The sequence below is a fragment of the Streptomyces sp. NPDC085944 genome (assembly GCF_040686295.1).
Lineage (GTDB): Bacteria > Actinomycetota > Actinomycetes > Streptomycetales > Streptomycetaceae > Streptomyces > Streptomyces salinarius.
On sequence record NZ_JBFBJX010000015.1, the window covers coordinates 112,117 to 169,787 of the forward strand.

The following is a 57,671-nucleotide window of genomic DNA, read 5'->3' on the forward strand; positions in this document are numbered from 1 at the left end:
TCGTCGCGGCGGTGCGCAGGACCGGGCCGGCCGCCGTGGGACTGTGGGCGCAGTCGCGCACCACCGCCAGCCGGCCGCTGGCCCAGCACGTGGCCGCGATGGAGTGGGGAGTGCGCGGCGCCCGTCGCAGGCCGGTCGTGCTGGCCCTGGGCCCCGGCTGGGCGGGACGGACGGTCGCCGGTGTGGCGCGTCCGTCGGGGCTCGCCGAAGCGGTCGCCGCTCTGGAGCCCTTGGTGTCGGCGCAGTCCTCATGAGGTGTTGTCGTCCGACGGCTCTTGGTCGTGGCGCCGGGGTGTCGGCCGGGCGACGTGGTCCGCTGGACAGGTGGCCACGCCCGGCCGACGGGTGCCGGCGCCGCGTTCCGGCACCGGTCTGTGCCGGGCGGTTGCGGGTACTGACCGGGACGGAGGCCGGACGGACGGTTTCTCCGGGGGCCACATGTACGGCGTCGACCGAGGAGACGTATGAGCGACGAACATCGCCGGGCACCGGACGCAGTCGTCGTCGGTGCAGGTCTGGCCGGCCTGGCGTGCGCCCTGGATCTGTGCCGGGCCGGACGGCGGGTGGCCCTGCTGGAGGCGTCCGACGGTGTGGGCGGCCGGATGCGCACGGACCGGCGGGACGGATTCCTCCTGGACCGGGGTTTCCAGGTGTTCAACACCTCGTATCCGCAGGTGAAGCGGCGCCTCGACCTGAGGAGCCTGCGCCTGCGGCCGTTCACCGCCGGTGTGATCGCGCATACGTCGACCGGGCCGGTCCGCCTCACCGATCCGACCAGGGACCCCGGTGCGGCAGGGGCGTTCCTGCCGGGCCGGATCCTGTCGGCCCGTGATCTGGCCGCGCTGGCGGCACTCACCGCACGGGACGCCGTTCTGCCCGTGTCCACGACCAGATCGCGCCCGGATCGCCCCACGTCGGCTGCCCTGTCCAGAGCGGGGCTGTCGGACGCCGTGATCTCCGACATCCTGCGGCCGTTTCTGTCCGGCGTCTTCCTGGAGGACCGGCTGGAGACCTCCGCCCGGTTCTTCCACCTGGTCTGGCGCAGCATGGTCCGCGGATCGCTGTGCCTGCCGGCGGAGGGCGTCGGCGCCGTGCCCGCCCGGCTCGCCGACGGCCTGCCGGACGGCGTCCTGCGCCTCGGTACGCCCGTCGCCGAGATCACGGACACCGGGGTCCTGCTCGGGGACGGGACCGAGGTGCCGGCCCGGGTCGTCGTGGTGGCGACGGACCCGGCGACCGCGGCCCGCCTGTTGCCGGACCTGACCGTCCCGGACACCCGCACCGTGACCACCTACTACCACGCCACCGACAGGCCGCCGATGGCCGAACCGACCCTGATGGTGGACAGCACCGGAGCGGTTCTCAACACCTGCGTCCTCAGCGAGGTCGCGCCCACCTACGCTCCGCCCGGCACCGCACTGGTCTCCACATCCGTACTGGGCACGGACCCGCCCGGCAGGGGGCGGGCGGTGCTCCGGCGGCTGGCCGAGCTGTACGACACCGGCACGAGCGACTGGCATCAGGTCGACGCCCGCACGGTCGAGGGCGCGTTGCCCGCGATGCTCCCGCCCTGGCCGCTCAGCCGCACCACTCGCCTCGGCCCGGGCAGGTACGTGTGCGGGGACCACCGGGCGACCGGATCGGTGCAGGGCGCCCTGGCCTCGGGGGCGCGCGCCGCGCGTGAGGTCTCCGCCGACCTGGGGCCGGAGAAGTGAGGAGCGAGCGAGCCGTGAAGTGCGCATCCGCACACGGCCCCGCCGCAGAAGCAGTGACGATCGGTTCGATTCGTTGTCGGTGTCCGTGTCCGGGGAGTGAGCGTGGAGCTGAGTCAGGCCCGAGTTCCGGTGGCCGGTGCCACCGGCGTGCCGGGTGGTGCCGTCACCGCCGAAGCAGCCGCCCGAGGCACGAGGGTTGCCCTCGCCGCACGTCACCCGCGCCGATGCGCCGGCGCCGTCGCGGACGCGCTGGAGGCGGACGCCGAGCCGCTGCGTCCGGGCCCGGACGGAACGCCCGTCGCCGGACGGCGGGCCCGGTGACATCGCGCTCCACCGAGGTCTTGGACGTGATCGTCGTCGGTGGCGGCGCGGCCGGTCTCGGTCTCGCGCACCGGCTGACGGAGACCGGGGCCGCCACCGTGACCGTGATCGAGCCGCCGGACGGCCCGCTGCGTCCCGCGGAGCGGACCTGGTGCTACTGGGGCGAGGGCGCTGACGGCCTCGACGAGGTCGTCAGCGCCTCGTGGTCCCGGCTGCGCCTGCACGGCGCCGACGGCCGGCCGGTCACCGTCGACCCGGCCCCGTTCAGCTACCGCATGGTGCGCTCCACCGACTTCGAACGACTGGTCCACGGTCGGCTGGCCCGTTCGGACGGGGGGCATCTCCTGCGTGCGACGGTGGGATCGGTGAAGGGTGTGTCCGGGGGCGCGGAGGTCCGCTGCACCCTGCCGGGGGGCTGGTCCCTGACGTTGCGTGCCCGGCGCGTGTTCGACTCGCGGCCGTTGCGCGCCCTGCCGCCCGCCCGGACGCAGCTGCTCCAGCACTTCCGCGGCTGGTTCGTGCGCACGGGCAGTGCACGCTTCGATCCCGCCGTCGCCGATCTGATGGACTTCCGCGTGCCCCAGCCGGCGCACGGGCTCGCCTTCGGTTACGTTCTGCCGCTCACGCCGGACCGGGCGCTCGTGGAGTACACCGAGTTCTCCCGCGACGCGCTGACCACCGAGGCGTACGAGTCGGCGCTCGGTCACTACTGCCGCGAAATCCTCGGGCTCGGCGCGCTCACCGTGGAGCGGGCCGAGCAGGGGGTCATCCCCATGACCGACGCCCGCTTTCCGCGGCGCTCCGGCTCTGCCGTGTTCCGCATCGGTACCGCGGGCGGCGCCACCCGTCCGGCCACGGGCTACACCTTCGCCGCGATGCAACGGCAGAGCAGGGCCGTCGCCGCCGCGCTGCGCGACGGGCACGGCACCGTCCTGCCCGCTCCCCACGGACGCCGGGCGCTGGCCATGGACGCGATACTGCTGCGCGCCCTGGACACCGGACGGATCGACGGGCCCGACTTCTTCACCGGGCTGTTCCGCCGCGTCCCCGCCGAGCGCCTGCTGCGCTTCCTCGACGGCGCCACCTCCTTCCGCGAGGAGTGGGGCATCGGACTGCGCACCCCGGTCCGGCCGATGCTCCGCACGGCGGCCGAGCTGCCCTTCCTGCTCCGCCGCTCCCGGCGCACCGCAAGAAACGGAGACGACCACCGATGAGCCTTCTGCGTGACCACGACCTGGCCCGCGCCTTCGACCACGCCTCCCACACCTACGACCGCCTCACCTCCCTCAACCCCGGCTACCGCACCGGCCTGCTGCGCTCGGCCCGCCGCCTGCGCCTGCCCGACGACGGAGCGGGACTGCACCTCCTCGACCTCGGATGCGGCACCGGCGCCTCCACCCGGGCCCTGCTCACGGCTGCGCCCCGTGCCCGGATCACAGCCGTGGACGCCTCCGCGGGCATGCTCCGCCGCGCACTGGCGAAGCCGTGGCCCGCACGCGTGCGCTTCCTGCACCTGACCGCCGAGGAGGTCGCGACGGCCGGCGAAGGCCCCTTCGACGCGGTCTTCGCCGCCTACCTGTTCCGCAATGTCACCGACCCGGACGCGGTCCTCGGCAGCGTCCGGACCCTGCTGCGACCGGGCGGGCGGCTCGCCGTCCACGAGTACAGTCTCAGCGGCGCGCGCAGGCACCGGGCCCTGTGGTCGGCGGTGTGCCGGGGCATCGTCGTCCCGGCGGGCACGCTGACCGGCGATCGCGGCCTCTACCGACACCTGCGGCACAGCGTCGCCGTCTTCGACACCGCGCCTTCTTTCGCCGACCGGCTGACGAGAGCGGGCTTCACCGGAGTGCGCGTCGCCCCGGTCGCCGGATGGCAGACGGGCATCGTGCACACCTTCGTCGCCCGGGGCGGCTCGACCCCGGCGAGTACTGCCCCGGCAACATGGACCCCGGCCTCCTCGTCCCCGGAAAGGGAGCACGCTCAGTGACCACCCGCCGCACCGATCCCGCCCGAAGGGGCCGCGACCGCAAGGCAGAGGTTCTGCTGCCCGCACCCGGCAGGAGCCGGTTCCAGCGCGGGGAAGGGCCGACCGTCGCGGTGATCGGCGGCGGCATCGCCGGTCTCTCCGCGGCCACCCTGCTCGCCGAACGCGGCGCCCGCGTGACCCTGTACGAGAAGGAGGCATCGCTCGGCGGACGGCTCTGCGGATGGCACACCCGGCTGGCGGACGGCTCCCCGGTCACCATGACCCGCGGTTTCCACGCCTTCTTCCGCCAGTACTACAACCTCCGCGGCCTGCTCCGCCGCACCGACCCCGCCCTCGCGCGGCTCACCCCGCTGCCCGACTACCCCCTGCGGCACAGCGGCGGCCTGACCGACAGCTTCGCCCGTGTCCCGAGGACCCCACCCCTCAGCGCGCTCGGATTCGTCGCCCTCAGCCCCACCTTCGGCTGGCGGGACCTGGCCGCCCTGGACCCCCGGGCCGCCCTCCCGCTGCTCGACGTGCGCGTGCCCGAGGTCTACGAACGCTTCGACGAGGTCAGCGCCACCGGCTTCCTGGAAGGCGTCCGCTTCCCGGAAGCCGCGCACCATCTGGCGTTCGAGGTGTTCTCGCGCAGCTTCTTCGCCGACCCGCGCGAACTGTCCGCCGCCGAACTGCTGCTGATGTTCCACATCTACTTCCTCGGTTCGGCCGAGGGCCTGCTCTTCGACGTGCCGAGCGAACCCTTCCCCCAGGCGCTCTGGGACCCGCTCGCCGACTACCTCCAGCGCCTCGGGGCGGACCTCCGCCCCGGTACGCCCGTGCACGGCGTGCTGCCCGCCGGCGACGCCGGAGCGGACGTGCTGACCGACACCGGCACGGGACGCCACCAGGCGGTGGTGCTCGCCCTCGACCCCGGAGGACTGCGCCGGGTCGTCGGCGCGTCACCCGGCCTGGGCACCTCCGGCTGGCGCGAGGACATCGCCGCCCTGCGCACCGCACCGCCGTTCCTCGTCTCCCGGCTCTGGCTCGACCGGCCGGTCCGCGCCGACCGCCCGGGGTTCCTCGGCACCAGCGGCTACGGCGGGCTGGACAACATCAGCGTTCTGGAACGCTACGAGGGCGAAGCCGCCCGCTGGGCCGAGCGGACCGGCGGTTCGGTGGTGGAGCTGCACGCTTACGCCGTGGACACGGGTGCCGAACAGAAGGAGACGCAGGACATGCTCGTCGACCGGCTGCACGAGGTGTACCCGGAGACCCACGGGGCGCGCGTCGTCGACGCCCGGCACGAGTGGCGCTCCGACTGCCCGCTCTTCCCGGTCGGTTCCCACCACCGGCGCCCCACCGTACGCACCCCCCACCCCTGGCTGACCCTGGCCGGCGACGCCATCCGCTGCGACCTGCCCGTCGCCCTCATGGAACGGGCCGCCACCACCGGTTTCCTGGCGGCGAACGCGCTGCTCACCGACCGGGGCGTACGCGGCCAGGTGCTGTGGACCGTCCCCCGCGCGGGACGTTCCCCCCTCCTCCGGGCGCTCGGCGCCGTCGCCGGACGCCGCTCGTCCCCCTGACCGGCGCCCGGCCGGCGTGCGGTCAGCCGGGGAACCGCCCGGTGCTGCGCAGCGCCCACCGGCGTTCGGCGTAGGCCAGGTCGTCGCGCCACAGGCGCCCGGCCGTACGGCGCATCAACGGGCGCAGCACGGGGGCGGCGGCCCGCGCGAGGGCGAAGCCGGGCCGATCCGAAGCGGCGATCGTCGCCTCGACCACGGCGGTGCGCGGATGTGCGTGGCCCGCTCCTGTCAGCGGGGTCGCGTGCGTCTCCACCACGGACGTGGCCCCCTCCCCGTCGGTGATGCGCATGACGACCGTGCGCGGCTCCGGCGCGGTGAACTCGGCCCGCACCGGGACCACCAGGCGCCCGGCCACCCGGAAGGAGACGTCGACGACGAAGGCGTCGTCCTCCTCGCCCTGCGGTTCCCGCGCCACCGCCAGGTCGACGAACGAGTACGGGTGAAACCACGAGCCGTGCCACGGGTCGAGCCGGTTGGCCACCACGTCCTGAGGTTCGCACCGCCCCACCGCCGTGAACACCGTGTCCACCCCGATGCCCGTCGCGGGCCGCACGGGCACCGCAGGCCGGTCGGTCGGCTCCTCGCCGCCCACCTGGTCCAGCCGTACCCAGACCAGTACCCCGTCGTCGTGAACCGGATAAGGGTCCCAGCCGGCGTACGGAGAACCGTCCAGGGCGAGGCCGTGCCAGTGGCAGACCAGCGTGCCGCAGGCGACCCGGCTGTCGCGCAGGGGAGCGCCCAGGTGCGGGCAGACCCCCGGCCCCGCGCGCAGGTCGCCGGTGTCCGAGCGCCACAGCACGACCTCCACGCCGCCGACCGTTCTGCCGTACGGGCGGCCGTCCGCGCGCACGTTCCGGGAGGCGCCGACCACGAACCAGTTTCCGGACGGACGGGAGGACGCCCGCTTGAGCGCGTCGGCGATCAGTGCCGGTCGCGCCTGGCGCCAGGTCGGTGCCTGCGCCGCCCAGTCCGGGCCGGAGCGCCGGAGCCGCAAGGGCGGTGTCCAGCGCCTCCCGCCTGTTCGCTCACTCACCGCGCCGGCTCCTTCCGTTCGACTGCCGGACCATCCGGCGTGGCGATCCGACGTGGGACGCGGGCCCGCCACCGGGCACCGGCCACACGCAGCACACCGGCCGCCGCGGTGGCCGCACGACGCCGGCGGGACACGACCGCACGACGATGCAGCACGGTGTACTCCTGCTCCGCGATCGCGTCGAGAATGCCGCCGTAGAGGGTGAAAGCGGCGCGGATGCAGGGGCGCACCCGTGGATCGAGCATGGCGATGCCCGGCTCCGCCGTCCGGTACACCTCCCGCGTCATGGCCTCCGCGGCGACGAGGGCCGCTCGGATCCGCGGATCGGTGCGTCCGGTGCGTCGGCTCCACTCCAGCAGCGGCCTGTCCACACCGTGCGCGGCCAGCAGATCGCCGGGCAGGTAGACACGGCCCCGGTCGAGGTCCTCGCCCACGTCGCGCAGGAAGTTGGTGAGCTGGAACGCCACACCGAGCGCCGCCGCGTGCGGTGCCGCCTCCTCCCGGGCCGTGACCGTACCGAGGACCGGCAGCATCTGCAGGCCGATCACCGCGGCCGAACCGTGCACATACCCCTGCAGGTCGGCGTAGGTCGGGTAGTCCGTGACGGTCAGGTCGGCACGCATCGAGGACATGAAATCGGCGAAGAGCACGGGCTCGATGGCGTACCGGGCGGCGGTGTCCGCCACGGCCCGGACCACCGGTTCGTCTCCGCCGCCGGAGCGCAGCCCGCGCGCGAGGTCGCTCTCCAGACGGCGGAGCAACCGGTCGCGCTCCTCGGGTGCCAGGGTGCGGTCGAGGTCGTCGACGATGTCGTCCGCCCAGCGGGCGAAGCCGTACAGGGCGTGCACGGCGGAACGGCGTTCGAGCGGCAGCAGGCGAGTGGCCAGGAAGTAGGTCTTGCCGTGGCGGGCGTTGAGCCGGCGGCACCGGGTGTAGGCGGCGCGCAGCGCGGGATCGGTGATCCCGGCCGCGTCCAGCTCACGCCGCGTCATCGGCACCTGCCGGGGCCGGGACGGAGGGTTCGCCGGCCGCGGCCGAAGGCGTACGCCCTCCCAGAGGGCGAGGGACGCTGCCGCCGGTTACGCGGGCGGCAGCGAGCTTGCCGCTGATGAGTACGGTCGGCACGCCGACGCCCGGAGTGGTTCCGCACCCCGCCAACACCACGTTCTCCACCTCCCGTACGAGGTTGCGTGGGCGGAACGGTCCGGTCTGGGCGAAGGTGTGGGCCACCGAGAAGGGGCTGCCGGCCGCATGGCCCTGCGCCGACCAGTCGAGCGGGGTCACCAGGAGTTCCTCCTCGATGCTGTCCGTGAAGCCGTTCAGGCCCCGGCGTTCCAGTTCGTCGGCCAGGCGGTCGCGGTAGCGGGGGCCGAGATCCCGCCAGGTGGCGGCCGAGGGGCCGACCGTCGTGTTCGGGCAGGGGGCGAGGACGTAGTGGAGGTGGCGTCCCGGCGGTGCCAGGTCGGGATCGTGCGTCGTGGGGCGGGTGATCAGCAGGGAGGGGTCGCTCATCAGCTCGCCCCTGCGGGTCAGCTCGTCGAAGGTGCGCTCCCAGGCGGCCCCGAAGGAAATGGTGTGGTGGGCGAGGTGCGGCCAGGTGCGGTCGGTGCCCGCGTGCAGGATCACGGCGGACGGTGAGTGGCGCAGCCGGGCCGGCCTCCGGGGCGTCCGCTCCAGCAGTCGGTAGGCGGCGGGCAACTCGCACGTGAGCACCACCGCGTCGCACGGGATGCGCTCCCCGGAGGTCAGATGGACGGCCCGCACGCGCCCCGACGAGCGTTCCAGCGTGCTCACCTCGGCCCTCCAGCGCAGGTCGGCACCGGCGTCCGCCGCCGCGTCGGCCATGGCGCGGGGGAGTGCGTGCATGCCGCCCTTGGGGAACCAGACGCCGGCCACGGTGTCCATGTACGCGATCACCGCGTAGGCCGCGAGCGCGCGGGCCGGGGCGACCCCGGCGTACAGCGCCTGGAAGGAGAAGACGCGGCGCAGGCGGTCGTCGGACAGGAAGCGGCCGATGCGGCCGTCCAGCCGTCCGAAACCGCCAAGCGCCGCCAGCCGGGCCAGATCCGGGTGCAGCAGCTGGGCGGGCGAGTCGAAGTTCGTGTCGATGAAACGGCGCATCTGCGCCCGGTACAGACGCTCCAGCCACTGCCGCATGTCGCGATAGCCGGCCGCCTGCGCCGGTCCGGCGAAGCGGCGCACCTCCGCCTCCATCTCCTCGCCGTCGGTGTGCACGTCGAGCGAGGAACCGTCCGCGAAGCACGCCCGGTAGGCGGGGTGCAGAGCCGTCAGCTCGACGCGGCGGTGGAGGCTGTCCCCGACGGCGGCGAACGCCTCGTCCGCCAGGTGCGGCATGGTCAGCACCGTGGGGCCGGTGTCCAGCTCGTAGCCGCCCCGTCGGATCCGGCCGGCCCGGCCGCCGGGGCCGGCGTCCCGTTCGACCAGGGTGACCCGGCGGCCCGCACCCAGCAGGTGCAGGGCACAGGCCAGCCCGGACAGCCCGGCGCCCACCACGACGACGTGGTCGGTCGGCCCCGGCACCCTCTTCACGCGACCTCCTCGGCACGACGCGGGCGCACGCCGGTGGCGTGTTGGACCAGTGTCGAAAACTCGTCCTGTACGGCCGGGGGCGCGCCGGTGCGCCCGAAGTGGCCGAGGCTCATGTCCGTCAGTTCCCCGATCCTCGCCTCCACGAGATCCCTGGCGCCGGTGCGTTTCAATGCCGCCCGCACGCGTTGTACGGCGTGCTCGGACCGCGGGACGGCGTCCGGGGCCAGTGTCGCGGCGGCCTGGTGATCGTCGGCGGCGTCGGAGAGCTGCAGGGCTACGGCGAGCAGGTAGGTGAGCTTGCCGGAGCGCAGGTCGTCGTCGGCCGGTTTGCCGGTCAGTGCCGGGTCGCCGAAGGCGCCCAGGAGGTCGTCGCGGAGCTGGAAGGCCAGCCCGGCGCACCGGCCCGCCGCCCGCAGTGCGGCCACCACCTGCGCGTCGGCGCCGGCCAGCGACGCGCCCAGCGCGAGCGGCCGGGCGACGGTGTACAGGGCACTCTTCAACGTGGCGATGGTGAGCGCCTCGTCGACCCCGGACGAACGCGTGGCCTGGGCGCGCAGGTCCAGGTACTGTCCGGCGACCATCTCGGTGCGCATGGCCCGCCATTCCCCGTGCAGGAGAGAGCCGTGCGGCGTGCCGAGCGCCGTCTCCGTCAGCAGGTCGTCCGCCCAGGCCAGCGCCAGGTCACCGGCGAGCACGGCGGCCGACGTGCCGAACGCCTCCGCGGAGCCGTGCATGCCCGAGGCCCAGTGCGCACGGGCGAGTTCGACGTGCAGGGCGGGGGCACCCCTGCGCTGCACGGATCCGTCCATCACGTCGTCGTGCACGAGGGCGCACGCCTGGAGCAGTTCGAGGGCGGCACCCGTGCGCAGGACGGCGCTGGCGTCGCCCGAGCCGCCCGCGGCGCGCCAGCCGCAGTGGGTGAACGCCGTACGCAGCCTTTTGCCGCCTCGTCCGACCAGGGCGATCAGGCGGTCGGCCAGCTCCCGGGCGAAGACGGGGTCGACAGCATGGGAAAACCGCAGCCGTTCGTCGAGTGCCTGTTCGAGGACGGTGCCGACGGCGTTCACGGCGTCGGACGCGGTCAGCGGGGCGTCGACGATTCCTGCCGGTGGGGCCACCATCGGCGGCAGTCCGGGCATGCACAACCCCTTCGCACTCTTGGTTATCCGCACAACACCGGTTCCGTCGGGTGCGCTGTCACGGATGCAGTGATTCCTGTCCGGTTCCGCACCGCTTGACAGCCGGTGTCACCTCAGTGGCCCAACGGCACGGGTACTCATGGCGGTGCGTCACCCCGTGCGCGTACCTGCTCGCGCACCTCCGCGAGGTCGGCGAGCCGGTCCAACTGCCGCACCGGCCGGGCGACGCGGTGGTTGCCGGCGAGGCGGTCCCGGTGCCGGTCCAGGAAGGCCCAGTAGCCGGCGGTGTACGGGCACGCGCGCTCACCGGTGCGGTCGCCCGGCCGGTAGGCGCAGGGACCGCACAGGTCGCTCATGCGGTTCACGTAGGCGCCGCCCGACGTGTAGGGCTTGGTCGTCATCCGGCCGCCGTCGGCGTACTGGGACATGCCGACGACGTTGGGGAGCATCACCCAGTCGTAGCCGTCCACGAAGCAGCGGTGGAACCAGTCCGTGACGGCGGCGGGGTCCCAGCCCCGCTGGAGTGCGTGACTGCCCAGGATCATCAGCCGGGGGATGTGGTGCGTCCATCCGGTGTCGCGCACCTGGGCGAGGACGGTGTGCAGGCAGTTCGCCCGGACGGCGTCCGCGTCCAGGTCGTTCCACCAGTCGGGCAGCGGGGCGGTGTGCCGGAGCGTGTTGGAGCGCCGGTAGTCCTCGCCGAAGGACCAGTACAGCTGCCAGACGTACTCGCGCCAGCCGGCGACCTGACGCACGAAGCCCTCCACGCTGTTCAGCGGAGCCCGGCCCTCGCGCCACGCCCGCTCGGCCGTCTCGACGCATTCGGCGGGGTCGAGCAGGCCGAGGTTCAGGGAGGAGGAGAGCAGGCTGTGGCTCATGACGGGGTCGGCGGCGAGCATGGCGTCCTCGTACGGGCCGAAGGTGGCGAGCCGGTGCTCGACGAAGCGCCGCAGGGCCCGCCGCGCCTCCGCCCGGGTCGCGGGGAACAGGCGGGGCCCGTCCCGCCCGACGAAGGAAACGTCCCCGTCGCGCTCCCACCGGTCGAGATCGTGACGGACTTCGTCGTCGATGGCGTCCTCGCGGGGCCGGTAGGGGCGGTCGACCCGCAGCGACGACGTGTCGCGAGGCGGCGGTTCCCGGTTGTCGTGGTCCAGGTTCCACTGGCCTCCCGCGGGTTGCCCGCCGTCCATGAGCAGGTCGTGTCCGCGCCGGACCCAGTGGTAGAAGTCCTCCTGCCGCAGGCGCTTCCCACCGTGGTCGTCCGCCCACCTGGTGAAGTCGGCCATCGGCACCAGGAAGCCCCGGGCGGGGCCCACCGCCACCCGGGGAAGGGCGCGCACCAGGCGGAGCGCGGCGTGCGAAGTGGGGTGGTGGACGCCGACCCGGCGCCCGCGTGCCGCCCGGTCGAGGCCGTCGCGGTAGGTGTCGGCCCGCACGTAGGTGACGCGGTCGCCGAGTTCGGCCGCGCGGTGGCGCATCGCGGAGAGCACGAGATGGGCCTTGGCGCGGTGGAAGCGGCGCCGCCGGAAGACGGAACGTGCCTCGATTATGAGCAGGGGAGTGTCGTGCCCGGGTCCTTCGTCGCCCGGGGTGAGGAAGTGAGGGCCGAGCTGGTCGCCGAAAAGCCAGTGCACAACGGGCGTCCCCTCAGTCGCGGCCGCGGGCGTGCTTGAAGCGCGCGAGCCCGTCGGCGAGGTCGATGACCGGTTGCGGATAGTCGAGCGCGTCGCGTTCCTCCGCCTGGAGGCGCCAGGGCTCGTGCACCTTCTTGCCGTCCACGCCGGCGAGTTCGGGAACCCAGCGGCGTACGTAGGTACCGTCCGGGTCGAACCGCTTGGCCTGGACGGAGGGGTTGAGGACCCGGTGGGGGCGGGTGTCGGTGCCGGTGCCCGCGACCCACTGCCAGTTGAGCTGGTTGTTGACGACGTCGCCGTCCACGAGGAGGTCCAGGAAGTGCCGGGCGCCGATCCGCCAGTCCACGTACAGCGTCTTGGTCAGGAAGCTCGCCACCAGCAGCCGCGCGCGGTTGTGCATCCAGCCCTCGTGGCGCAGCTGGCGCATCGCCGCGTCGACGACCGGATATCCCGTGCGCCCCTCCCGCCATGCGGCGATGTCCTCGGCCGCCTCGTCCTCGCCCCGCCACCGGTCGTGGCGGGTGCGGTAGTCCTTCCCCGACGCCGAGGGCCGCGCCGCCATCACCTGGTGGTGGAAGTCCCGCCAGCACACCTGGCGCACGAACGCCTCCGCGCCCGGCCCTCCGCGCTCGCGGGACCTGTGCACGAGCTCCGCCGGGGACAGCACGCCGAAGTGGAGGTACGGCGACAGCCTGGACGTGGCATCGCCGGCGAGGTCGTCGTGCCGGTCCTCGTAACGGGACAGACCGGACCGCGACCACTGCGAGAACCGGTCACGCCCGGCCGTTTCCCCTCCGGCCGGAAGACCGGGCGAGGTGCCGGAGACATCGGAACGCTCGGGCAGCGGTTCGCCGCGCACCCCGTCGGGGACGCGGACGGTGCGCGGCGCCCGGAGAGGCGTGCGCAGCGACTCCTGGGACCAGCGGCGGAAGTAGGGGGTGAACACGGCGAAGTGGTCGGAGCCGGAGGGGGTCACCGCTCCCGGCGCGAGGGCGGTGATCACCGCCTCGTGCACGCGCAGCGCCACGTCGCTCTCGTCGAGCTCCTTGCGCAGCCGCTCCTCACGGTGCTGGGCGTACGCCGTGACGCCGGCGGCCATGTGCACCTCGCCCGCCCCGCACTCGGCGGCGACCGCGCGGACCTCCCGGGCGACCGGCCCCGCACGGACCACGAGCCGGCCACCGCGGCGGCGCAATGAGGCGTCGAGGTCGTTCAGGCAGTCCGCGAGGAAGGCCCGCCGGTTGGGTGCGTCGAAGTGCGCCGTGCGGATGCCGGGATCGAGCACGAACAACGGCACGACCTCGTCCGCCGCCTTCAGCGCGGCGTGCATCGGTGGATGGTCGTGCAGACGCAGGTCCGAGGTGAACAGGACGACCGCGACGGTCATGGTCTCACTCCTGGCGCAGTGGTACGGGGACGGTGCCCGGTGCTCCGTGCTCCCTGCTTCGGCGGGGGCGGCGACGTCGGATGCGTCGGGAGCGCTGATCACCTGAGTGGGCGGCCAGGCCCTTGGCAGCGGCCTGGGTGATGTTGCGGGCCATGCCCCCGAAAACGACGGCGTGGAAGGGGGAGACGGACCACCGGGAGGCGTGGCCAGGAGCCCCCTGGGGTGGAACAGTGCGCGCTGCCGGTAGCGGTTACGGCCCTCGGCGTCCGTCTCGACGCACATCTGCGGCCGTGCCCGTCCCGGCAGCCTCAGCAGTCGTACCGGTTCGATCTCCTCGACCCGACGAACCGGTCCAGCCGGCCGCGGGCCGTCTTGTCCATGTGTCCTGCCCGAGCGTTGATTCGTTAAGGGGCCGTGTGACGCCACGATGGCCGTAGTCGGCGGTCGGTGCATCTTCTGATCGGCGCATGGATGGAGGCGGGGGCGCATGGAGGGAGGCGGTGCATTGGCCTCACTGGGTGTCGTCCCTTGACACGTCCTCTGACCGTTTGGCGGCGCGTGGCTCGCCGGGCGGCCGCAGTGGGGATGGAATGAGGGGAAACCCCACGTCTGAAGGTGAGTCGGTCATGCTGGTCAAGAAGCTCCACGAGTCCGGAATCCGAGCCGAGCACGCCTACGCGGCCGGCTTCGTTTCCATCGGGTTGTCAGTGGTCACTTGGGGCACTTCCCTGCGCGTGGAGAAGAAGGGAGAAGAGCGCGCCGACCGTTGGGGCATCTTCGTCGGGGAATGGGCTCCGACCTTCTTCGCGATCGGCCTGGCCTTGTCGACGTACGAGAAGTAATCCTCCCCGGCCCGGCACCCTGTTCAGGAGGCGCTGCTGCGCCTGCGCGAGATGCTGTGGCGAACGCTGCGGAACACGTCGGCCCGCGGGCGGTGCGCCGTCCGGGGCCGTGACGCTCCGGGCGGCCGAGGCGCCGGTGCCGCGCTCACGTGCGACGTGCACGCGCTTCGGAACGGAAGCACGCGTCGGACGTCCCCGGGAGCCGCGAGCGGTTGTCTGCCACGAGCGGGTAGACGCCGTGCGCGAGTCGGCGTACCGGCTCCACCATGAGCGGGGCCCCGAGCAGGCTCCATCCGCCGCCCGCGCTCCAGGAGAGGCTTCGACACAGCGTCTGCGCCGCCTCAGCCCGTCCCAGCCGGTGTCACCCACAGTGCCTCGCGCTGAGCACGCTGTCGCGTCACGCCGATGCCTCGCAGGTCGAGTCGCTGCCGGGCGACGCTTTCACAACGGGGACTCACGTTCCGTTCGATCCATCGCACTGCCGTGGTGCAAAAGCCGCAGTCGCCGTCGAAGAGGAGAGTGGGCACCGTCCGCACGCCTTCGTGGCGTCCCGGTGTGCTCCTGTCGGGCATCCGGCCCCGCTTCCCGTGATGGACCGGGCAGCGCCGCGTCCGCGCGTGCCGTAGACGCCACGTGCTGCTGAGCAGGGGTGCGGCATCGTCAGGGCCTGGCGTTCGTTGTGGCGGGCGCTCGCTCCCAGCCGGCGCGGGCGCAAACTGTCTGCCAGCGGTCCGGTCGTCCCTCGCCCCTTCCGGGACGGCGGTGCCCGGTGCGCTGACCACGGTCGGGCGGCCCACGGTCGCGCCGCCGGGTCGCAGAACTGCCCTGGGGCTGCTCGGGGCGAGTACCGGAGCGGCTGCGGCCCTGATCGCGGCCGGCGAGCGCCCCGACAGGGTGTCCGCGGTGGTGTCCCGGGCGGCAGACCGGGCCTGGCAGGCGATGCACTCCCGCTGGTCGCCGCACCGGTCCTGCTCGTCGTCGGTAGCGCCAACAGCGCTGTACTCGGCCCCAAGCCGTGAGGCCACTCAACGGCTCGGTGTCTGACCGAATCCATGTCGTACCGGGCGCCATTCATCGCTTCCCCGAGCCCGGGGCCTTGGAGACGGTCACCGAAGCCGCTGTCGACTGGTTCCGTGACCACCTGAGCGAGGGGACGGGCAATGAGTGCTCGGGCTGAACGCACGACGGACCCGGACGACGGGGCGACTGTGACGGCCGTGTCCGCACCGTCCTCGGTCACCGCGCCGGCCACAGGAGGTGCGGGAGGCGTTCGGCCGCTGGGCCCCGTGGACGCGGGCGGACACGGGGGTCGCGACGGGCAGGTGACTGCCGGCACGGTTGTGCCGCCGCCGTTTCCACCGGGCAGGAAAGCGACAACGCCAACCCCGGGGGGCGGCTGGCAGGCACCGTCTTCTTCGGCGGACCGCAGGCCGCGGGCGGGCTGGACGGGCTGCAGGCCGAGTACGCCCGGGTCCCCTTCGCCCATGTCGGACTGGTGCCGCTGCCGGACACCGTGGACGACGCGCAGGCGATCCTGCTCTCGGACATCTACCCCACCTCCTGGTTCGGAGCCAGGCTGGCCGAGGTCGGCGACGGCGACACCGTCGCGATCGTCGGGGCCGGCCCCGTCGGGCAGGCCGCCGTCGCCTGCGCCCGTCTTCAGGGGGCCGGGCGGATCATCGTCGTCGACGGTGTCGGTGACCGCCTGGACATGGCCCGCAGCCAGCATGCGGAAACCGTCGACTTCCACGCTGAGGACCCGGTCGAGGCGGTGCGTGAACTGACCGGCGGCATCGGCGTGGACCGGGTGATCGAGGCCGTGGGTGTGGACGCACAGAAGCCGTCCCACGGGCCCGCCGCGGACGCCGCGGCCCAGCAGGCCGAGGAGTTCGGCCACGAGCGGTCGGAGGTCGCGCCGGAGCAGAACCCGGACGGCGCGACGTGGGTGCCGGGTGACGCCCCGACGCTGGCGGCGCGCTGGGCGGTGCAGATGGTGGCGAAGGCCGGCACGGTCGGCACCATCGGCGTCTATCCGCCGCAGGTGCAGCACTGCCCCTTCGGGGAGGCGTTCATGAAGAACCTGACCCTGAGGATGGGCAACTGCAACCACCGGCGCTACGTACCGCCTCTGGTCTCGCTGGTCGCCTCGAAAAGCCTCGACCCCACGCCCCTCGTCACCCGCTGGGGCGGCACTCCGAACGCCGTCGAGGCGTACCGCCGCTTCGACCGGCGGGAGGCGGGTTGGACCAAGGTGGTCCTCGGCGTCTCGGACGACGGAGCGGTCGCTCCCGGCCTCGGCGAAGCGGCGGGCACCGGCGCGGCCACCACCGCCGGCTCGCCGGGTCCCACGGCGGCCGAGGCGACCAAGGAAGCGTAGTCATGAAGCGGACCCGTCGTCCGGGGAGTGAGCCGGGCGAGGAGAGGCTCCGCGCGTGCCGTCGCCCGCGGGCCGGCGTGCTCGGGGGACGTGCGGGCGGGGGAGGAAGGAGGCGCGACGGAGCCGTCTGCCAGGCGTCGAACTCCGGAGGCGTCCTGGGGCGGTCGAGGTCGGCCTCGGACAGGTCGACCACGCTCCTCCGTGAAACAGGTGCCGGCGAAGAAGACGTGGTCACCGGTGAACTCGGCGCTCTCGAGGGAGACTTCTCCGCCGCTGAAGGACGTGCGCGCAACGTGGCGCGGGGCCATGGCGTGGATTCCGGCGAGCCGCACCATGGGCAGCGCTGGCCGAGCTGCGCACTGGCGGTGACGAAACGCTCGTTGAACAGCCGGACGTCCTCTCTGCGTTCGGCGGCTTCGGCGAGTGGCTGCCAGCGCGTGCGGACCGGTGAGCGCCGGACAGCCGGGGTGGCCACATCAGGCATGCACTCATCAGGGACAGAGTGACACCGAGTGCGGAACCACAGCAATGCGCCGGGACAGCGCCTGCATTTGGTCCTCCTGTGGCCGAGACACCCCTGATGACCCGTGGGGCGAGGCTGGCACGCCCACACCACGCCGCGGCGGGGCGAGTGCCCGGCCGCCACCCTCCTCGACCGGCCCCGCAGCCGCCCGGGGTGTTTCCGGTCAGCGCCGTGGCGCGCGCCTGGGCTCGTCGGCGGGCATCGGGACGGGGTAGGGCTCGGTGAAGTCCGCCGAGCGGCTGACGTCTTCCCACGCGGCGGCTTGCGCCAGCTGGCCGCGGGAGTACTCCATCGCCATCTCGACGGCGTTGACGCCGAGCAGGAGGTGGGAGGGCGGGCGATCGCGCCGGACCGCCCCGACGATGACGGAGGCGGCGCGCCGTGGGTCGCCGGCGGCCCCGGCGTCGCTCTGGCGCATGCGCCGGTTCATGAGGCCGACGGTGTCCTCGTACTCGGCGGGTACCGGCTGCACCGTCATGGAGGATCCGGCCCAGTCGGTGGCGAACCCGCTCGGCTCGACCACCATGACCTGTACGCCGAACGGTGCCGCCTCCACGGCGAGCACTCGGCTGAACCCGTCCACCGCGAACTTGGCCGCCTGGTACGAGGCGATGCCGGGCGATCCGCCCACCCGTCCGCCGACCGAGGAGATCTGGACGATCGTGCCGCCGCCGTGGTCGCGCAGGGTCGGCAGAGCGGCCTTGCTGACGTTGTGGACGCCCCAGAAGTTGGTTTCGAACTGTGCGCGGAAGTCGGCGTCGTCTGTCGTCTCGATCGGTGACACGTTCGCGTACCCGGCGTTGTTGACCACGACGTCGAGGCGTCCGAAGTGGCTGATCGCCGCGTCGACGGCTGCCCGGGCGCCGGCGGCGTCCGTAACGTCGAGTGCGACCGGGTGAACGCGGTCGCCGCCGTACTGCTGGACGAGGTCGTCGAGGTGTTCCGGTCGGCGGGCCGTGGCGACGACCAGGTCGCCCGCGTCGAGGGCGGCGGTGACCAGGGCGCGGCCGAGGCCGCGCGAGGAGCCGGTGACGAACCAGACCTGCTGCTTGTGCTCGGGTTGTTCCATATCCATAGTGCAACACCGTTGCATTAATTACGCAACGCGGTTGCTCTATGCTGGGGTGATGACCGGGTCCGGATTCCAGCGCGCCCGCAGTGCGCAGGCCAAGCAGCAGCGTGAACGGGCGATCCTCGAATCGGCCCGCGAGCTGGGCGCCGAGCGCGGCATCCGCGAGGTCACGCTGACCGACATCGCCGCAGCCGTGGGCATGCACAAGTCGGCGTTGCTGCGCTACTTCGAGACGCGCGAACAGATCTTCCTCAAGATCACCGCCGAGGGGTGGAAGGACTGGTCCGCGGAGTTGTGTTCCCGGTTGGCGGCGCTGCCGAGCGCGGCACCGGAGGCCGTCGGCCAGGCCTTCGCGGCCACCTTGGCGGCCCGGCCCCTGTTCTGCGACCTGTTGGCCCAGGCGCCCCTCAACCTCGAACGGAACGTGTCCATCGAGTCGGTGCGCTCCTTCAAGGTCGTGACCCTCGACGAGGTCGACCGCATCGGCACCGAGCTGGGAAGGCTGCTCGGCCTCGAGGAGACCCAGGCCGTGGACGTCATCGCGACGGCCACCAGTCTGGCGGGAGCCCTGTGGCAGATGGCGACGCCCGGTCCGCACATCCAGGCCCTCTACCGCAGTGATCCCCGGCTCGCGCACGCGGTCGTGGAGGTCGAGCCGCGACTGGACCGCGTCCTCGGCGCCCTGCTCCGGGGACTGGCCGACCGGTGAGTGGGAGGCGCGGTGGGAGGATCCGCGAGGTTTCGTGCGCCGTGCCACGGTTCTCGTGGCGATTGCCGCCGTCCCCGCCGGTCAGGCCATGGTCCTGTCGCACCGCACGACCCGCTGCCCCTGCCGGCCCAGATCGAGGACCGCCACTCCGGCGCGTTCGCCGGGAGTATCTGGAGCGCGGCCCCGAAGCCTGGCGCCTGCTCCTCCGTCCACCGCCGAGCCCGGCCCCGGGTACCCCTCCCCACCGCGCTCCCCGCTCACCACCGGCGGGCGCCGGTGGCGGCTCGGCCGCCGGTGCCCGCCGGCGCCGTGGCGGGTGGCCGCAGGCGTCCGCGCTTCACGGACGCGGCGCGCCCGTCCCACGCGGTGGCCGGCCCGCCGACGCCCGGTCTCCGGTCACTCGTGGGCCAGCCACAGGTCGGGGCCGAAGACCTCGTAGCGGATGTTGCGGGCGGCGACGCCCGCGTCCAGCAGCCGGGGGCGAACGGCGCGCATGAAGGGCAGTGAGCCGCACAGGTACACGTGGGCGTCGGCGGGCGGAGCGAGGACGGCCGGGTCCATCAGTCCGCTCCGGGCCCCCGGTTCCTCGTCGGCGTCCCGCTCGTACCAGAAATGGGCCTCGGCGTCGGGGAGTTCCCCCACCAGGCGGCGGGTGTCGGAACGCAGGGCGTGATCGGCCGGGGACCTGTCGGCGTGCAGCACCCGTACCGGGCGGGCCGAGCCTTCGGCCGCGAGGTGTTCGAGCATGCCCACCATCGGGGTGCAGCCGATGCCGGCCGACACGAGCAGCAGTGGGGTGTCGGCGTCGTCGAGGACCACGTCGCCGAAGGGCGCCGACAGCACGAGTTCCTCACCGGCCCGGACGGTCCCGTGCAGTCGGTTGGAGACCGCGCCCTCAGGCGTGCCCTCACCGCCGGGAACCCGTTTGACGGTGATGCGCCGAAGATTCTCGCCGGGGGCGTTGGACAGACTGTACTGGCGGGTCTGGTGGAGGCCGTCGGACAGGCGCACCCGGATACTGACGTACTGGCCGGCGCGGGCCGGGGGCACCGGCTCCCCGTCCGCGGGACGCAGCAGGAAGGAGGCCACGTCGGCGGTCTCCTCCCGCCGCTCCACCACGGTCCAGCGCCGCCACGGGTCGCGCGGGTCCACCCGCGCCTGGTCGTAGAGACGGGCCTCCATGGCGATGAGCGCCCCGGCCATGAGCCAGTACACCTCGTCCCAGGCCGCGGCGACCTCCGGCGTGACCGCGTCGCCGAGTACATCGGCGATGGCACCGAAGAGGTACTTGTGGACGATCGTGTACTGGTCCTCGGTGATCCCGAGCGCGGCGTGCTTGTGGGCGATCCTCGACAGCATGGCGTCCGGGCGGGCGTCGGGATGCGCGAGCAGGGCCTGCGCGAAGGCCGCGATGGAGCCGGCCAGCGCCCGGCGCTGTTCGCCGGTGGCCTGGTTGCCGCGGTTGAACAGCCCGTCCAGCAGTTCCGGATGCTCGTCGAACATGGTGCCGTAGAACCGGGCGGTGATCTCGTCCAGGGCATTGCCGACGACGGGAAGCGTGGCGCGCACGACGGCGGCCGACTCGGGCGAGAGCATGGGACTCCTTGGCAGTGAGGACAGGTGGGAGCACGGACGCCGGCTGGCTCGGACCACGGGGTCCGCAGCGGCCGGTGTTTGGAACCGGTTCTCGATCCTGATGTGCGCGCGTCGGTGCGAACAGGGCCGAACGTCCCCGAGCCCGGGGCTCATCGGACCTCGTCCGGGCCGGCCGCCGCCAAGCGGGTCGATCGGGCCCATCCGTCCGTGCCGCTGCTCCATCAGGGCGGCGGTACGGGGAGTCGGCCGCCGCTCCTGCACGTGAGTGTCCTGGGCCGCTGAAGCAGGGACAGTGCCCCCGCCAACCGTGCCGGGGCGGAGTGCGGTGGAGGAACCATGGTGTCCGAAGAACCCGACCACCCAGCCGGTGACCGCGGCACGGGCCCAGCAAAGGGCCCGGGGGTCTGCCCAAGCGGTTTTGGGCCAGTGTGCTGAAACGGGTGGAAGGCCGCCATGTCTCCGTGCGCGGCCGCGTGCAGGAGCAGCCGCTGAAGTGCCTGCCCGGACCGCAGCCAGGTGAGCGGATCGTCCTTGCCCGTGGCGAGGAGCACCACCGGTCCGGTCCGGGTGGGCCATCGCCGAGGAGGCGTGGGGAACATGTCCGTCAATCCCGCACAGTCCCGCCCGGCGAGGGCGGTGGAGTCGGGGTGGAGGACGCTGAGGGGCGGGACGACGGGACGGGACGAGCGGCCGTGAGGACCAACGGCGACCGGACACGGATCGTGGTGGAGAAGACGGTTCTCTGCCCGGCTCCAGCGTCCCGCCGCGCGGCAGTACCGGGCAGAGGCCCGCGGTCCGCAGTACGGGACCACTGCCCCACGTGCCCTGTATGTCGGTGACGCCGGTTGCCCTGCCTGCGGCCGGGAGTGGTCAGCCGGAGCGGACCCCACTGCGCGCCGGGTCCGGTGCAGATGCGGCTGTGGAGGGCCGGGCCTTGTCCAGCATGCCCGCCGCCCGGCCGGACGCCCTCGTGCGCGAGGGCACGCAGCGGGTCGGTGCCAGGCGGGTGAGGACGGGACCGCACACCGCCAGAAGGAGCACGTAGCAGGTCACCAGGGCCGCAAGGCGGTCTCCGGTCGGTTCCGGACACCGCTCACTCTCCCGCCCCCCACCGCCCCGCACCCGACCCCGAATGTCCGCACCCCAGGGGCTCAACAGCCCCGATCCACAAGGACCTTCGGCCACCGCCAGCGATGGAACAGCCCGCCTGTACACGGCCATGTCTCACGCATCGCGTACAGACGGGCCGAGGATCGGGCGGGGCTGAGTTGTCCCTCGTTGCGTTCGCTGTCCTGGGCAGTCCGTCTCGGTCAGTCGTGCGAGATCACCGCCACCGGAGCGACGGAATGATGCAGAAGCGCCTGGGTCACCGGGCCGATATGAGCGCCGACCGCCGCCCGACGGTTCTGCCTGCCCACCACCACGAGAGCGGCATCGTAGGAGGCGTCGACCAGGTGGCGCCCGGCACCACCGATCGTGGCCTGCGCGTGAACCTCCACGGCGGGGTACGTGTCCTGCCACGGTCGCAGGATGTCGGACAGTTCGCTCCGTACCTGCTTGACCATGCCGTCGTTCAGGTCCGGCATGAGCGCGCCGCCGTAGTAGTAGGGAGGCAGCGTCCAGCCGTGGATGATCCGTAGGCGTGCGGCGCGCCGTGAAGCCGCGTCGAACGCGAAGTCGATCACCGCGTCGTTGGGCTTGTGCAGGTCCACGCCCAGGACGACGTCACGGTGGCCGGTGACGGCGGAGACCTTGCGTGCCGAGGTCTTTGGCGGTGCCTCCTTCTCGCCGTACCCGGAAGCACGGACGAGGACGACGGGCCGCTCGCACGAGGCCAGGACGGCATGGGAGACGGAGCCGAGCAGGTATCCCCCCGCCCTGCTCAGTCCCCGGGAGCCCAGTACCAGCAGCTCGGCTTCCTCGGCGGCCTTCAGCAGCACCGGGACGGGCAGTCCGGGGACTTCGTCCGTGTCGATCCACATCCCGGGGCGCGTGTCGCCGACGCGGGAGCGCGCTTGGGCCAGCAGGTGCTGTGCCGATGCCCGCTGGAGGTCGCTCGGCGGCACCGGCACACCGAGTCCGGTCGCCGGTGCGAAGGCGGGGGCCTGCCACTCCCACGCGGTCACGAGCCTCAGAGGCAGGTCCCTGAGCCGTGCCTCGTGCGCGGCCCAGTCTGCGGCTGCCAGGCTCGCCGGCGAACCGTCCAGTCCTGCGGTGATGGTGCGGATCATGGGAATCCTCCTTCAGGCTGCTTCGAGTCTTGGTCCTTTCAGGCGGTGACAGCAGGGACCACTGGTCCTCGGTCAGGAACCGACCGTCCCGGAATCAGACTCTCCGGTGCGCCGCCTGCTGCTCGTCGTCCGATGGGGAGTTCGGGCGGCAGCAGCGTCCCCGGTGTTCGTGCACAGCGGGCGTCGGCCGGCGGGAGCTGTCCGTCCGTGCTGACCCCGAGCTCGCCATGCCGGGATCCGATCCGCAGGGGCGCGCGGAGCCGAGCGGCACGGTCACAGCAGGCTGGTCCAGTAGGTCCGGAAGCGGGTCAGGACGAGCATCGCGATCAGGCCGTACCAGGCACCGAGGAGGAGCCATTGGGTGTCGAGCACGAGGGCGAGGGCCCGTCGGCCGGCCGGGCCCAGCGGGACGACGCCGTGGCGGAGGTTGCGCAGGGTCAGGTACCAGAACGGCGCGATGGTCATGATCCGGACGACCACGCGGTACGGGCAGAGCTTGTCCAGTTCGTAAAGCGACTGCCACAGGAGCCAGTGGACGAACACCACTTCCGTGAGCGCGCCGGCGTTCAGCGTCAGCCACAGCCACCGGTGCAGGCGGGAGCCGGAGAGCACGGCGGGGCCGAGAGCGGTGACCGCGGCGAACGCGGCGAGGCCCAGCACCATGTTGGGGAAGCCGAACACGGTGCCCTGCTCGCTGGACATGACGCTGCCGCAGCTCACTAGGTGACTGAGGTCGCACGCGGGCTGATGGGCGGGGTCGTCGAGCAGCCGTCACTAGTCCGTGGTGAGCCGGAAGGAGGCGAGCCGGCCGACGGCCCCGGTGCCGGTCATGAGCCAGCCCGTGCGACTGCCCCTCCGGCCCACCGGGTCCACGGGAGCGGTAGTGCCGGGAGCAGGCCTCTCGTCGGTGGTCATACGGGGTGCCGGTCGCGCCGGGCGGGGCCCGCCGTGTGCCCGGGGGCGGTCGCGCGCCGCCGGTAGACGACGTAGGGGCGGACGAGGTAGCCGACGGGCGCGCTCCAGACGTGTACGAGGCGGGTGAAGGGCCAGACGGCGAAGAGCAGGCAGGCGCTGAGCGCGTGCAGCTGGAACAGCAGGGGCGCCCCAGTGATGGCCTCCGGCTGCGGTTGGAGGGTGAACAGGCCGCGGAACCAGACGGAGACGGTGGAGCGGTAGTCGTATCCCGCGCCGAACACGTTGTGCGCGGCGGTCGCGGTGATGCCCACCAGTACGGTGGCCGACAGCAGCGGGAAGAGCACCTTGTCGCTGCGGTCGGTGCCCAGGCGGACCCGGCGGGTCAGCAGTCGGCGGGCGCACAGCATGCCCAGGCCGGCCACCATGGCCACACCGGCCACCGAGCCCGCCCACACGGCCGTCGTGTGGTACGTGTGCTCGTCGACCCCGACCGCCTCGGTCCACGAGGCCGGTACGGCCAGGCCGACGACGTGCCCGGCGATCACCATGAACGCGCCAAGGTGGAACAGCGGGCTGCCCCAGCGCAGCCACCGGTGTTCGAGAAGCTGGGTGGTGCGCGAGGTCCAGCCGAACTGGTCCTGCCGGTAGCGCCAGACGTGTCCGACGGCGAACACGGCCAGGCAGATGTAGGGCACGGCCACCCACAGGAGGAGGTCGGAGCCGCTCGCTGCGGCGGGGGGAGCGGGTGCGGCGGGTGCGGCACTCATCGGGCGCCTTCCGGGGTCGTCAGGGACGGCATGAGGGTGGGCCGAGCCTGCTCGGGCGGGACGAAGGCGCCCGGCGGCGCGAAGTCGCCGGCGCCGTACGGGTCCAGGCCGACGTCCTCGGCGGGCGGGCCCTGGGCGGCGAGTTCGGCGACGGCCTCGCGGTCGGCCTCGGTGGCGGGCGGCAGCAGGGTGAGCAGCGCGGCGAGGACGTGCCGGTAGGGGGAGCCGCCGTCGGTCAGCGCGTGGTGGATCAGTTCCAGTCCGCGCCGGTGGAGGCGCAGCGGGGCCTCGCCCGCGCGCGGCCCGGCGAGCGCGGCGTACTCCAGGACGACCGGGAGGTGGTCGGGCAGTTCTCCGCCGTCGCTGTCCCAGCCGGTGGCGCGGTAGCGCTGGGCGAGGGCGAGCAGGGCCATGCCGCGGCGGCGGGTGTCGCCGTGCAGGTAGTAGGTGAGGTAGAGACCGCTGCGGCGGCGCAGGTCGAACGTCTCCACGTAGTGCTGCTCCAGCGCGTCCGGTTCCTGACCGGTGAACCAGGCGGTGAACGTGGACAGGTGCTCGGTGGCGGGGGACGGCGGCAGCGCCTCGACGGTGGCGGTGAGCACCGGCCGGGCGGCGGTGAGCGCGGCGTCCGGGTACTGCAGCAGCAGGGACAGCAGCCGCAGCAGCAGCGCGCGGGTCTCCGGCTCCCGCGGTCCGAACGAGGCGGTGGTACGGCCGGGGCGCGCCGTCCCGTCCGGGCGGCGCAGGACGGCCCGGACGCGGGCGCGGACGATGTTCGGGACGGTGGTGGGCAGCGGGCTCATGCGGACTCTCCCGTCGAGGCGGCCGAGGCGCGGCGCAGGGTGGGGACGCCGAGCATGATCCGGCCACCGGACCCGGCCGGTCGCGGGTCCCCGGACGTCTCGACGGGGCAGCGGTCCTCCATCGCGCTCAGCGCCGCGGCGTCCTCCTTGTGCGCGGCCGGCACGACGTACCGGTCCTCGTACTTGGCGACGGCCAGCAGGCGGTGCAGGTCCTCGGCCTCGCGGGCGGTCAGCCCGACCGCCTTCAACGCGGCCTCGTCGCCGTCCTCGCCCAGCGTGCGTTCGCGCATGTAGGAGCGCAGCGCGGTGAGCTTCATCAGCACCCCGCCGACCACGTCGGTGTCCCCGGCGGTGAACAGCTCCGCCAGGTACTCCAAGGGGATGCGCAGCCGGGTGACGGCCGCGAACACGTGGTCCGGGGCGTCCTGGTTGCCGCCCGTCGCGTCGACGGCGTCCAGGACGGGCGACAGCGGGGGCACGTACCAGACCATCGGCAGGGTGCGGTACTCCGGATGCAGCGGCAGAGCCACCTTGTGCCGTGCCACCAGGTCGTACACGGGGGAGCGGCGGGCGGCGTGCAGCCAGTCCTCCGGGATGCCGGACTCCCGGGCCGCCGCGATGACGTCGGGGTCGGCCGGGTCGAGGAAGACACCGCGCTGGGCGTCCAGCAGGTCCTTCTCGTCGGGGGTGGCGGCGGCCTCGCCGACCCGGTCGGCGTCGTACAGCAGCAGACCGAGGTAGCGCAGCCGCCCCACGCAGGTCTCGGAGCAGACGGTGGGCTGGCCGGCCTCGATCCGCGGAAAGCAGAACGTGCACTTCTCGGCCTTGCCGGTGGCGTGGTTGACGTACACCTTCTTGTACGGGCACGCCGTCACGCACATCCGCCAGCCGCGGCACTTGTCCTGGTCCACCAGGACGATGCCGTCCTCGACCCGCTTGTACATCGCGCCGGACGGGCAGGCCGACACGCAGGCCGGGTTGAGGCAGTGCTCGCACAGCCTGGGAAGGTGGAAGAGGAAGGTCTGCTCGAACTCGAACTTGACCCTCTCGGTCCACGCGCCGCTGAGGTTGGGGTCGGCGCCGGCGTTCTCGGGGGCGCCGCCGAGTCCGTCCTCCCAGTTGGCGCCCCAGGTGATGGAGGTGGGCCTGCCGGTGAGGACGGAGCGGGGGCGGGCCACCGGCATGTCCGGTCCGGCGGGGGCGCCGACCAGGTTGTCGTAGTCGTAGGTGACCGGCTCGTAGTAGTCCTCCAGGGAGGGCAGGTCCGGGTTGGAGAACAGCGACAGCAGCCGTTTGACCCGGCCGCCGGAGCGCAGGACGAGACGCCCGCGCCTGTCGAGCATCCAGCCGCCCTTCCACTGGTCCTGGTCCTCGTAGCGGCGCGGGTAGCCGACGCCGGGCTTGGTTTCGACGTTGTTGAACCAGGCGTACTCGACGCCGGTGCGGTTGGTCCACGTCTGCTTGCAGGTGACCGAGCAGGTGTGGCAGCCGATGCACTTGTCGAGGTTCATCACCATCGCGACCTGTGCCATGACGCGTCCGACGGTGGCTTCGGCACGGGGCATGTCAGTACTCCACTCGCTGGTCGCGGCGGCGGATGACGGTGACCTCGTCGCGCTGGTTGCCGGTCGGACCGTAGTAGTTGAAGGCATAGGTGAACTGCGCGTAGCCGCCCGCGAGATGGGTCGGCTTGAGCAGCAGCCGGGTGAGGGAGTTGTGGATACCGCCGCGCCTGCCGCTGACCTCGGTCTTCGGCACGTTCACATTGCGGTCCTGGGCGTGGTGCATGTACACCGTCCCCTCCGGCATGCGGTGGGTGACCACGGCCCGGCAGGCGACGACACCGTTGCGGTTGTACGCCTCGATCCACTCGTTGTCCTTGACGCCGATCTTCTCGGCGTCCTGGAGCGACATCCAGAGGGTGGGGCCGCCCCGGGACAGGTCGAGCATGTACTTGTTGTCCTGGTAGTTGGAGTGGATGGACCACTTCGAGTGCGGGGTGAGGTAGCGGACCGTGACCTCGGCCCGCCCGTCCTCGTGCAACCGCTCGTCGCCGTAGTGCCGCGGCGTGTTCAGCGGCGGCCGGTAGACGGGAAGTTGCTCACCGAGTTCGGTCATCCAGTCGTGCTGGACGAAGAAGTGCTGGCGTCCGGTGAGGGTGTGCCAGGGCTTCTTGTGCTCGGTGTTGATGACGAAGGGGGAGTAGCGGCGTCCGCCGGTCTCCGAGCCCGACCACTCGTACGAGGTGATGACGGAGCGGGGCTGGGTGCGGGTGTCGGCGAAGGTGATGCGCTCCGCCTCGCGCTCGGCGGACAGTTCCACCAGGCCCTCGCTGCCGGTCTGCCGCTCCAGCTCGCGGAAGCCCTCGGTGGCCAGCCGCCCGTTGGTGGTGCCGGACAGGGCGAGGATCGCCTCGCACATGTCGGAGGCGGTGGCGAGCGAAGGACGCCCGGCGGCCACCCCGTCGCGGACGGTGCCGTTGCGGCGGCGCAGGTCCTCGATCTCCCGGTCCGGGTGGACGGTGACGCCCTTGGTGGTGGTGCCCAGGCTGTCCAGCAGCGGACCGACGGCGCGCATCTTCTGCGCGATCGCGGCGTAGTCCCGCTCGACGACGGCCAGCTTCGGCATGGTGCGGCCCGGGACCGGTTCGCACGCGCCGGTCTTCCAGTCCCGCACCACCCCGCCGGGCTGGGCCAGCTCGTCGGGGGTGTCGTGCAGCAGCGGCACCGGCAGCACGTCGGTGCGGGTGCCGAGGTGCTCGGCGGCCAGCTCGCTGAAGCGGTCGGCGAGGGTCAGGAAGCTGTCGTAGTCGGTGCGGGCCTGCCACGGCGGGGCGATGGCCGGGGTGAAGGCGTGCACGAAGGGGTGCATGTCCGTGCTGGACAGGTCGTCCTTCTCGTACCAGGTGGCGGCCGGCAGGACCACGTCGGAGAGCAGCCCGGTGGACGTCATCCGGAAATCCATGGTGACCAGGAGGTCGAGCTTGCCCTCGGGAGCCTCTTCCCGCCACACCACGTCCTTCGGACGCCCCTCGGGCGGGGTCTCCTCGGAGCGCACCGCGGCGTCGGTGCCCAGCAGGTGGCGCAGGAAGTACTCGTTTCCCTTGCCGGAGGAGCCCAGCAGGTTGGCCCGCCACACGGTCAGCACGCGCGGGAAGTTGGCCGGGTCGTCGGGGTCCTCGGCGGCGAACCGCAGCCGCCCCGACTTCAGTTCGTCAACGATGTGCTCGGCGACCGGCCGGCCCGCGGCCCTCGCCTCGTCCGTCAGGTCGAGCGGGTTGCGGTTGAAGCCCGGGTGCCCCGGCGTCCAGCCCAGCCGCACCGCCTGCGCCAGGCAGTCGGCGAACGCCTTCCCCTTGAACCTGCCCTCGCCCAGCGGGGAGGCCAGCTCGTCGGGGCCGAACGCCTCGTAGCGCCACTGGTCGGAGTTCAGGTACCAGTACGACGTGCCCGCCATGTGCCGGGTGGGCCGCTGCCAGTCGAACGCGAACGACAGATGCTGCTGCCCCGTGAGCGGGCGCACCTTCTCCTGGCCGACGTAGTGCGCCCAGCCACCGCCGTTGACGCCCTGGCAGCCGGTCATCGTCGTCAGCGCCAGGAAGGCACGGTAGATCGTGTCCGAGTGGAACCAGTGGTTGGTGCCCGCCCCGAGGGCGATCATCGAACGGCCGCCCGTGCACTCGGCGTTGCGGGCGAACTCGCGGGCGATCCGGGCCGCCTGCTCCGCCGGGACGGAAGTGATCGTCTCCTGCCAGGCCGGGGTGTGGAGCCGGTCCGCGTCGTCGTACGAGGACGGCCAGTCGCCGGGCAGGCCGGGGCGCCCGACCCCGTACTGGGCGAGCATCAGGTCGAAGACGGTCGTGACGAGCCGTCCGCCGAGCCGGCGCACCGGGACCCCGCGGACCATGCTGCCGCCGCCCTCGGTGGCACCTTCGTCGAAACGGGGCAGCGTGATCGTCACCGTCTCCTCGGCCCGCTCCAGCAGGCTCAGTTCGGGCACCACGTCACCCAGGTCGAGGTTCCAGCGGCCCTGCTCCTCCTTGCCCCAGCGGAACCCCAGCGAGCCGCCCGGGACCACGGGTTCGTCCGTCGTCGAGTCCAGCAGAACGGTCTTGGAGCCGGCGTTCTCCACCTCGTGGCCGAGGTCGGCGGCGGTCAGGAACCCGTCCGGGACCAGACCGCCGCCCGCGTGCTCGCGCAGGGAGACCAGGAACGGCGCGTCCGTGAACGTGCGCAGGTACTGCTGGAAGTAGGGCACCTCGCGGTCGACGAGGAACTCGCGCAGGATCACGTGCCCCATGGCCATCGCCAGGGCGCCGTCCGTGCCCGGGTGCGGGGCGAGCCATTCGTCGGCGTGCTTCACGTTGTCGGCGTAGTCGGGGCTGACGGCGACGACCTTGGTGCCGTTGTAGCGGGTCTCGGTGAGGAAGTGCGCGTCGGGCGTGCGGGTGACGGGGATGTTGGAGCCCCACATGACCAGGTAGCCGGCGTTCCACCAGTCGGCGGCCTCCGGCACGTCCGTCTGGTCGCCGAAGACCTGCGGCGACGCGACCGGCAGGTCGGCGTACCAGTCGTAGAACGACAGCAGGGTGCCGCCGATCAGCGAGTGGTAGCGGGCACCGGCCGCGAAGGACGCCATCGACATCGCCGGGATGGGCGAGAAGCCGGCGACGCGGTCGGGACCGTACGCCTTGACGGTGTGCACCTGCGCGGCGGCGATCAGCTCGCTCACCTCGTCCCAGTCGGCGCGCACCAGCCCGCCCTTGCCCCGGGCCCTCTTGTACGCCCGGGCCCTTGCCGGGTCGGAGGTGATCTCCGCCCAGGCCGCCACGGGGTCGCCGAGCCGCCGGCGGGCCTCGCGCCACAGCTTCAGCAGCGCGCCGCGCACATACGGGTAGCGGACCCGGCTGGGCGAGTACGTGTACCAGGAGAACGACGCCCCGCGCGGGCAGCCGCGCGGCTCGTACTCGGGGCAGTCCGTGCCGATCGAGGGGTAGTCGGTCGCCTGGTGCTCCCAGGTGATGATGCCGTCCTTGACGTACACCATCCACGAGCACGACCCCGTGCAGTTGACCCCGTGCGTGGAGCGCACCACCTTGTCGTGCGCCCACCGGTCCCGGTAGAACCCCTCCCACTTGTCGTCACCCGCGCCGAAGACGGCACGCCCGTCGGCCGACACCTCACGGCGCGTCAGCAGCCGCCGGGCCGCGAGAGGCCAGTCCTGGGCGACGCCCGGCCGACCTCGGCGTGCGTTCTGATCGTTCTCCATGGGCCAGAACGCTAGGCGCGGCGATCGCGCCGGACCTGGGGCCGAAGGTCCCTGCCCGGGCGACCGACCGTCCCGCGCTCGCTCCTCGTCGAGGGCCTCATGGTCCTCGCGGACCGGCGGCTTCGCCGCGGAGGGGGCGTGCGGGGCCGGCGGGTCAGTCGAACAGGCCGGTGCTCAGGTAGCGCTCCCCACCGGTGCAGCCGGTGGGCGACCCGGTGCGACCAGACGGCCGGATATGGACCGGAGGGCGGGCAGGCGCCACGCGCCCGCGCACTGGGGCCTTACCGGCCGTCCGCCCCGCCGGAGGAACGGGAAACCTGATCCGTCGGCACCAGCGGTGGAGAGGGCCGGTTCACGCGATACCGCGCGCGGCCGTGTTCCGCCCGGCCGTCGTCGCCGCTCAACCGACGCCGGCGATCTCCCGCCCGGTGACCATCTCGGACTCGATCCGTACGTAGACCCCGTCGTGCGAGACCACCCAGGAGCGCGGGCCGTTCTCCGCCAGGCGTGCCCGTGCGCCGGGGTCGGTCACTACGGCGGCCCGCCCTGTGACGACGACGCTCCACCCGGACCGGCCGTGGACGTCGAAGTCGTCCGCCTCGAACGCGACCACCGCCCCGTCGACGGCCCGTACGAGGTCGGAGCCCGCCGAGGTGCGCAGGACCACCGAGGCGTCGGTGTCCAGGGAGAAGTTGACCGGCAGCACAGCGGGCAGCGCCTCACGGGTGTACACGACGCGGCCGACCGGAGCGGTGCCCAGCAGACGCAGGCACTCCGCTCGCTCCAGTGCGCGGAAGCCGTCTTCGGAACTCATCCGTCCATCTTCGCTCCGGTTCCGCTGCCGCGTTAGGGCCGGACGGCCCCATGTGGTCCCGTCTCGGGAGTCGCGCCGCTCGGACCGGGTACCGCGGCGTCGCCGCGGACACGGGGAGCCGGGGACCGCCGGGCCTTGCGACGGGGACTGTCGGCCCACCCCCCGAGGGCACCGGGCCACTGATAGTGGTGAGCACGGCACCGGCCCGCGACGAGCGGCCGGCGGACCGGCGGTCCACATCGGTTCCGCGTCCACTGCTATCAGGAGGGAAGGGCGGCATGCTCCAGCCGTCGACACATCACAGCGAGACCACACCGCAGTCCGTGCCCGGCCGGGCCTGGCTGATGCTGGCACTCGCCACCCTGGGCTTCGCCCTCAACTTCTGGGCCTGGGCCCTGCTGAGCCCGCTCGGCCCGCGGTTCAAGGACAGCCTGGACCTGAGCTCCTTCCAGCAGTCGTTGCTGGTGGCCGTACCGGTGGTGGTCGGCTCGCTGGGGCGGATACCCGTCGGCGCGCTGACCGACCGGTTCGGAGGGCGAGTGATGTTCCCGCTCGTCTCCGCCGCCACCATCGTCCCGATCCTCTACATCGGGCTGGCCGGGCACTCCTCCTTGGCCGCCCTGCTGGTCGGAGGCTTCTTCCTCGGCATCGGCGGCACCGCCTTCGCCGTCGGAGTCCCCTTCACCAGCGCCTGGTTCCCGCCGGAGCGGCGGGGCCTGGCCATCGGCATCTTCGGCGCCGGCATGGGCGGCACCGCCGTCAGCGCCCTGACCACGGTGAAGCTGGTCGACGCGTACGGCATGGCCAACCCGTTCCTCGTCACCGCCGCCGTCCTGGCCGTCTACGCCGTGGTGGCCGCGCTGCTGCTGCGCGACGCGCCCGGCCGGACCGTGCCGACGGAGTCCCTGGCCCACCGCATGGCGGCCACGTGCAAGTTGGGTGTCACCTGGCAGGCCTCGGCCCTCTACGCGGTCGCCTTCGGCGGCTACGTCGCCTTCTCCGTCTATCTGCCCACCTACCTCAAGACCGGCTACGACCTCACCCAGGCCGACGCCGCCAACCGCATGGCGGGATTCGTCCTGCTCGCGGTCGCCATGCGCCCGATGGGCGGCTGGTTCTCCGACCGACTCGGGCCGGTCAGGGTCCTGGCCGGTTCGCTGGCCGTGGTGCTCACCGGGGCACTCGCCCAGTCGCTGACCCCGGCCCTGATGCCGGTCGGCACGATCGCCTTCCTGGCCATGGCCGCCGCGCTCGGTGCGGGCAGCGGCGCCGTGTTCGCCCTGGTCGCCCTCCTCTCGCCGGCGAACAAGGTCGGTTCGGTCACCGGCATCGTGGGCGCCGCCGGCGGGCTCGGCGGCTTCCTCCCGCCGCTGGTGATGGGCACGCTGTACGGTTCGTTCGGCTCCTACGCGATCGGCCTGATCCTGCTCGCCGCGGTCGCGGCGGCGGCGCTGGCCTTCACCGGCACCGCACTGAGCAACGCCGTCTCGCGCCGCGTGACCGCGCACTCGCACTGACCACGGACGGAGAAGGACGATGTGTGAGTACTGCGGCTGCCAGTCGCTCGCGACGATCGATGAACTGACCAGGGAACACGAAGCCGTTGTCAACCTGATCGGCCGGGTGCGCGACGCCCACCGGGACGGCAGGATCACCCTCATGGCCGAACTCGCCCGCGAGATCGCCGCCGTGCTGGTGCCCCATACCGAGGTCGAGGAGGAAGGTCTCTTCCCCGCGATGGCCCACGAGTTCCCCGAGCAGATCGCGGCACTGCGGGACGAGCACCGCCGCATCGAGACGGTGCTGTCCGAGGCGAACGGACCGTTCCTGAACGACTCGACCTGGCCACGGCGTCTGATCGACACACTCGGCCTGCTGCGCGAACACATCCTCAAGGAGCAGGACGGAGTCTTCCCGGCGGCCCTCGCCTTCCTGGACCCCGAGCACTGGGAAGCGGTCGAGGCGGTCCGCGCGCGTGTCGGCAGCGCGGTGCCGCAACCGCTGCCGTAGCCCCACCGCGCCGGACATCCCTTCGCCGTCCGTCACCCGCGCTCTCTCCTCCCCCTGTCACCCACCGGTCCGCCCGGCGCGCCGTCCGCGTCGGGCGGACCCACGTCAAGGGCGTTGCAGTACGGGGCCAGTTGGGAGGTGGTGGTGGATGGTGGCCGGCGCCCACGTGCACACGGTGCTGTTCCAGCTGCACGCCCTCGGCGCACTGCTGCTCTTCGCCGCCCGGCCCTTCACCCGCCTGATCCACAGGCTGACCGCCCCTGTCGGCTGGCTGACCCGGCCCTGCATCGTCTACCGCGGCCGCCACGCCCGCCTCGGCAGTGCGGCGCCCCGCCACGAACAGCCGCGTGAGGGCCGAGGACCCAGGAGGGGGACCGGGCGCGTGGTGCCGCCGGTCTCGCGGGCGACGCCCGGCGCCGTGCCGCCGCGCGCACGGCCGCCGGGCGGGCGGCGGCCACCCGTGCGCGGCCCGCAGACGCGCGAGTGGTGTGTCCCGGCACGTCAGCCGGTGGCCCGGTCTCCTTGCGTCAGCATGGCCTCCACGGCCACCCGTGCGCGGCCCGCAGATGTGCGAGTGGTGTGTCCCGGCACGTCAGCCGGTGGCCCGGTCTCCTTGCGTCAACATGGCCTCCACGGCCACCCGTGCGCGGCCCGCAGACGCGCGAGTGGTGTGTCCCGGCACGTCAGCCGGTGGCCCGGTCTCCTCGCGTCCCCATCGCCTCCCACGCCCTGTCCCAGCGTTCCAGACGGCGCCTGTCGAGCCGTCGGCGGACGACGAATCCGGCCCCGGCGGCGCATCCGGAGACGGCGAGCACGCTCACCGTGCCGAGGGCGAGAGCCTGCGCGACTCCTTCCCCGCGCTGCGTCGGCTCGGGCCTGAGCAGACCCTGACCGTCCTGCCACAACCGCACCTCCGTCCCGGCCGGCAGCCCCGTCCGCACGGCGGCCCGCCCGGTGCGCACGGCACCGTCGGGAGCGATCCACCGGACCTGCGCCGGCACCCGCCAGTTCCGGCTTCTGCTCTCCGAGGCGGCGGCGGGGACGTCGGCGAGTACGACGGCCGACACCGGACGCCGCTCGGCGCGTTCCCGCGCGAACGTCTGCTGAGCGGTGAGCACCGTCGTCACACCGGCTGCCGAACCGCCGAGCAGGACGGCCACCCACAGCACCAGCACGACCCAGGCTTCGGCGACGTCCTCCGGCCGGCGCAGGGCGTTGCGCCGCCACCGCCAGAACCGCTGCCTGCGCGCGTCACCGTGGCTCATCGCCGTGTCCTTCCTCGTCTCCGGCCGCAGTAGTTGCTTCGTGCCGGCGCCCGGCGTGGTGGCCGGACGGGGCGGGGCGGGGCGGGGCGGCGGCCGGGCGCCGGATCCGGCGGGCCCGAGTCCGGACTCCCGCGCAGGACAGCCGGTCCCGGGCCCCCGGTCCGGCCGCGTTTCCGGGGCCCGGCCGGCGCACCCGGGGCGGCCTGCCCGGCGGTCGTGTGAGCGCCGGGCGGGAGACCGCAGGGCCCCGGCGGTGCGGTGCCGCGCCGTGGGGGCGCCGGCGCGCGGTGGGCGACGGCGCGGTCAGGCGGCGGGCGCCACTCGGCCGTGCAAGGCCGTGCGCATGAGCTCCTGCATGTCGTCGAGCATCGGCATGCGCGGATTGGCCGGCGCGCACTGGTCCTCGTAGGCGTTGAGAGCCTGTTGGGGCAGGGCCGCCAGGAAGGCGCGCTCGTCCACGCCCAGGGCCGCGAAGGTCGGCTCGATGCCGACGGCGTCGCGCAGCCGCTCGACGGCCGCCGCCAGGGACTCCACGCCCTCGGCCGCGGTGGCCGCGGGCAGACCGAGGGTGCGGGCGATGTCCCGGAACCGCTCGGGGGCGCGGTAGTTCTCGTACTTGGGCCAGCCGGTCAGCTTGGTCGGAACGGTGCCGTTGTAGCGGATGACGTGGGGGAGCAGCACGGCGTTGGTGCGGCCGTGGGCGATGTGGAAGGTGGCGCCCAGGGTGTGGGACATGGCGTGGACGATGCCGAGGAAGGCGTTGCCGAAGGCCATGCCCGCGATGGTGCCGGCGTTGTGCATCTTCTCCCGGGCCTGCGCGGCGCCTTCACGGTCGTTCACCGCCGCCTCGATATTGCCGAAGACGAGCCGGACGGCGTGCAGCGCGAGGCCGTCGGTGAAGTCGTTGGCGTAGACGGACACGTACGCCTCGATGGCGTGGGTGAGGGCGTCGAATCCGCTGTCGGCCGCGAGCGCCGGGGGCAGCGCGGTGGTGAGCAGGGGGTCGATGATCGCGACGCTCGGGGTGAGGGCGTAGTCGGCGAGCGGGTACTTCTTGCCGGTGGCGGGGTCGGAGATGACGGCGAAGGGGGTGACCTCGGCGCCGGTGCCGGAGGTGGTGGGCACGCACACCAGGCGGGCGAGCCTGCCGAGGGCGGGGAAGCGGAAGGCACGCTTACGGATGTCGGAGAACTTCTGCCGCATGTCGGCGAAGTCGATGTCGGGCTGCTCGTACAGCAGCCACATGACTTTGGCGGCGTCCATGGGGGAGCCGCCGCCGAGCGCGATGATCGTGTCGGGCCGGAAGTCCCGCATGAGGCCCGCACCGTGCTGCACGGAGTCGATGCTGGGTTCGGGCCGGACGTTGTCGATGATCTGGAGGGTGACCGGTTCGCGGCGCCGTTGCAGGACGCGGCTGATCCGGTCGACGAATCCGAGGCGGGTCATGGTCGCGTCGGTGACGATCGTGACGCGGTGGATGTCCGGCATGGAGGTCAGGTAGCGGATGGCCTGCGGCTCGAAGTAGATCTTCGGCGGGACCTTGAACCACTGGAGGTTGTTGCGGCGGGTGGAGACCCGCTTGACGTTGAGCAGCTGGGCGGCGGAGACGTTGTTGGACACGGAGGTGCTCCCCCAGGAGCCGCAGCCGAGGGTGAGCGAGGGCAGCAGGCCGTTGTAGACGCCGCCGATCGCGCCCTGCGAGGACGGGGCGTTGACGATGATCCGCACGGTCTTCATGCGCGCGCCGTACGCCTCGGCCAGCGCACGGTCCTCGGTGTGGATGACGGCGCTGTGGCCCTGGCCGTGGAAGGCGACCATGTCCGCGGCCAGGTCGAAGCCCTGCTGCTCGTTCGCGGCCCGGAGCACGGCCAGTACGGGGCAGAGCTTCTCCCGGGTCAGCGGCTCGTCCGGGCCGACGTGTCCGGCCTCGACCAGGATGACCGAGGTGTCCTGCGGCACGGAGAATCCGGCCCGCTCGGCGATCCACGCCGGGCTCTGTCCGACGGCGGCGGCGTTGACCTTGGGTTCGCAGCCGCCGCCCGGGCCCTTGGCGGGGGGAAAGAGGAAGGACTCCAGCTTCGCCTTCTCCTGCGGGGTGGCCAGATGGGCGTGGAGGGCGCTGAACTCGGCGAGAGCCGCGTCGTAGACGTCGGTGTCCAGGACGACGGCCTGCTCGGAGGCGCAGATCATGCCGTTGTCGAACGACTTGGACAGCACCAGGTCGTTGACGGCCCGGCGCAGCTTCGCGCTCTTGTGGACGTAGGCGGGAACGTTCCCGGCGCCCACGCCGAGGGCGGGCTTGCCGGCCGAGTAGGCGGCCTTGACCATGGCGTTGCCACCGGTGGCGAGGATGAGCGAGACGCCCGGGTGCTCCATGAGGGTGCGGGTGGCGTCGATGGACGGCTGCTCGATCCACTGCACGCAGTTCTCCGGCGCTCCCGCGGCGACCGCCGCCTCCCGCACGATCCGGGCGGCTTCGGTGCTGCACCGCTGCGCGGAGGGGTGGAAGGCGAACACGACCGGGTTACGGGTCTTCAGGGCCATCAGCGCCTTGAAGAGCGTCGTGGAGGTCGGGTTGGTGACGGGCGTGATCGCGCACACCACGCCCACCGGCTCCGCGATCTCGACCATGTCCTCGATGTCGTCGCGGGCTATGACCCCGACGGTCTTCATGCGGCTCATGCTGTGCGTGACGTGTTCGCAGGCGAACATGTTCTTGGCCGCTTTGTCCTCGAAGACCCCGCGCCCGGTCTCCTCCACGGCCAGACGGGCCAGCGCCGTGTGCTGGTCCAGCGCGGCGACGGACGCCTTCTTGACGATGTGGTCGACCTGTTCCTGGGTGAGGGTCTCGTAGTCGGCGAGCGCCTTGAGACCGGCCGTGACCAGGCGGTCGACGGCGACCGAGGTGTCGGACGGTGTCCCGGTGCCGGTCACGGCCGCGGTCCGTGCGTCCTGTCGGGTCATGGTGGTCTGCCTCCGTTGTCGGACGCCGCCGTGCACATACGGCGGCTCGGGACGGGAGGGGCGCCGCGGGGGACCGGCGCCCCTCCCCGACTCCACTCTTGTGCGGGCTCCGGTGGAGCGGGAGGCGCCGAAGGTCCCCTTCCGGGCCCGTCCGGCCCGGTTCCCCCGGGCCTGTCCGGGCCGGGAAGGGCCCGGACCGTGCCGCCGAACCGCCTGCCGGGGGTTCATCAGAGACCGGCGCGGCCGGCCACGGCGGGCTGGGCGCAGTCGTCGACGCGGTAGGTCAGGGCGTTCACCACGCCGACGACGCCTTCCAGCCGCCAGGTGGCGTGCACGGCCTCCGGCACCTGACTGCGCCGGTCCACCCGGCCGTCGAGGGTGACGACGCCGTCGCGGACGAGGACGTGGACGGCCGCGGACCGCAGCCCCAGGCCGCCGACGACGACCTCCTCGGTCACCTGGTCGCGGATGTCGTCGTCCGTGCGCAGGAAGACGCGGAGCAGGTCCCGGCGGGTGGCGATGCCGATGAGCCGGTCCTCCTCGTCCACCACGGGCAGCCGCTCGACTCCCCGGCGCTCCATCAGCCGGGCCGCGTCCGGGACGGTCTGCTCGGGGTGCACGGTGATCGCCGGACTCGACATGACGTCCGCCGCGGTGACGGCATGGTCCGGCCGCCGGCCGGCCCGGTGCGCCTGCGCGCGCACGAGGTCGGTCCCGGAGACCACTCCGAGGACCTTGTCGTCGTCGTCGAGTACCGGCACACCGCTGATCCGGTGCCGGTCGAGCAGCCGGACGACTTCCTTGAACGGTGTCGTCCGGCCGGCCCGTACGACGTCCCTGGACATCACTTCACCAACAGTGCGACTGGGCACGGCGGTTCCTCCTTCTGAGCACGGCGGGCAGGGGGACCGGACCGGTGTCGGCCCCCTGGCCGCCAGGCCGGCGGGCGCGCCGGGCGGCGCCTAGCGCCCCGGACCGCCACGCCACGGGGGCGGTGCGGCCGCCTTGCGTGTGGCGTCGCCGCGGTGGGCGACGCGGTCCGTGTTGCCGCGCAGCCGGTCCTGCAGCCGGTCGGCGAGTTCCCGGGCGCTCGCCTCGCGGGCGTGGACGACCACCAGGTGGTGGCCCAGCCGGATCTCCGCGGCGGCGGACCACGGCAGCTCGACGTGGTGGGCCGCCGCCCGGACGACGCGCACCTCGCCGCTCGTCGGCGGCAGGCCGGGACGGTCGAGCACGGCGCCGACCTTCTCCCGGAGGTAGGCGAGTGACCCCTCGTCCACGTCGCCCTCGGCGCGCACCCGGACGGTGGCGTCGAGAGCGCGTGCACCGATGTCCTTGGCAGTCATGTGCTCAACTCCTCGTGGTCGCAGCGGAACGGCTCCAGCCTGTCGCGCCCCGGTGCCTTTGCTCCAGGGGCGGCCGGCCCCCGGGACCGGGGCCGACGGTCCCGCTTCACCTGCTGTCGCTGGCATCGGCGAGGTCCAGCGCGGCCCGCCCGGCCTCCAGCCGAGCCACCGGGACCCGGAACGGGGAGCAGGAGACGTAGTCGAGGCCGGCGGCGTGGAAGAAGTGCACCGATTCCGGGTCGCCGCCGTGCTCGCCGCAGACGCCGATCGTGAGGTCCGGCCGGGTGGCGCGGCCCTCGGCGACGGCGATGCCGACCAGCCGGCCCACGCCGTCGCGGTCGAGCGTCTCGAAGGGCGAGACGGGGAAGACGCCCTTGTCGAGGTAGGCGGAGAAGAACTCGGCCTCGACGTCGTCGCGGGAGAACCCCCAGGTGGTCTGGGTCAGGTCGTTGGTCCCGAAGGAGAAGAACTCGGCGTCCTCGGCGATCCGGCCGGCCGTGAGCGCCGCCCTGGGCAGCTCGATCATGGTGCCGACGGGGCACGTGACCGGCACTGACGAGGTCTCCGACACCTCGGCCAGGACCCGCTCCACCTCCTCCCTCACGAGCCGCAGTTCGCGCACGTCCCCGACGAGCGGCACCATGATCTCCGCCCGGGGGGTGCCACCGGCCCTCACGCGCTGCGCCACGGCCTCACCGATCGCCCGCACCTGCATGGCGATCAGGCCGGGGACCACCAAGCCCAGGCGTACCCCGCGCAGCCCGAGCATCGGGTTCTCCTCGTGCATGCGGCCGACGGCGGCCAGCAGTTCGGCGTCGTGCCCGTCCGGTTCCTCGCCGCGGGCCTCGGCGGTGGCGATCCGCACCGCCAGGTCGGCGCGGTCCGGCAGGAACTCGTGCAGCGGCGGATCGAGGAGCCGTATGGTGACCGGCAGGCCGTCCATCGCCTCCAGGATGCCGGTGAAGTCCGCGCGCTGGAGCGGCAGCAGGGCCGCGAGCGCCCGCTCGCGCCCCGCGTCCGTCCCCGCCAGGATCATCTCCTCGACCAGCTTGCGCCGCTCGCCGAGGAACATGTGCTCGGTGCGGCACAGACCGATGCCCTGCGCTCCGAACCGGCGTGCGCGAAGAGCGTCCTGAGGCGTGTCGGCGTTGGCCCGCACCTCCAGTCGCCGGACGGCGTCCGCGCGGGCCAGGGCCCGGGCCACCGCGTCGACCACGCCGGTCGTCGCCCGGCCGCCCGCACCGGCCTCCAGGTGGCGCATGACTGCCGAGTCGACCAGCGGCACCGCGCCCGCGTACACCGCCCCGGCGGTGCCGTCCACGGACAGGACGGTGCCCTCCTCGACGATCGTGCCGTCCGGTGCGGTGCAGCGCCGGGCCCCGGTGTCCACGGTGAGTTCGTCGGCACCGCAGACGCAGACCTTGCCCATGCCGCGCGCCACGACGGCGGCGTGGCTCGTCTTGCCTCCGCGACCGGTGAGCACGGCCTGAGCGGCGATCATGCCGGGCAGGTCGTCGGGCGTGGTCTCCTGCCGGACGAGGACCACCTTCTCCCCGAGGGCGGCGCGGCGGACGGCCTCCGCCGAGTCGAAGACCGCGACACCCACCGCGGCACCCGGCGAGGCTGGGACACCGCGGGCCAGCACGTCACCGGTCACAGCGGTGTCGAAGCGCGGGAACATCAGCCGGGCCAGGCCCTGGCCGCTGACCCGGGCGAGGCCCTCGTCCGCGGTGATGAGCCCTTCGTGGGCCAGTGAGGCGGCCAGGACGAAGGCGGCCTCGGCGGTGCGCTTGCCCACCCGGGTCTGGAGCATCCACAGGGTGCCGCGTTCGATGGTGAACTCGATGTCGCACAGATCGCGGTAGTGCCGCTCCAGGGTCTCCATGTGCCCCCGCAACCGACCGTACGCACCGGGGTCCAGGCGCTCCAGCTCGGACAGCGGCACGGTGTTGCGGATGCCGGCGACGACGTCCTCGCCCTGGGCGTCGGGCAGGTAGTCGCCGTACAGGCCCCGGGCCCCGGTGGCCGGGTCGCGGGTGAAGGCGACACCGCTGCCCGAGTCGGACCCGAGGTTGCCGAACACCATGCGCTGCACGTTGACGGCGGTGCCCAGGTCGTCGGCGATGTGCTCGCGCCGCCGGTACAGGCGGGCGCGTTCGCCGTTCCAGGACGCGAAGACAGCCAGGACCGCCCGGCGCAACTGCTCGACGGGTGACTGCGGGAAGCGTTCGCCGCTCTCCTGGTGGATGACGTTCTTGTACGTCTCCACGAGCCGGGACAGGTCTTCGGCGTCGAGGTGCACGTTGTCCGAGACACCGCGCAGGTCCTTGAGCTGGGCGAGGGCCCGTTCGAACAGGGACGGGTCGACGCCCATGACGGTGGTGCCGAACATCTGCACGAGACGCCGGTAGGAGTCCCAGGCGAAACGCTCGTTCCCGGAGACCTTGGCCAGCCCGTGGACGGACGCGTCGTCGAGACCGATGTCGAGGATCGTCTCCATCATGCCGGGCATGGAGAACCTCGCGCCGGAGCGGACGGACAGCAGCAGTGGGTTGTCCGGTTGCCCGAGCAGCCGGCCCGCGCCGGTCTCCAGGGCCAATAGATGCTCGGAGACCTCCTCCCACAGGCCGGGAGGCTCGCCCCCCGTGTCCAGAAAGCTCCGGCACGCCTCGGTGGTGAGGGTGAACCCCGGTGGCACCGGCAGCCCGAGCCGGGTCATCTCGGCCAGATTCGATCCCTTGCCACCGAGCAGTCCGGCCATGTCACGGCCGCCCTCGGTGAAGTCGTACACGTAACGGGCCATGGCGCTGCGCTCCTCGGTCGTGGGCTCGGTCCTTCCAGCGTCGAATGCCGGCCTTCTGAGCGCGAGGTGCCGGCGGTCCCGGCCGGAGGGCCGGTCGGCCCGGTGCCGCCTCGCGCCCCGCAGGGCCCGAAGGACTCGGAGGAGGGCTGTACGGCCCCTACGGGCCCGCCGCGGCGAGGAGGAGGCTCGGGGACATCCGGAATCCGATCGACCAGGCAGGGGAGACGTCATGCAGTACGACATCGCGGTGGGGATCGACGGATCGCCCGCGAGCCTCGCGGCCGCGCACTGGGCGGCTCACGAGGCCCAGCGGCGGGGGAGCGGTATCACTTTGGTGCACGTCTGGCACCGACACGCCCGTCCCGCGCCGTACATCCCCGCCGGCGGTACCGAGCGGGCGTGGGCCGAGCGGATGCTCGCGGAGGCCGTGCGCAGTGTGCGTTCGGCCCATCCCGGTCTGCGGATCACCGAGCGCCTCGTGTGCGACGCGACGGTCACGGCCCTGGTCACCGCCGCCGACGACGCCGAGATGCTGGTCCTCGGGTCTTCCGGCCCGGGACCGGTCGGCGGCTTCGTGACGGGGTCCGTCTCCCAGCGCGTCGTCGCCCGGGCCGACCACCCCGTGGTGCTGGTCCGGGCCGGACGGGGCGCCGCCGACGAGCATCTGCCCGCCGCCGACGGCCTCGCTCCGGAGGAGATTCCCGAGACCCCGTACCGCGACGTGGTGCTCGGGCTGCGCCTGGACCGCCCCTGCGACGAAGTGCTCGACTTCGCCTTCGAGACCGCACGGCGGCGCGGCTCCGGGCTGCGCGCGGTCCATGCGTTCCGGTCGCCGTCGCGGCCCCGGCCCGCGCCCTCGGTACCCGTCATGGCCCCGGCCGCCGGGAGTCCGGCGGCACACGTCCAGCCGCCCTGGCAGGCACTCGCCGACGCGGAGGGCACGGTGAGCGCGGTGCTGCGCCCCTGGCGGGCGAAGTACCCGACCGTCCGGGTGACCGAGACGGTCACCGAGGAACGGGCCGCCGCGGCAGTGGTGCGGGCCGCGCGGGACGCGGGACTCCTCGTGGTGGGCCGGAGCGCGAACGGACACCGGTTCGGCGCCCGCACCGGCCCGGTCACGCACGCCGTCCTGCACCACGTCGGCTGCCCGGTCGCCGTGGTCCCGCACGAGTGAGGCCGCCCGCGCACGCCTGCCCACCGGGCCGGCGGCGCCGTCCCCCGCCGGCGCGGTGTGCCGGTGGCAGGGCGCTGCCGGCTCCGACCGGCGCACCGGGCGGACCGCCACCAGGCGTCCGTGCTCACCGGGCCCGGGGCCGAAGGTCCCGGCGACCCCGGGCCGGAGGGGCCCGCGCAGTGTCCTGTCCGGCACTGCCCGTCATCGACCCCGACGACGAACATCACTGCTGAGAAGACCGTACGAGGAGAGGACCCGTGATGACCGCGACGGTGACAGCCGGCCCCCGGACCGCCGAAGCCTGGCGGCAGTTCGCCGGGAGCGGGTGGCGTGAGCGCATCGACGTGCGCGACTTCATCCAGGCCAACTACACGCCCTACGAGGGCGACGCCTCCTTCCTGGCCGGCCCCACGGAACGCACCCGCACGGTCTGGGAGAAGGTCAGCGCACTCTTCCCCGAGGAGCGGCGCAGGGGCGTCCTCGACGTCGACACCGCCACCCCGTCCACGATCACCTCACACGCCCCCGGCTTCATCGACCGCGACCGCGAGCTGATCGTCGGCCTGCAGACCGATGCCCCGCTCAAGCGGGCGATCATGCCGGGCGGCGGCCTGCGCATGGTGCAGAACGGGCTGCGGGCGTACGGATACGAGACCGACCCGTTCGTGACGAAGGTGTTCGACACCTACCGCAAGACCCACAACGCAGGCGTCTTCGACGCCTACACCCCCGCCATGCGCGCCGCCCGCAAGGTCGGCATCATCACCGGCCTGCCGGACGCCTACGGCCGTGGCCGGATCATCGGCGACTACCGTCGCGTCGCCCTCTACGGCACCGACCGGCTCGTCGAGGCCAAGCGTGCCGAGCGGGCCCTGCTGGACGCCCGGCCGTCCACCGCCGACGTCGTCCGCGACCGCGAGGAACTGGCCGAGCAGATCCGGGCGCTGGGCGAGCTGGCCGAGATGGCCGCGTCCTACGCCTGTGACGTCACCCGGCCGGCGGTCACCGCCCACGAGGCCGTCCAGTGGCTGTACCTCGGTTTCCTCGCCGCGGTGAAGGAGCAGAACGGCGCGGCCATGTCGCTGGGCCGTACCTCCACCTTCCTGGACGTCTACCTCCAGCGCGACCTCGACGATGGGCTCCTCGACGAGAGCCGCGCCCAGGAGCTGATCGACGACTTCGTCATCAAGCTCCGCATCGTGCGCTTCCTGCGCACCCCCGAGTACGACGCCCTGTTCTCCGGCGACCCGACCTGGGTGACGGAGTCCGTCGGCGGCATCGGCGCCGACGGCCGCCCCCTGGTCACCCGCACCTCCTTCCGCTTCCTGCAGACCCTCTACAACCTCGGTCCCGCTCCCGAGCCGAACCTGACCGTCCTGTGGTCGCCCCGGCTGCCGGCCGGCTTCAAGGAGTTCTGCGCCCAGGTGTCCATCGACACCAGCGCCGTCCAGTACGAGTCCGACGACCTGATGCGCCCGCGCACCGGCGACGACACCGCCATCGCCTGCTGCGTCTCCGCGATGGCGGTCGGCAAGCAGATGCAGTTCTTCGGCGCCCGCGTCAACCTCGCCAAGGCGCTCCTCTACGCCGTCAACGGCGGCCGGGACGAGATGACCGGTGACCAGATCACCCCCGAAACGCCGCCGCTGACCGGCGAGTACCTGGACTACGGCGAACTGTCCGCCGCCTACGACCGCGTCCTGGACTGGCTGGCCGAGACCTATGTGAACGCGCTCAACGTCATCCACTACATGCACGACAAGTACGCCTACGAGCGCATCGAGATGGCCCTCCACGACCACCCGGTGCACCGGTTCATGGCCTGCGGCATCGCCGGGCTGTCGGTCGCCGCGGACAGCCTCTCCGCCGTCAAGCACGCCCGGGTCAAGGTCATCCGCGACGCGACCGGACTGGCCGTGGACTTCCACACCGAGGGCGACTTCCCGGCGTACGGCAACAACGACGACCGGGCCGACGCCCTGGCCGTCGACCTGGTGGAGTCCTTCATGGCGAAGGTGCGCAGGCACCCCACCTACCGCGACGCGGAGCACACCCAGTCCGTGCTGACCATCACCTCCAACGTCGTGTACGGCAAGCACACCGGCAACACCCCCGACGGACGCCGCGCCGGACAGCCCTTCGCCCCCGGCGCCAACCCGATGAACGGCCGCGACCGGCACGGCGTGGCCGCCTCCGCCCTCTCGGTGGCCAAGCTGCCCTACGAGGCCGCCCGCGACGGCATCTCCCTGACCACCACGATCACCCCGGAGGGGCTCGGCCACGTCCCCGAGGAGCGGGCCGGTCACCTGGCCGGCATCCTCGACGCCTACATGTCCGCGGGCGGCTTCCACATGAACGTCAACGTGCTGGACCGCGCCGTGCTGGAGGACGCGATGGAGCACCCGGAGAAGTACCCCGAACTGACGATCCGGGTCTCCGGCTACGCCGTGAACTTCGTCCGCCTCACCCGCGAGCAGCAGCTCGACGTGATCAGCCGCACCTTCCACGGATCGCTGTGAGCACCATGCGCCCGACCACGGCACCCGGGACGGTCACCGGCCGCATCCACTCCTGGGACCTGTCCACCGGCGTGGACGGTCCCGGGACCCGGTTCGTCCTCTTCACCAGTGGCTGCCCCCTGCGCTGCCTCTACTGCGCCAACCCCGACACCTGGCACATGCGCGACGGCCGGGAGGCCACCGTCGACGAGGTGATGGCGGAGATCGACAAGTACCGCGGTTTCCTCACCACGGCCGGCGGAGGCGTGACCCTCACCGGCGGCGAACCCCTGCTCCAGCCCGCCTTCACCGCAGCGGTCCTGCGCCGCTGCAAGGAAGCCGGCCTCCACACCGCCCTCGACACCTCCGGCTTCCTCGGCGCCCGCGCCACGGACGAGCACCTCGCCGACACCGATCTCGTCCTGCTGGACATCAAGTCCTTCGACGTCCCGACCTACCGGAGACTGACCGGCGGGGAACTCTCGCCCACCGTGAACTTCGCCACCCGGCTCGACCGGCTGGGCAAGCGGATGTGGATCAGGTACGTCCTGGTGCCCGGCTGGACCGACGACGAGGAAGCCGTCGACGGCCTGGCCGGCTTCCTCTCCGGCCTGGACTGCGTCGACCGGGTCGACATCCTTCCGTTCCACAAGCTCGGTGCCGCGAAGTACGACGCCCTGGGCATCCCGTTCCCCCTGGCGGGAAACCCGGTTCCCGACACGGCGCTGGTGGACCGGGTGCGCGGGCAGTTCCGCGAGCGGGGCCTGTCGGCCCAGTGACGCGGGAGAAAACAGGGCCGACCGGCCCTGGACCTCGCCATCCTGGGAAGGAAGGATTCCGCCACAGGCCGAGGGACGACGAGGAGTATTCGATGGCGCACAGCGAGCAGGACGGCGGCACGGGAAGCCCGATCAGGGTTTTCCTCCTGGACGACCACGAAGTGGTACGGCGAGGAGTGCACGACCTGCTGGACGACGAACCGGACATCACCGTGGTCGGAGAGGCGGCGACGGTGGAGCAGGCGCTGGTCCGGGTCCCCGCCCTGCGCCCCGACGTGGCCGTCCTCGACGTGCGCCTGCCCGACGGAGACGGCGTGACCGTCTGCCGCGAGCTGCGGTCGCAGATGCCGGATCTGGCCTGCCTGATGCTGACCTCCTTCGACGACGAGGAGGCGCTGCTGGACTCGATCATGGCGGGAGCGGCCGGCTACGTCCTGAAGCAGATCCAGGGCTCGGACCTGGTCTCGGCCGTGCGCACGGTGGCCCGCGGCCAGTCGCTGCTGGACGCCAGCGCCACGACCAAGCTGATGGCACGGCTGCGCGGCGGCGGGCAGCAGCCGGCGGAGGAGCCCGAGATGCTGCCGGGGCTCACCGACCGGGAACGCGAGATCCTCGAACTGATCGGTGAGGGCCTCACCAACCGGCAGATCGGCCAGCGGCTCTACCTGGCCGAGAAGACGGTCAAGAACCACATCTCCCGGCTGCTCGCCAAGCTGGGCGTGGAACGCCGTATCCAGGCCGCCGTCATCGCCACCCAGGCACGGGACCGGATGCGCACCGAAGGCCAGAACTGACGATTCCGGCCAGCCGGGTCGCGTGACGGCGCTGATCTCTCCTCGCCTCCCTGTTCGAGCCGCTACCGTGGCAGGTGCACGGTACGGCCGCCGACAAGCGGTGAGGCGTTGGAGGAGCAGCGGTGGAGAACGCCGAGGAGACCCGCGAGGCCAGGGTGCGGCTGCCCCAGCTGCGGCTGGACGAGCTGCTGGAGGAGTTGCAGGCCCGTCTGGACGCGGCGCGTGGCACCCGGGACCGGGTCCACAGCCTCCTGGAGGCCGTGCTGTCGGTCGGCCGCGAACTCGACCTGGAGCAGGCACTGCGCAGCATCGTCGAGGCCGCGGCGGCCCTGGTCGACGCGGAGTACGCGGCGCTCGGGGTGATCGGCCCGGACGGCAAGCGGCTGTCGGCCTTCCACACCGTGGGCGTCGACGCGCAGCAGATCGCGCGTATCGGCCCCTACCCCGAGGGTCACGGCATCCTGGGCGAGCTGATCCGACATCCCGAGCCGCTGCGCCTGGCGAAACTCTCCGACCACCCCGCTTCCTACGGGTTCCCGGCCCATCACCCGCCGATGAACACCTTCCTCGGCGTACCGATCCGGGTGCGCGACCACGTCTTCGGCAACCTGTACCTGACGGAGAAGCGCGGCGGGCAGCAGTTCGACGAGGACGACGAGTCGGTGCTCGCCACGCTGGCCGTGGCGGCCGGCGTGGCGATCGACAACGCCCGCCTCTACGAGGAGTCCCGGCTGCGCGAGCGCTGGCTCCAGGTGAACGCCGAGATCACCCACACGCTGATGTCCGGCGCGGACCAGGGTGGGGTACTGCCGCTGATCGCCGAGCGGGCCAGGGAGATCACCGGCTCCGCCCTGAGCGTGGTGACCACGCCGGTGAGCGGCACCGGCACCCTCGCGGTGGAACTCGCGGTCGGTCACGAGTCCGACGCGTGGCGCGGGATCGTGCTGCCCGTCGAGGGCACGCTCATCGGGCAGGCCTTCGTGCAGCGGGCGCCCGTCCACAGCCCGGACGTGTGCCGTGACTCCCGGGTTTCGGCCGGTCCACCACGCATCGAAGGACTGGGGCCGGCCGTCGCCGTGCCGATCGGCTCGGGCGCCGAGGCCCGCGGTGTCGTGCTGCTGGTCCGGCGGTCGGGCGGTCAGGAGTTCTCCGAGAAGGAGACCGAGCCGCTCCAGGTCTTCGCCGCCCAGGCCGCCGTCGCGATGGAGCTGGCGCAACGACGTGCGGACGCCGAACAGATCGCCCTGCTGGAAGACCGCGACCGCATTGCTCGCGACCTGCACGACCTGGCCATCCAGCGGCTCTTCGCCACCGGTATGACCCTGCAGAGCGCCGGCCGCCGCGTCCAGGACTCGATGGCCTCCGAGCGGATCCTGCGGGCCGTGGACGATCTTGACGAGACCATCAAGATCATCAGGTCGACGATCTTCGGCCTCCGCTCCCGCGACGACGACGCGGTGCCCGGGTTGCGCTCCCGCGCGGTGCGCGCGATCGGCGAGGCCGCCCCGCTCCTGGGCTTCGCACCCAGCGTCCGCATGGAGGGCCTGCTCGACACGCACGTGCCCGCCCGGACCGCCGACCACGTCATGGCCGTTCTCACCGAGTCCCTGACCAACGTCGCCCGGCACGCCCGGGCCGACCGGGCCGACGTCGTGCTGGAGACGGACGGCAAGCAGGTCCGTCTGACGGTCACGGACAACGGCGTCGGCATCCCCGACGGAGGCCGGCGCAGCGGCCTGACCAACATGGCCGAGCGAGCGCAGGAACTCGGCGGCGGCATGGAGCTGGAAAGCCCCGGTGGGAAGGGGGCGCGGCTGGTGTGGCACGTGCCCCTGGCGGACTCCCTCGGCAGGGCGGAGAGCGGCCGGTCCGCCTCCTGACGCACGGCGTCGGCGGACGGACGGCACGATCACTCGTGGTCCTCCATCGCCTCCTCCACCGGACGGCGCGGTGAGGCGGGCCCCTGCGGTCCGTATCCGAGCCGGAGCACCATCTGCGTGTGCCCGCGGGGACCGTCGACCGGGAGACCGTCGAGGGCGCGGCGCAGGTCGGGCCACTCCATGGCCTGGTGAAGAAGTGATGCGCGCACTCCGCGCCGGGTGGCCAGCAGAAGCACGCGCTCCAGGGCCTGGCCGGCCCGCAGCCAGTCCGTCCGCCGGTCGTGCGCGGTGGACAGAAGCGCGAGGAGCGGCCGGGTCTCGAAGGCGAGGGCAGGCAGCACCTCCGGGTGCCGGTGGGCTCCGAAGTCCCGCATCGGCAGACGGTCCAGCGCGTCCTGCGGACCCAGCGCCGCCGACGGAAGTCCCAGCGACGGGGGGTGCGGGCCGCTGACGAGTCGGCGGCTCTCGGCCGAGCGGTCGGCGTCCGCGCGATTGCGCCACTCCGCCTCCCACGTGGCGCACAGCACCCGCTCGGTGTCGTGGCGTCCGGGGAAACGCAGGGTCGCGCCCTCCAGGTGAGCGGCCTCGATCAGCTCCGTGAGCAGGTCCGACGGCAGCGGGCGCCCCGAGAAGGGGAAACGACTGCTGTGCCGGCGCCACACCGTCTCGTACAGGCCGGTTTCCGGCGCACCGCGCACGGATTCGGCGAGACGGACCGTGGCGAGCAGAGCGGGACGGTCCGGGCAGGGGAGCAGGCGGGTCACCGGCTCCCAGCCGAAGTGGACGGCGGCGACGCGCAGATTGAGCACCGCGCAGCCCACCGACAGGTGCACGGCGCGGCCCACCGGGTCGGTGTGGCGCAGCGCCCGGTCCGCGGCGGCGTGGATGTGCACCGTGCGGCCGTCGGCATCGAGCCTGAAGCGCCAGGGCTGGGTGTTGTGCAGGGACGGCGCGGCCACGGCCGCCGCGACCAGCCGCTCCGCGACCGGGGCGTCCAGGGTCGACGAACTCATCGGAACTCCTCCTTCCCGCCCACGTCCGAGGCCGGCTGGGCCGGTGGGCGAACACATTCCAGCCTCGGTCCCCGCGGAGGCGCGCGTAAGGGCCGTTCGGGCATCGCCGGGCACCGTTCGGCCGCGTTGGCACGGTGGCGGCCGAAGGTCCCTGCGAATTGGGGCTGTTGAGCCCCTGGGGTGCGGACTTTCGGCGTCGGGTGCGGGGCGGCGGGGGGGCGGGAGAGTCAGTGGTGTCCGGAACCGACCGGATCTTCTCTGAAGGGGTCACTGTCATGGCCGTGCACCAGTCCGCGCATCGTGGTTCGGGTTTCCGTCTGCCGTCGTCGCGCCGTAAGGGCGCCGTATCCGTGCCGGGGGCGGCCGAGTCGGTGGAGGCCGGCGCGCTCACCGCCCGGGCCTGTGTCCTCGCCTCGGCCCGGGTGCTGATGGGCTTCGTCTTCCTGTGGGCGTTCCTGGACAAGACGTTCGGGTTCGGTTACGCCACCGCGTCCGGCAAGGGCTGGGTCGACGGTGGTTCGCCGGCCGAGGGCTTCCTCGGGCATGTGGCGGTCGGTCCGATGGAGTCGGCGTTCCACTCGTGGGCCGGGGCGGCGTGGGCCGACTGGCTGTTCATGCTGGGCCTGCTCGGGATCGGGCTGGCCCTGACCGCGGGGGTGGCGCTGCGTCTGGCGGCTCTCGCGGGGACGGTGATGATGGCGTTGATGTGGGTGGCGGAGTGGCCGCCGGCGAAGCATCTGTCGGACGGGTCGGCGAGCATGTCGACGAACCCGTTCGCCGACTACCACGTGGTGTACGCGGTGCTGCTGATCGTGCTGGCCGCCGTCTCGGCCGGTGACGCCCTGGGGCTGGGCCGGCTGTGGGCCAGGCTCCCCATCGTCCGCGACCACGCGTGGCTGCGCTGAACACGACCGGTGGGGCGGGCCCGCCCGAGGACCCGCCCCACCACTGTGCGGGCAGGGACGGTCGGCCCCGTCCCGGGACCACAGGCCCCTGCCCTCGTAGACCGCCCGAAGAGACGCTGAGAACAGAACACAAGACACAGGAGGTGGCCGGAATGGCCCGCACGATCACCGTAGGACTCGACGGCTCGCCCGAGAGCCGGGCAGCCGCAGAGTGGGCGGCCCGTGAGGCCGCGCTGCGCCAGGTGCCGGTACGACTGCTCCATGTCTGGCAGCCGGTACCGGAGCCCATGGCCCAGGCTCCGCTTCTCGGCGCCGAGACCCACCAGCACTGGACCGAGCGGATCCCCCGGGACACGGCCGAGGGCTTGAGGCTGCGGCACCCGGGGGTCGAGGTGACCACCGAGCAGGCGACCGGGAATCCGGCGGACGCCCTGCTCGCCGGCACCCGTGACGCGGAACTGCTGGTGCTCGGCTCGCGCGCCCTCAGCGGGCTCACGGGCTTCCTGGTCGGATCCGTCGGCCAGTCCGTGATCACCCGCACCGAGACACCGGTGATCCTCGTCCGCGCGGGGGAACAGGCCGCCGACGAACACCTCAAGGACCCCTCCGGCATCCCGTCCGCCGCCACGGGCTTCCGGCCCGTGGTCGTGGGACTGGACACCGGCAGCCCCGACGAGGCCGTCCTCTCCTTCGCCTTCGAGGAGGCGCGGCGCCGTCGGGCCCCGCTGACCGTCATGAGGGCCTGGAACCTGCCGTCCTCCTACACCTACAGCATCGCCGCCGGATTCGACCCGCGCGAGGAACTGGCCCGCGCCCAGACCGAAGCACTCGGCGAGGCACTGCTGCCCTGGCGGGAGAAGTACCCGGACGTCGAGGTGACCGAGACCTGTCGGCTCGGCAGTCCCGCCGAGCACCTCATCGACGCGGCCCGCGACGCCTCCCTCGTCGTCGTCGGCCGCCGTATCCGCCGCAGCCCGTTCGGTGTGCACATCGGCGCCGTCGCCCACGCGGTCATGCACCACGCCACCACCCCCGTCGCCGTCGTCGCGCACGCCTGACGCGGTCCACCGAAGACGAGCCCAGAGGGAGCAGGCACCATGAAGGCAGCGGTCGTCCGCGAGTTCGGCAAGCCCCTGGTCATCGAGGACACGGTCGAGCACCCGCTGCTCGCGGGCACGCCCGAGCAGGCGCACGAGGAACGGGCGGCCAAGGAACCGGAGGCCTCGCTCGCCGACGCCCCGGCGGACGTACGCCTGCGCCGCCACACGGCCGAGGGCCCCGCCCGCCGAGTGCTGCTGACCGCCTCGCACGAGGCGGACCCGCTGGTCGTCGGCCGACGGCGTCCCGGGCAGTTCGGGCACCGCCTCGGCCGGGTCGCCCACACGCTCCTGCACCACTCCGCCTGTCCGGTCGCGGTCGTACCCGACACGGCGTGACCGCCCGGAGGCGCCGCCCGGGACGACCGGCGGGAGACCGGGGACCGACCGGCCCCGCGGGCGCCCCCGGTCGGTCCCTGGGCGCGACCGACGTCGTGACAGACGCTCGACAGGCCACAGGACCCGAGCGGCTCGAAGGAGAACCGCCATGAAGGACGACACGCCACCCCGCCCAGCAGTCCACGCGCTGCTCACGGACGGCACCACCGTCCGCATCCGCGCCGTCGAGCCCGGGGACCACGAGCAACTGGAAGGGCTCTACGCGCAGATGTCACCGGACAATCGCCGGCTGCGCTTCTTCTCGGCCGGCTCCCGCTCCGCCGGCCCGGCCGCGGACATCGTGTGCGCGCCGGCCCGGCGCGGGCACCGGGCCCTGCTCGCCGAACGCGCCGGACAGGTCATCGGCCTCGTCGAGTACCACGCCGCCGACGACGCGCCGCACACCGCCGAACTCGCCGTCGCGGTCGCCGACGGCCTGCACCACCGGGGTGTAGGAACCCTGCTCGTCGAGCACCTCGTCTCGGCCGCTCGGACCGACGGCATCACCGCCTTCACCGCCGACGCCCTCAGCGACAACCACGAGGTACTGCGGCTCTTCGCCGACCTCGGCCTCACCACGACCCGGCGGTTCGACGGTCCAGAGGCGCACTGCACCATCGATCTGCACGTCGACGAGACCTACCTGACGGCCTCGGAGGCCCGGGGGCGGACCGCCGACGTGGCCAGCCTGGAGCCGCTGCTGAAGCCGCGCTCCATCGCCGTCGTCGGGGCCGGCCGCCGTCCCGGCTCGGTGGGACGCGCCCTGCTGCACCACCTGCGCGAGGACGGCTTCACCGGCCGCCTGTTCGCGGTCGATCCCGCCACCACCGCCATTCTCGGCGTACCGTCCTACCCCACCGTCGGCGCCCTTCCCGTCGCCCCCGACCTGGTCGTCGTGGCCAGCCCGGCCGAGACCGTGCCGGCCGTCGCCGAGGAGTGCGGCAAGGCGGGCGTACGCGCCCTTGTCGTGGTCTCCGCCGGACTGGACACGGAGCGGTCCGAGGCCCTGCTCACCGCCTGCCGGACCCATGGGATGCGCCTGGTCGGCCCCACCCGCCTCGGCGTGGCCAACACCGCCCCCGGGTACCGTTTCGACGCCACCTTCGCCGCCGCACACCCCCGCGCAGGGACCGCGGGTGTCGCCGTACAGTCCGGCGGTGTCGGCATCGCCCTGCTGGAGGGACTGTCCCGGCTGGGTATCGGCGTCTCCACCTTCACCTCGCTCGGCGACAAGTACGACGTCAGCGGCAACGACCTCCTCCAGTGGTGGGAGAGCGACGGCCACACCGACCTCGCCCTGCTCCACCTGGAGTCCTTCGGCAACCCGCGGGCCTTCTCCCGCACCGCCCGACGCGTCACCCGGTGCATGCCAGTACTGACCGTCGACGCCGGCCGCACCGACGCCGGCCGCCGCGCCGCCGCCTCGCACACCGCCGCCGCGGCCACCGGCACGATGACCCGCCAGGCACTGTTCACCCAGGCCGGCGTCACCGCGACCCGCTCCGTCGGCGAGCTGCTGGAAGCGGCGGCCCTGCTGCACGCACAGCCCCTGCCGGCCGGCCCCCGCGTCGCCGTGCTCACCAACGCCGGCGGTGCGGGAGTCCTGGCCGCCGACGCCTGCGCCGAGGCCGGCCTGACCCTCAACCCGCCCAGTCCCGCACTGGCCGACGTCCTGCTCGCCGCGCTGCCCGCCCAGGCGAGCGCCGGCAATCCCGTGGACGCCACCGCCGCCGTGACCGAGGACGCGTTGCACACCTGCGTCGAGCGGCTCGCAGGTCACCCGTCCGTCGACGCGGTCCTGGTGGTCCTCGTCCCCACCGCGGTCGCCGCCGCGACCGGCGACGACCTGGTCCGGGCCGTCACCCGAGGGCCCGGCCGCCGGGCCAAGCCCGTCATCGTCGTACGTCTGGAACAGGACCTGCCGGTCACCCTGCTGCCCGTCACCGACGGCGAGGCGATCCCCTCGTACGCCGAACCGCAGGCCGCGGCACGGTCGCTGGCCCATGCCGCCCGACGGGCCGCCTGGCTGGCCCGGCCCGTCGGCACCGTGCCGGACCCGGACGACATCGACACCTCCCGCGCGCACGCCCTGGCGGACGACTTCCTCGCCCAACGACCGGAAGGAGGCTGGCTGGACCCGCGTGCCTGCGCCGGACTCCTCTCCTGCTACGGCATCCCTCAGCAGCCCTGGGCCTGGGCCGAGACCGAGGACGACGCCGTACGCGCCGCCGAACGCCTGCGCGGCGCCGACGGCCGGGTGGTCCTCAAGGCGCACTGGCCCGGACTCGTGCACAAGAGCCTTCAGCGCGCCGTCCACCTCGACCTGCGCGACGAGGCCCAGGTGCGCACGGCCTTCCAGGACCTGGCGACCCGCTTCGAAGGACTCATGACCGGAGTCGTCGTCCAGCCCCTCGCACCCCGCGGCACCGAGTTGTTCGCCGGCGTCGTCCAGGACGGCGTCTTCGGCCCCCTCGTCGTCTTCGGACTGGGGGGCACGGCGACCGAGGTGCTCGCCGACCACGCCGCCCGCCTCGCCCCGCTCACCGGTCAGGACGTGCACGACCTGATCACCGCCCCGCGCTGCGCCCCCCTGCTCTTCGGGACGCAAGGCGGCGGACCCGTCGACCTGGAGGGGCTGGAACAGGTACTCCACCGGCTGTCCCGGATGGCCGTGGACCTGCCGCAGCTCGCCGAGGCCGACTTCAACCCGGTCCTCGCCGCACCCGGCGGGATCACCGTTCTCGACGCGCGGATACGCCTGCTGCCCCGTCGGCCGCAGGACCCCTATCTGCGCCGACTGCGCTGAGGAGGAACAGACATGAGGAACCATGAGGTCGGCTCCGTGATGACCACCGAGGTGATCCGCGCCGAGTACGGCACCCCCTTCAAGGCCGTCGCCGGGCTCCTCTCGGAACACCGCGTCAGCGGACTGCCCGTGGTGGACGAGGACCAGCACGTCATCGGCGTCGTCTCCGAGACGGACCTGATGCTGCATCAGGCCGCGACGCCGCTCGCCTACGAGCCGCCCCCGCGGTTCCGCCTCGCACGGCTGACACCCCGCGCCCGTAAGCAGGCGGCCAAAGCCCGGGCCCGCACGGCCGGCCGCCTGATGACCGCGCCCGCCGTCAGCGTGCACGCCGAGGACACCGTCGTGGAGGCCGCCCGCACCATGGTCGAGCACCGGGTGAACCGGCTCCCGGTACTCGACGAGGACGACCGCCTGGTCGGCATCGTCACCCGGCACGACCTGCTGCAGACCTTCCTGCGACCCGACGCGGAGATCCGCGAGGAAGTGATCCGCGAGGTGCTGCAACGCGGACTGTGGCTGGTCGACGGCAGCGTCGACGTCACCGTCACGGAGGGAGTCGTCACGCTGGAAGGACAACTGGAGCGAAAGAGCGAAACCGAGACAGCGGTGGCCATGACCCGCAGGACCGACGGAGTCGTCGACGTCGTGGACAGGCTCACCCACCGCTTCGACGACTCCGAGTTCCGGGACGACACGCGCGTGCCGGCCGGCGTCGCGGACGACTGGCTGCGGCGCCTGTGAGAGGAGGCGGACCACCATGGAGCAGACGGTGCTGGTCGCCTACGGGTCGACCAACGGATCGACGCAGAAGATCGCCGAGACCGTGGCGGAGGTGCTGCGGACGACGGGGGTCACGGCCGAGGCGCTGTCCGCGCGGTCGGTGACGGATCTGGACCGCTATGAGGCTGTCGTGGTCGGCGGTGCCCTGTACGCCGGGCGCTGGCACAAGGACGCCAGGCGCTTCGTACGGCGGCACCGCGGAGCTCTGGCGCACCGGCCGGTGTGGTTCTTCAGCTCCGGACCGCTCGACTCGACGGCCTCGCAGCGGGACATTCCGCCCGTGCCGGGCGTCAAGAGGGCCATGGCCAGGCTCGACGTCCGCGAGCATGTCACCTTCGGCGGTTGCCTCACCGACGGCGCGCAAGGCCGCATCGCCCGCATGATCCTTAGCAACGGCAAGGGTGGTGACTTCCGGGACTTCGCCGCGATCGAGCACTGGGCGGCGGGTGTGGCGAAGGAGCTCGGTGCCAGGACAGACCGGTGAACGGCCCCGGCGGTGCGGTTTTGTCGTGCCCCGGCGTCCGGTCTCCCGGCGCCGACCGGCGCGGGACCGTGCACAGCGTTCGTGAGTACTACGGCCCACACGGGTTCAGTCGGCGCGGTCCGCGGGCGAAGCCGCCCGGCATGCCGCCCAGCAGCGGCAGGGCATTGACCCTGTCCTGCCGCACGGGCCCAACGACGTCCTTGAACAAGGCAGTCGCGTCCCCGGCCGCGACCGTGTGGAACGTGCGGACGCGGGTCCGAGGTGAACGGGACGACCGCGACGGTCACGGCGTCACTCCTGGCGCAGTGGTGCTCGGACGAAGGCTCAGTGCTCCACACTTCGCCGGCCGCGTCGGCGTCGGACGCGCCGCGATCGGTCCCCACTCCTGCGGGCGGTCAGGCCCTTGGCGGCGGCCTGACCGATGTTGCGCGCCATGCCGCCGAAGACAACGGCATGGAAGGGGGACACGGACCACCAGTAGGCGTGGCCGAGCAGCCCACGCGGATGGAACAGGGCACGCTGCCGATAGCGGGTACGGCCCTCCGCGTCCGTCTCGACGTACATCTCCAGCCACGCCAGTCCCGGCAGCCGCATCTCCGCTCGCAGCCGCAGCAGCCGTCCCGTTTCGATCTCCTCGACCCGCCAGAAGTCCAGCGAGTCGCCGACCCGCAGGTGCTGGGCGTCACGCCGGCCGCGGCGCAGCCCGACACCGCCGACGAACCGGTCCAGCCAGCCGCGGACGGCCCAGGCCAGCGGGAAGGAGTACCAGCCGTTGTCCCCGCCGATGCCCTCCACCACCTTCCACAGGGCTTCCGGAGACGCGTCGACCCGCAGTTCCCGCTCGTCCTGGTACAGACTGCCGCCGGCCCAGTCGGGGTCGGTGGGCAGGGGATCACTGGGGGCTCCGGGGACCGAGGCGGACGACCAGCGAGTGGCCACCTGGGCCTCCCGGACCCGACACAGGGCCAGTGCCAGGGCCTCGTCGAACGGCAGGGGCCGGCCGGGAGCGTCGGGGACGTACCGGGCGATGTCGTGCTCCTGGCACACCACCTCATGACGCAGGGACTCCGTCAGGGGCCGCGCGAGGGCGGCCGGGACCGGCGTGACGAGGCCGACCCAGTGGCTGGACAGCCTGGGAGTGAGTACCGGAACCGGCAGGATGATCCGCCGCCGGAGTCCGCTCACGATGGCGTAGCGGCGCATCATCTCGCGGTAGGTGAGCACGTCCGGCCCTCCGACGTCGAAGGCGCGGTTCACGTCGTCCGGCATGGTGGCCGACCCGACCAGGTAGTGCAACACGTCGCGGACCGCGATGGGCTGGGTGCGGGTGTGCACCCAACTGGGGGTCACCATGACGGGCAGTCGCTCGGTCAGGTAGCGCAGCATCTCGAAGGACGCCGACCCGGATCCGATGACCACCGCGGCCCGCAGCACGGTGGCGGGC

General features: G+C 72.9%; 44 protein-coding genes and 4 pseudogenes (2 of these 48 only partly in view). 24 read left to right on the plus strand and 24 right to left on the minus strand.

What is annotated here, in order from left to right:
- The 6 genes from AB0P07_RS27510 to AB0P07_RS27535 all read left to right on the plus strand — a co-directional run.
- A protein-coding gene (locus tag AB0P07_RS27510; RefSeq protein WP_365555350.1) for a MerR family transcriptional regulator crosses the window boundary here: on the plus strand, window positions 1-254 show its 3' portion. Its footprint begins 700 nt before the window's first position; only the last 254 of its 954 coding nucleotides appear in the window; its start codon lies beyond the left edge, outside the window; the stop codon is at window positions 252-254.
- Between the two features lie 210 nt (window positions 255-464).
- A complete protein-coding gene (locus AB0P07_RS27515) occupies window positions 465-1,715 on the plus strand; it encodes an NAD(P)/FAD-dependent oxidoreductase (protein ID WP_365555235.1) in 1,251 nt (416 codons plus the stop codon).
- Window positions 1,716-1,817: 102 nt separating this feature from the next.
- Complete coding sequence (locus AB0P07_RS27520) at window positions 1,818-2,036, plus strand: hypothetical protein (protein ID WP_365555237.1); 219 nt, start codon at window positions 1,818-1,820, stop codon at window positions 2,034-2,036.
- The gene (locus tag AB0P07_RS27525) at window positions 2,033-3,250 is read left to right on the plus strand and encodes a lycopene cyclase family protein (protein ID WP_365555239.1); all 1,218 of its coding nucleotides are present in this window, start codon (window positions 2,033-2,035) and stop codon (window positions 3,248-3,250) included. Before AB0P07_RS27520 ends, AB0P07_RS27525 begins: the two co-directional genes overlap by 4 nt.
- Window positions 3,247-4,023 carry a class I SAM-dependent methyltransferase gene (locus AB0P07_RS27530; protein WP_365555241.1) on the plus strand — a complete coding sequence of 259 codons (777 nt, stop codon included), beginning with the start codon at window positions 3,247-3,249 and terminating at the stop codon, window positions 4,021-4,023. Before AB0P07_RS27525 ends, AB0P07_RS27530 begins: the two co-directional genes overlap by 4 nt.
- Window positions 4,020-5,588 (plus strand): FAD-dependent oxidoreductase, encoded by a 1,569-nt coding sequence (locus AB0P07_RS27535; protein WP_365555243.1) that lies wholly within the window; start codon window positions 4,020-4,022, stop codon window positions 5,586-5,588. The genes AB0P07_RS27530 and AB0P07_RS27535 overlap by 4 nt, the downstream gene beginning before the upstream one ends.
- A gap of 22 nt (window positions 5,589-5,610) precedes the next feature.
- Here AB0P07_RS27535 and AB0P07_RS27540 read toward each other — a convergent pair whose 3' ends face one another.
- The 7 genes and pseudogenes from AB0P07_RS27540 to AB0P07_RS27570 form a co-directional block, all read right to left on the minus strand.
- Window positions 5,611-6,621: a DUF5914 domain-containing protein gene (locus AB0P07_RS27540; protein WP_365555244.1), complete on the minus strand. Its 1,011-nt coding sequence runs from the start codon at window positions 6,619-6,621 to the stop codon at window positions 5,611-5,613.
- On the minus strand, window positions 6,618-7,613 hold the full coding sequence (locus AB0P07_RS27545; RefSeq protein ID WP_365555246.1) for a phytoene/squalene synthase family protein: 996 nt from the start codon (window positions 7,611-7,613) through the stop codon (window positions 6,618-6,620). Before AB0P07_RS27545 ends, AB0P07_RS27540 begins: the two co-directional genes overlap by 4 nt.
- The gene (gene crtI, locus AB0P07_RS27550) at window positions 7,600-9,171 is read right to left on the minus strand and encodes a phytoene desaturase family protein (protein WP_365555248.1); all 1,572 of its coding nucleotides are present in this window, start codon (window positions 9,169-9,171) and stop codon (window positions 7,600-7,602) included. Before crtI ends, AB0P07_RS27545 begins: the two co-directional genes overlap by 14 nt.
- Window positions 9,168-10,310 (minus strand): polyprenyl synthetase family protein, encoded by a 1,143-nt coding sequence (locus AB0P07_RS27555; protein WP_365555250.1) that lies wholly within the window; start codon window positions 10,308-10,310, stop codon window positions 9,168-9,170. The genes crtI and AB0P07_RS27555 overlap by 4 nt, the downstream gene beginning before the upstream one ends.
- Before the next feature lie 137 nt (window positions 10,311-10,447).
- Entirely contained in the window at window positions 10,448-11,944 is a 1,497-nt protein-coding gene (locus tag AB0P07_RS27560) for a cryptochrome/photolyase family protein (RefSeq protein ID WP_365555252.1), read from the minus strand.
- 13 nt (window positions 11,945-11,957) lie between these two features.
- On the minus strand, window positions 11,958-13,331 hold the full coding sequence (locus tag AB0P07_RS27565) for a deoxyribodipyrimidine photo-lyase (protein ID WP_365555254.1): 1,374 nt from the start codon (window positions 13,329-13,331) through the stop codon (window positions 11,958-11,960).
- 4 nt (window positions 13,332-13,335) lie between these two features.
- Window positions 13,336-13,673 (minus strand): annotated as a pseudogene (locus AB0P07_RS27570) (DUF2867 domain-containing protein); the annotation flags it as partial.
- A gap of 284 nt (window positions 13,674-13,957) precedes the next feature.
- On the opposite strand from AB0P07_RS27570, the gene AB0P07_RS27575 reads away from it, so the two are divergent.
- Window positions 13,958-14,173, plus strand: coding sequence for a hypothetical protein (locus AB0P07_RS27575; RefSeq protein WP_365555255.1), 216 nt, complete (start codon window positions 13,958-13,960; stop codon window positions 14,171-14,173).
- Between the two features lie 145 nt (window positions 14,174-14,318).
- Here AB0P07_RS27575 and AB0P07_RS27580 read toward each other — a convergent pair.
- Window positions 14,319-14,709: pseudogene (locus AB0P07_RS27580) on the minus strand (DCC1-like thiol-disulfide oxidoreductase family protein).
- 289 nt (window positions 14,710-14,998) lie between these two features.
- Here AB0P07_RS27580 and AB0P07_RS27585 point away from each other — a divergent pair.
- Window positions 14,999-15,350: pseudogene (locus AB0P07_RS27585) on the plus strand (hydrolase); the annotation flags it as partial.
- A 318-nt stretch (window positions 15,351-15,668) separates the two neighbouring features.
- Complete coding sequence (locus AB0P07_RS27590) at window positions 15,669-16,550, plus strand: zinc-binding dehydrogenase (protein WP_365555257.1); 882 nt, start codon at window positions 15,669-15,671, stop codon at window positions 16,548-16,550.
- Between the two features lie 686 nt (window positions 16,551-17,236).
- On the opposite strand, the gene AB0P07_RS27595 is transcribed toward AB0P07_RS27590, so the two are convergent.
- The gene (locus AB0P07_RS27595; RefSeq protein WP_365555259.1) at window positions 17,237-18,142 is read right to left on the minus strand and encodes an SDR family NAD(P)-dependent oxidoreductase; all 906 of its coding nucleotides are present in this window, start codon (window positions 18,140-18,142) and stop codon (window positions 17,237-17,239) included.
- A 58-nt stretch (window positions 18,143-18,200) separates the two neighbouring features.
- On the opposite strand from AB0P07_RS27595, the gene AB0P07_RS27600 reads away from it, so the two are divergent.
- Window positions 18,201-18,854, plus strand: a complete 654-nt coding sequence (locus tag AB0P07_RS27600; protein ID WP_365555261.1) for a TetR family transcriptional regulator — start codon at window positions 18,201-18,203, stop codon at window positions 18,852-18,854.
- Window positions 18,855-19,250: 396 nt separating this feature from the next.
- Here AB0P07_RS27600 and AB0P07_RS27605 read toward each other — a convergent pair whose 3' ends face one another.
- From AB0P07_RS27605 to AB0P07_RS27640, 8 genes are all read right to left on the minus strand, one after another.
- Window positions 19,251-20,450 (minus strand): globin domain-containing protein, encoded by a 1,200-nt coding sequence (locus tag AB0P07_RS27605; protein ID WP_365555262.1) that lies wholly within the window; start codon window positions 20,448-20,450, stop codon window positions 19,251-19,253.
- A 1,310-nt stretch (window positions 20,451-21,760) separates the two neighbouring features.
- Complete coding sequence (locus AB0P07_RS27610; protein ID WP_365555264.1) at window positions 21,761-22,681, minus strand: universal stress protein; 921 nt, start codon at window positions 22,679-22,681, stop codon at window positions 21,761-21,763.
- A 273-nt stretch (window positions 22,682-22,954) separates the two neighbouring features.
- Complete coding sequence (locus AB0P07_RS27615; RefSeq protein WP_365555265.1) at window positions 22,955-23,401, minus strand: vitamin K epoxide reductase family protein; 447 nt, start codon at window positions 23,399-23,401, stop codon at window positions 22,955-22,957.
- A gap of 191 nt (window positions 23,402-23,592) precedes the next feature.
- Window positions 23,593-24,363, minus strand: a complete 771-nt coding sequence (narI, locus tag AB0P07_RS27620) for a respiratory nitrate reductase subunit gamma (RefSeq protein WP_365555267.1) — start codon at window positions 24,361-24,363, stop codon at window positions 23,593-23,595.
- Window positions 24,360-25,166 (minus strand): nitrate reductase molybdenum cofactor assembly chaperone, encoded by an 807-nt coding sequence (gene narJ, locus AB0P07_RS27625; RefSeq protein WP_365555269.1) that lies wholly within the window; start codon window positions 25,164-25,166, stop codon window positions 24,360-24,362. The genes narI and narJ overlap by 4 nt, the downstream gene beginning before the upstream one ends.
- Window positions 25,163-26,731, minus strand: a complete 1,569-nt coding sequence (narH, locus tag AB0P07_RS27630; protein WP_365555270.1) for a nitrate reductase subunit beta — start codon at window positions 26,729-26,731, stop codon at window positions 25,163-25,165. Before narH ends, narJ begins: the two co-directional genes overlap by 4 nt.
- 1 nt (window position 26,732) lies before the next feature.
- Complete coding sequence (locus tag AB0P07_RS27635) at window positions 26,733-30,434, minus strand: nitrate reductase subunit alpha (RefSeq protein ID WP_365555272.1); 3,702 nt, start codon at window positions 30,432-30,434, stop codon at window positions 26,733-26,735.
- A gap of 400 nt (window positions 30,435-30,834) precedes the next feature.
- Window positions 30,835-31,248: a pyridoxamine 5'-phosphate oxidase family protein gene (locus tag AB0P07_RS27640; protein ID WP_365555274.1), complete on the minus strand. Its 414-nt coding sequence runs from the start codon at window positions 31,246-31,248 to the stop codon at window positions 30,835-30,837.
- 278 nt (window positions 31,249-31,526) lie between these two features.
- Here AB0P07_RS27640 and AB0P07_RS27645 point away from each other — a divergent pair, with 278 nt between their 5' ends.
- From AB0P07_RS27645 to AB0P07_RS27655, 3 genes and pseudogenes are all read left to right on the plus strand, one after another.
- Entirely contained in the window at window positions 31,527-32,765 is a 1,239-nt protein-coding gene (locus tag AB0P07_RS27645) for a NarK/NasA family nitrate transporter (protein ID WP_365555276.1), read from the plus strand.
- A gap of 19 nt (window positions 32,766-32,784) precedes the next feature.
- Window positions 32,785-33,258, plus strand: a complete 474-nt coding sequence (locus AB0P07_RS27650; protein ID WP_365555278.1) for a hemerythrin domain-containing protein — start codon at window positions 32,785-32,787, stop codon at window positions 33,256-33,258.
- 175 nt (window positions 33,259-33,433) lie between these two features.
- Window positions 33,434-33,568, plus strand: a pseudogene (locus AB0P07_RS27655) (respiratory nitrate reductase subunit gamma); the annotation flags it as partial.
- Window positions 33,569-33,941: 373 nt separating this feature from the next.
- On the opposite strand, the gene AB0P07_RS27660 reads toward AB0P07_RS27655, so the two are convergent.
- The 5 genes from AB0P07_RS27660 to ppdK all read right to left on the minus strand — a co-directional run bounded on the left by AB0P07_RS27660 (window position 33,942) and on the right by ppdK (window position 41,636).
- A complete protein-coding gene (locus tag AB0P07_RS27660; RefSeq protein WP_365555279.1) occupies window positions 33,942-34,523 on the minus strand; it encodes a hypothetical protein in 582 nt (193 codons plus the stop codon).
- A 303-nt stretch (window positions 34,524-34,826) separates the two neighbouring features.
- The gene (gene adhE / locus AB0P07_RS27665; protein WP_365555281.1) at window positions 34,827-37,487 is read right to left on the minus strand and encodes a bifunctional acetaldehyde-CoA/alcohol dehydrogenase; all 2,661 of its coding nucleotides are present in this window, start codon (window positions 37,485-37,487) and stop codon (window positions 34,827-34,829) included.
- Between the two features lie 227 nt (window positions 37,488-37,714).
- The gene (locus AB0P07_RS27670) at window positions 37,715-38,359 is read right to left on the minus strand and encodes a CBS domain-containing protein (RefSeq protein ID WP_365555283.1); all 645 of its coding nucleotides are present in this window, start codon (window positions 38,357-38,359) and stop codon (window positions 37,715-37,717) included.
- Window positions 38,360-38,449: 90 nt separating this feature from the next.
- On the minus strand, window positions 38,450-38,833 hold the full coding sequence (locus tag AB0P07_RS27675) for a hypothetical protein (RefSeq protein ID WP_365555285.1): 384 nt from the start codon (window positions 38,831-38,833) through the stop codon (window positions 38,450-38,452).
- A gap of 106 nt (window positions 38,834-38,939) precedes the next feature.
- Window positions 38,940-41,636, minus strand: coding sequence for a pyruvate, phosphate dikinase (gene ppdK, locus AB0P07_RS27680; RefSeq protein WP_365555287.1), 2,697 nt, complete (start codon window positions 41,634-41,636; stop codon window positions 38,940-38,942).
- A 229-nt stretch (window positions 41,637-41,865) separates the two neighbouring features.
- Here ppdK and AB0P07_RS27685 point away from each other — a divergent pair, with 229 nt between their 5' ends.
- The 5 genes from AB0P07_RS27685 (at window position 41,866) to AB0P07_RS27705 (ending at window position 48,761) form a co-directional block, all read left to right on the plus strand.
- On the plus strand, window positions 41,866-42,810 hold the full coding sequence (locus tag AB0P07_RS27685) for a universal stress protein (protein ID WP_365555288.1): 945 nt from the start codon (window positions 41,866-41,868) through the stop codon (window positions 42,808-42,810).
- A gap of 260 nt (window positions 42,811-43,070) precedes the next feature.
- Window positions 43,071-45,329 carry a formate C-acetyltransferase gene (pflB, locus tag AB0P07_RS27690; protein ID WP_365555290.1) on the plus strand — a complete coding sequence of 753 codons (2,259 nt, stop codon included), beginning with the start codon at window positions 43,071-43,073 and terminating at the stop codon, window positions 45,327-45,329.
- A gap of 5 nt (window positions 45,330-45,334) precedes the next feature.
- Window positions 45,335-46,087, plus strand: coding sequence for a pyruvate formate-lyase-activating protein (gene pflA, locus AB0P07_RS27695; RefSeq protein ID WP_365555351.1), 753 nt, complete (start codon window positions 45,335-45,337; stop codon window positions 46,085-46,087).
- Between the two features lie 92 nt (window positions 46,088-46,179).
- Window positions 46,180-46,881 carry a response regulator transcription factor gene (locus AB0P07_RS27700; protein ID WP_365555292.1) on the plus strand — a complete coding sequence of 234 codons (702 nt, stop codon included), beginning with the start codon at window positions 46,180-46,182 and terminating at the stop codon, window positions 46,879-46,881.
- Window positions 46,882-47,003: 122 nt separating this feature from the next.
- A complete protein-coding gene (locus AB0P07_RS27705; RefSeq protein WP_365555294.1) occupies window positions 47,004-48,761 on the plus strand; it encodes a two-component system sensor histidine kinase in 1,758 nt (585 codons plus the stop codon).
- A 29-nt stretch (window positions 48,762-48,790) separates the two neighbouring features.
- Here AB0P07_RS27705 and AB0P07_RS27710 read toward each other — a convergent pair whose 3' ends face one another.
- Window positions 48,791-49,774, minus strand: a complete 984-nt coding sequence (locus tag AB0P07_RS27710; RefSeq protein WP_365555296.1) for a hypothetical protein — start codon at window positions 49,772-49,774, stop codon at window positions 48,791-48,793.
- Window positions 49,775-50,049: 275 nt separating this feature from the next.
- Between AB0P07_RS27710 and AB0P07_RS27715 the strand changes: the two genes are divergently transcribed.
- From AB0P07_RS27715 to AB0P07_RS27740, 6 genes are all read left to right on the plus strand, one after another.
- Entirely contained in the window at window positions 50,050-50,679 is a 630-nt protein-coding gene (locus AB0P07_RS27715) for a hypothetical protein (RefSeq protein WP_365555297.1), read from the plus strand.
- A gap of 152 nt (window positions 50,680-50,831) precedes the next feature.
- On the plus strand, window positions 50,832-51,737 hold the full coding sequence (locus AB0P07_RS27720) for a universal stress protein (protein WP_365555298.1): 906 nt from the start codon (window positions 50,832-50,834) through the stop codon (window positions 51,735-51,737).
- Between the two features lie 39 nt (window positions 51,738-51,776).
- Complete coding sequence (locus AB0P07_RS27725) at window positions 51,777-52,115, plus strand: universal stress protein (protein ID WP_365555300.1); 339 nt, start codon at window positions 51,777-51,779, stop codon at window positions 52,113-52,115.
- Between the two features lie 148 nt (window positions 52,116-52,263).
- Window positions 52,264-54,960 (plus strand): GNAT family N-acetyltransferase, encoded by a 2,697-nt coding sequence (locus AB0P07_RS27730; protein WP_365555302.1) that lies wholly within the window; start codon window positions 52,264-52,266, stop codon window positions 54,958-54,960.
- 12 nt (window positions 54,961-54,972) lie between these two features.
- Window positions 54,973-55,704, plus strand: a complete 732-nt coding sequence (locus AB0P07_RS27735; protein WP_365555303.1) for a CBS domain-containing protein — start codon at window positions 54,973-54,975, stop codon at window positions 55,702-55,704.
- 16 nt (window positions 55,705-55,720) lie between these two features.
- A complete protein-coding gene (locus AB0P07_RS27740) occupies window positions 55,721-56,227 on the plus strand; it encodes a flavodoxin domain-containing protein (protein ID WP_365555305.1) in 507 nt (168 codons plus the stop codon).
- A gap of 324 nt (window positions 56,228-56,551) precedes the next feature.
- Here AB0P07_RS27740 and AB0P07_RS27745 read toward each other — a convergent pair whose 3' ends face one another.
- Window positions 56,552-57,671: the 3' portion of an SDR family oxidoreductase gene (locus tag AB0P07_RS27745; protein ID WP_365555307.1), read on the minus strand. The gene runs 452 nt beyond the window's last position; 1,120 of the gene's 1,572 nt are visible here — the last part of the coding sequence; the start codon falls outside the window, past its right edge — the gene reads right to left on this strand; it ends in the stop codon at window positions 56,552-56,554.

Excerpts from the sequence above, each read along its gene's own strand:
- AB0P07_RS27515 (WP_365555235.1), top strand. The coding sequence starts at position 465 with ATGAGCGACGAACATCGCCGGGCACCGGACGCAGTCGTCGTCGGTGCA.
- AB0P07_RS27530 (WP_365555241.1), top strand. The coding sequence starts at position 3,247 with ATGAGCCTTCTGCGTGACCACGACCTGGCCCGCGCCTTCGACCACGCC.
- AB0P07_RS27545 (WP_365555246.1), bottom strand. The coding sequence starts at position 7,613 with ATGACGCGGCGTGAGCTGGACGCGGCCGGGATCACCGATCCCGCGCTG.
- AB0P07_RS27555 (WP_365555250.1), bottom strand. The coding sequence starts at position 10,310 with ATGCCCGGACTGCCGCCGATGGTGGCCCCACCGGCAGGAATCGTCGAC.
- AB0P07_RS27565 (WP_365555254.1), bottom strand. The coding sequence starts at position 13,331 with ATGACCGTCGCGGTCGTCCTGTTCACCTCGGACCTGCGTCTGCACGAC.
- AB0P07_RS27575 (WP_365555255.1), top strand. The coding sequence starts at position 13,958 with ATGCTGGTCAAGAAGCTCCACGAGTCCGGAATCCGAGCCGAGCACGCC.
- AB0P07_RS27595 (WP_365555259.1), bottom strand. The coding sequence starts at position 18,142 with ATGGAACAACCCGAGCACAAGCAGCAGGTCTGGTTCGTCACCGGCTCC.
- AB0P07_RS27600 (WP_365555261.1), top strand. The coding sequence starts at position 18,201 with ATGACCGGGTCCGGATTCCAGCGCGCCCGCAGTGCGCAGGCCAAGCAG.
- AB0P07_RS27605 (WP_365555262.1), bottom strand. The coding sequence starts at position 20,450 with ATGCTCTCGCCCGAGTCGGCCGCCGTCGTGCGCGCCACGCTTCCCGTC.
- AB0P07_RS27610 (WP_365555264.1), bottom strand. The coding sequence starts at position 22,681 with ATGATCCGCACCATCACCGCAGGACTGGACGGTTCGCCGGCGAGCCTG.
- narI (WP_365555267.1), bottom strand. The coding sequence starts at position 24,363 with ATGAGTGCCGCACCCGCCGCACCCGCTCCCCCCGCCGCAGCGAGCGGC.
- narJ (WP_365555269.1), bottom strand. The coding sequence starts at position 25,166 with ATGAGCCCGCTGCCCACCACCGTCCCGAACATCGTCCGCGCCCGCGTC.
- narH (WP_365555270.1), bottom strand. The coding sequence starts at position 26,731 with ATGCCCCGTGCCGAAGCCACCGTCGGACGCGTCATGGCACAGGTCGCG.
- AB0P07_RS27635 (WP_365555272.1), bottom strand. The coding sequence starts at position 30,434 with ATGGAGAACGATCAGAACGCACGCCGAGGTCGGCCGGGCGTCGCCCAG.
- AB0P07_RS27640 (WP_365555274.1), bottom strand. The coding sequence starts at position 31,248 with ATGAGTTCCGAAGACGGCTTCCGCGCACTGGAGCGAGCGGAGTGCCTG.
- AB0P07_RS27645 (WP_365555276.1), top strand. The coding sequence starts at position 31,527 with ATGCTCCAGCCGTCGACACATCACAGCGAGACCACACCGCAGTCCGTG.
- AB0P07_RS27650 (WP_365555278.1), top strand. The coding sequence starts at position 32,785 with ATGTGTGAGTACTGCGGCTGCCAGTCGCTCGCGACGATCGATGAACTG.
- AB0P07_RS27660 (WP_365555279.1), bottom strand. The coding sequence starts at position 34,523 with ATGAGCCACGGTGACGCGCGCAGGCAGCGGTTCTGGCGGTGGCGGCGC.
- adhE (WP_365555281.1), bottom strand. The coding sequence starts at position 37,487 with ATGACCCGACAGGACGCACGGACCGCGGCCGTGACCGGCACCGGGACA.
- AB0P07_RS27675 (WP_365555285.1), bottom strand. The coding sequence starts at position 38,833 with ATGACTGCCAAGGACATCGGTGCACGCGCTCTCGACGCCACCGTCCGG.
- ppdK (WP_365555287.1), bottom strand. The coding sequence starts at position 41,636 with ATGGCCCGTTACGTGTACGACTTCACCGAGGGCGGCCGTGACATGGCC.
- AB0P07_RS27685 (WP_365555288.1), top strand. The coding sequence starts at position 41,866 with ATGCAGTACGACATCGCGGTGGGGATCGACGGATCGCCCGCGAGCCTC.
- pflB (WP_365555290.1), top strand. The coding sequence starts at position 43,071 with ATGACCGCGACGGTGACAGCCGGCCCCCGGACCGCCGAAGCCTGGCGG.
- pflA (WP_365555351.1), top strand. The coding sequence starts at position 45,335 with ATGCGCCCGACCACGGCACCCGGGACGGTCACCGGCCGCATCCACTCC.
- AB0P07_RS27700 (WP_365555292.1), top strand. The coding sequence starts at position 46,180 with ATGGCGCACAGCGAGCAGGACGGCGGCACGGGAAGCCCGATCAGGGTT.
- AB0P07_RS27710 (WP_365555296.1), bottom strand. The coding sequence starts at position 49,774 with ATGAGTTCGTCGACCCTGGACGCCCCGGTCGCGGAGCGGCTGGTCGCG.
- AB0P07_RS27715 (WP_365555297.1), top strand. The coding sequence starts at position 50,050 with ATGGCCGTGCACCAGTCCGCGCATCGTGGTTCGGGTTTCCGTCTGCCG.
- AB0P07_RS27720 (WP_365555298.1), top strand. The coding sequence starts at position 50,832 with ATGGCCCGCACGATCACCGTAGGACTCGACGGCTCGCCCGAGAGCCGG.
- AB0P07_RS27725 (WP_365555300.1), top strand. The coding sequence starts at position 51,777 with ATGAAGGCAGCGGTCGTCCGCGAGTTCGGCAAGCCCCTGGTCATCGAG.
- AB0P07_RS27730 (WP_365555302.1), top strand. The coding sequence starts at position 52,264 with ATGAAGGACGACACGCCACCCCGCCCAGCAGTCCACGCGCTGCTCACG.
- AB0P07_RS27735 (WP_365555303.1), top strand. The coding sequence starts at position 54,973 with ATGAGGAACCATGAGGTCGGCTCCGTGATGACCACCGAGGTGATCCGC.
- AB0P07_RS27740 (WP_365555305.1), top strand. The coding sequence starts at position 55,721 with ATGGAGCAGACGGTGCTGGTCGCCTACGGGTCGACCAACGGATCGACG.